Origin of the sequence: Methylosinus sp. (assembly GCF_036560965.1) — a bacterium.
Classification (GTDB): domain Bacteria; phylum Pseudomonadota; class Alphaproteobacteria; order Rhizobiales; family Beijerinckiaceae; genus Methylosinus.
The window spans coordinates 1-50,289 of the sequence record NZ_DATBQF010000072.1; the positions used below are offsets into that span (position 1 = coordinate 1).

Genomic DNA, 50,289 nt, shown 5'->3' on the forward strand with positions numbered 1-50,289 from the left:
TCGTCGAGCAGCGGTCTCGCCCAAATTCTTTCAGTTCGACCGAGTTTTCTGTGCTCTTGCTCGCGCTCCGAGTGGAACGCGATAGTTCGCTTTTGATGGTGTAGTTGACATTTCCAAACACGGCTCTCTCCGCAGTTCTTGGCGGAGGCTTGTCATTAAATGGAAATATTTATCATATGTAAGTGGGTGTATCTGGGCGAATGCGATCGGCGGCGAGGCGGTCGTGGACGATCGCCGCTATGCTGTCGCGAGTAGCCCATCGAGTCGACCAGAAGCGCCTTCGGGTCGACGAGAAGCTCGTTCACTTGCGGGTGTCGCAGGGACGGCGTCCGCGGACTGGGTTTTGCTTTTATGTGGCGTTTGGACTGGGGGCGCTGCCATGTCGGATCAGAGTTCGCCGACTCCTGAGCGAGGCGGACGGAGGTCGGACTGGCTCGCAGTCACTCGGCCGCTCGAGGTGAGATGGCTGGTCGGCGTAGCGGTGATGGTGCCTGCGCTGCTCGCTGTCGGCGTTTATTGGCTACGCAATTCGCGGTCGTCCACCTATTCGAGGGCGCAGGACTCGATCATCGACGTCCGCCTGCTGTCTCCGCGCGAGCAGCACAACCGCGCGCAGGAGCCGCCGCCGAGGAACGGCCCGGCGTCCGCCATTCTGTCCGAGCGATCTATCGAAATCCCCGTGTCCACTGACGTCGATCCGGACGCTGGGCCGACGCCACGGGAGTGGATCGTCGACGCGCGGGCGGCCGCCGAGGCTCCCGCCGCTTCCCCGACGCGGATACGCGCGTCGGACAATCGAGCCGCGCTCGCCTTCCAAAAGACGCTGCTGACCCATATCGCCCGTTTCCGGCATTATCCGGAAGAGGCTCGGCGGGCGGGATGGCAAGGAACGGTCCAAGTGCTTTTCGCGATGCGGAGAGACGGCGTCGTCACCGACGTCCAAATTCGGACGAGCTCAGGCCAGAGCGCTCTCGACGCGGCAGCCGCCGAAACGATCCGGCGGGCGCAGCCGCTGCCGAGAATCCCGCGCGAGCTGCCCGACCGACTGACAATTCTCGCGCCGATCGCTTTTGATATGCTCTGACACGAAAGCGCGCGCGGGCGCATAACGGACGCTGCGCTCCGGCTTCGTTCAAATCGTGGAGTTGAAGGTCATGCGCGTCGCCTTATCGGCCAATCCGGCTTCTGCGACGAGGCGGGCTGGCGACCCTGGTGGCGGCCGCGTCTTGCGGGCGTCGTTCTCGCCATCGGTTTTCGTAACGGCATGGATCGCGTTTTTTGTCTATGCGGCGTCGGCGCAGGACGACGCCGCGCGGCCGGACCCGCCCCACTTCTACGACATTCCCGCGCAATCGCTCGCAAGCGCGCTGGAGGCCTATGGCCAGGCGGCCGGCGTGCAAGTGCTCTTCGAGAGCCGATCCGCGCTCGGACGCCGGTCTGCGCCGCTGCTCGGCAGCTTCACCGCCGACGCCGCGCTCGAGCGGCTTCTGGCCGGAACCGACGTCAAAGTTCGCTTTGTCGGCCCAAACGCGATCACGCTCGAGTCGCTCGCGTCTCGCTATGATCTGCCGCCTGCCCATCCTCTCGCCTCGGCGGACATGTCCCTCGATCCGCTGCAAGTGCAGGCGTCCCGGGACAGCGACCGCGACCAGGGACTGTTGCGGGATTACAGCAACGCTGTCCGCAGCGACATAGAGAGGGCTCTCCGCCGGAACGCGCGGACGCGCTCGGGGAATTACCGTATCGGCGTCAAGCTCTGGGTCGACGACGCGCGCAGGATCGAGCGCGCCCAATTGTTCCAGTCGACCGGCGACAAAGAGCGTGACGCAGCGGTGAGCGCCTCTCTCCAGGGGCTTCTCATCAGCCGGGATGCGCCGACCCACCTCGAGCTGCCGGTCCGTGTCCTGGTCGTCGTCAAATCGCTCCGATAGACGGGCTGCGCCTCGTAAAGGCCGAGACTATGTCGCCGCGACGGCCGGATGGCGACTACTCGGGGGATGTTCGAAGACGCCTCGAGCGAGGCTGTCATAAATTCGTCGTCCGACGCCATTACTTATTGCACGCTCTCGAATTCTGGAGAGCCGGCGGCGTCGGGGCCCGAGTTCCGTGATTGACACCAATCGTGCGAGTCTTTGCAATCATCTCGTCGAAAGTTACGACGAGCTGCTGAGGCGCCTGACGAGGCGGTTGGGCTCGGCAGACTTCGCATCTGAAGCGCTTCACGAGACATTTTTACGATTGGACCGAGTCGGCGAGGTGGCCTTCGTTCGTAGCCCGAAAGACTATATTTTTCGTACTGCCGTCAATATCGCCAAGGATCACAAGAAGGCCGGACGGAATCGCGTGAGCGCCGCGGCGGTGGATGCGATTCTGGACATTAGCGACGAAGCGCCGGGACCAGCGCAGATCGCCGAAGCGCGCTCGGAGATCGAAGCCTTCACGCGGGCGATGGCCGAGCTTTCGCCGCGGCGCCGCGAAGTGTTGCGGAAAATCGCCGTCGAGGGCCGGACAGCCCAAGAGGTCGCGACGAGCTTGGATGTCACCACTCGGACCGTCGAGGCTGATCTGAGATATGCTTTGACCCATTGCGCGGATCGTCTGAGCCGCAAGCGCGTCCTTCGGCTAGGGGGGCCGCGGCCGAAGTCGTGACGCCGTCGCGCGATTACGACGCGAGCCCGGAGAACGTGACGAGATGCTCCCGAGTCGGACGCGCTTGGTCAGCCGGAATCTCCCCGGCAAACCTCCCTCTTTTTTTCCACAGCGTTTCGGGATAGGCGACCGCCAGTCGTCTGATCTAATGAAGGGTCGGACGCATTCGTGAGCGTCGGCGCGGGCCATCGACGACGTGAGCGGACATTGTCTCGCTCATGGTGCATTTGATCGAGACGACGATCCGACCGGACGGCTCCGCGGTGGGCCGAAAAAAATCGATGCGACAAGATTGCTGCAAACCCATAGAATCGCATAAAGATACGCGATATTCTCGCGTTCGAAGGGGAGAATATTCGCGTGGCCGGCGCCGCCGACGAGCCTCGAACCGTGAATGAGCCGGCCGATACGCCCGAGCCTCGCCCGCTGTTGGACGAAGCCCTCGGCTGGATCGTCCGACTGAAAACCGGTGAACCGACCGCAGCAGACCTCGAAGCGCTGCAGCGCTGGCGCGCGCAGAGCCCTCTTCACGAAGAGGCGTTCCGGGACGCCGCGCGCGTCTGGCGTCTCATCGGCGTAGCCGGCCGGGAGCTCGCCGACGAGACCAGCGAGAAGAACGCCTCCCCGCTGCAAGCAATGCCGCTGCGCTCGGCGATGACGCGCCGCGCGTTTGTCGGAGGCGCCGTCGCCGCCTCCGTCGCCGTCGTCGCGCTCCTTCGCCCGCCGCTCGATCTATGGCCGTCGCTCAAGGAGTTCTCCGCCGACTACCGCACGGGCAAAGGCGAGCGGCGAGTGGTGGCCGTCGCTCCGGAAGTTTCAGTCGAACTGAACACACAGACGAGCATCGCGGTGAAGCCGACGCAGGCTGCGTTGCAGATCGAGCTGATTTCCGGGCAGACAGCCGTCTCCGTCGACCTGCCGCAGACGCGGCCTCTGGTGGTCCTCGCAGCCGGGAGCAAGATCACGGCGAACGAGGCGCGCTTCGACGCGCGCTGCATCGGCGGAATCGTCTCCGTGAGCTGCCTCGAAGGCGCAGTGAGCGTCGAGCAGGACGCATTCGTGCTGCGCATCGGCAAGGACGAGCAGGTGTCGTATGGCGCGGACGGAATCATGCGATCCTCACGCATCGATCCGCGTCGGGTGACTGCTTGGCAAGAGGGACTGCTGATCTTTCACGACGCGCCGCTCGCCGAGGTCGTAGAAGAGGTCAATCGCTACAGGCCGGGCAAGATCATCATCGCCACTACCGATTTGAGCCGGCGCATCGTCGATGGCGTCTTTCGCGTCGATCGGCTCGATGTTCTCGTGGAGCAGGTCAAGCGCCTGTTCGGAGCCCGCGCGATAACGCTGCCGGGCGGCGTCGTCCTGCTCGGCTGACTCAGGCTTTCGTCCCGGCCGCGACCGACCGTCCTCTCCAAGCTCTCACGATCTCGCGAGCATAGGCTCGGCCTTTTTCTCGAATTAAATTTTCGGGTCAGGGCTAACCGAATCGTCTTTGAAACGAGGAGCGCGTTTGTCGTCACTCCGGGCAATGATCGACTGCCCGGAGCGCGCTGCCTGCGTTGATGAGGGGCCGAATGGTTTTGTCGAGGAGTAGGCCGAATGGCCGCGCATGTGCGCGGCTTCGCGCCGATGTCGGACGTGAGTTTGTCGCGTTTCTGGTAATGTGCGGCGGCCTGTCGGCGTCGACTCCCGCGCTGTCTGCTGGCGTGAAGCAGGGCGCTGCGGCCGCGACGACGTCCTCGAAAACGACGGACGCCAAGGCGCCTGCCTCCGCACCCTCGAAGGTCGCACCGGAGAAACCCGCGCCGGCGCCGCGTTTCGACATAGACGATTTCGTCGTCGACGGAGCCGACCGGTTGACGCAGCTCGAAGTCGAGGAGGCGGTCTATCCATTTGTCGGTCCGGGGCGCACCGCCGCCGATGTCGAAAAGGCCCGCGCGGCTCTCGAAAAAATCTATCATGACAAAGGCTTTCAGACGGTCGCAGTATCCATCCCGCAACAGAACGCGCAGGGCGGCGTCGTCGTTCTCAAGGTCGCGGAGCTGAAGATCGGCCGCTTGCGGGTGAAGAATGCGCGTTTCTTCGACGTCGACAAGATCAAAGCCAAAGCGCCTTCTCTGAAGGAAGGAAGCGTGCCGAACTTCGGCGAGGTGACGAAGGACGTCGTCGCGCTCAACCAATGGCCGGACCGGCGCGTGACGCCCTCGCTGCGCGCCGGCGTCACGCCAGGCACCGTGGACGTCGACCTCGACGTCGAAGACAAATTGCCGCTCCATGCGAATTTGGAGTTCAACAATCGGCGCTCGCCCAACACGACGCCACAGCGCGTCCTCGGCACGGTGCGCTACGACAATCTCTGGCAGCTCGGCCATTCGTTGAGCTTCACCTATCAAGTGGCGCCGCAGAAGCGCTCCGATGCGGAGATTTTCTCGGCCTCCTATTTGGCGCGCGTGCCGGATATCGATTGGCTCGCCGTTCTCGTTTATGGTCTCACGTCGACGAGCGACGTCGCGACCGTCGGCGGCGTGAATGTCGTCGGGCCGGGTCAGACCCTCGGCCTGCGCACTGTGATGTCACTGCCGGCCATCGAGAACTTGTATCATTCACTGTCGGTGGGGCTCGACTACAAGCATTATGGCGAGGTCGTCCGGATCGGAACGGAAACGTCCTCCTCGTCGCCGATCACCTATTATCCTCTGGTCGCGAGCTACAACGCCACCTATCAGACCGAAAATTTCACCACGCAGCTCAATGCGTCGGTCACTCTGAACATGCGCCCGGCAGGCAGCAACGAGACCGAATTCGACAATAAGCGCGCCTACGCGTCGGGAAATTTCACGCATTTCAACCTCGACGTCTCACATCTGCAGGAGCTGCCGGTCGGCTTCCAGGGCTATGGCCGGATCGTCGGCCAGATCGCCGACGGACCATTGGCGTCGAGCGAGCAGATCAGCGTCGGCGGTCTCGATACGGTCCGGGGCTATCTCGAATCCGAGGTTCTCGGCGACACGGGCGCGGCTGGCACAGTCGAGTTGCGTAGCCCGAACGTCGGCGAGATGCTGCAGGATGCAGTCAAGCGAGAGGCCGGCGCGGACAGCCTGCCGGTGAGCTTGTTCAACGATTGGCGCCTGTTCGGCTTCGTCGACAAGGGCGTCGTCGAGGTCATTCATCCGCTCTCCGAGCAGCAGGCGCATTTCAATTTGTGGAGCTACGGCTTCGGGGCGCGCGTCAAGCTGCTCGACCATGTGAGCGGCATGTTCGTCTATTCGATGCCGATGATCAGCCAAACCTATACGCAGGCGAAGGAGTCGCGCCTGAACTTCCGTGTCTGGGGTGAATTCTGATGACGACGATGACGTTCGACATGCGCTTTCGATTCGAGGCGGCCGACCGCCAGTTCGCGCTCGTGCTGGCGCGCAGCCGCTTCCGCGTCGCCACGATGCTCTTCTGCGTCGCAGCGATAATGACATTATGGTCGTCGTCCGCTTCGGCCTGGTGGAATGACGAATGGCAGCTTCGCAAAAAGATCACCATCGACGTCAGCGCCTCCGGAGCCAATATCACGGATCCGATCGGCGCGACGCCGGTGCTGGTAAGGCTGCACATGGGCAATTTCCGCTTTTCCGCCGCCAAAGAGGATGGCAGCGATCTGCGTTTCGTCGCCGGCGACGACAAGACGCCCCTCAAGCATCACATCGAGAAGTTCGACGCGCTTCTCGGCGAGGCGCTGATATGGGTCGGCGCGCCGAATGTGCAGTCGGGCGCCAAGACCGATATCTGGCTGTACTATGGCGATAAGAAAGCCGTCTCGACCAGCGATCCGAAGGGAACTTATGATCCGGACGCCTTGCTCGTCTATCATTTCGCGGAGCGCGGAACGCCGGCGCTGGACTCGTCGGTCTGGAGCAATAATGCGGCGAGCGTCGGTCAGTCGGCCGACGGCGCGATCATCGGCGGCGGGTTGCGGCTCGACGGCCGCGCGCCTCTGACGCTTCCCGCGTCCCCGCCATTGGCTCTTGCCGCTGGCGGCGCCTTCACCTTTTCGGCGTGGATCAAACCGGCTGCGCTCGCTTCCGATGCGACGCTCTACAGCCGCCGCGACGGAGCCGACGCATTGACGATCGGCCTCGACAATGGCGCGCCCTATGTCGAAGTGACGAACGCGGGCGCCGCCAAGCGCAGCGCCGCCGGCGCCCCGATCGCCGTGAACGCATGGCGGCATCTCGCAATCGTCGCGGACGCGGGGAAGATCGCGCTCTATGTCGACGGACGCCCCTATGGGACGCTCGACGCGAGCCTTCCCGCGCTCCGCACCGTCGCTTTGATCGGCGGCGAAGCCGACGCAGCGCTGGCCGCGACTGCGCCGGGCTTTGTCGGCGACATCGACGAATTGCAGCTCGCCAAGAGCGCGCGTCCCGCGGGGTTCATCAAATTCGCTGCAGTCGGGCAGGGGCCGGATCCATCCAAGCTCATTTCTTTCAGTGTGGACGAGGAAACCGCGAGCTGGCTGTCCGGCTATATGGTGGTGATCCTGAAATCGGTGACGCTCGACGGTTGGATCGTCATCGGCATTTTGATGATAATGGCCGCGATCAGCTGGCTCGTCATGATCGACCGCGCGACATATTTGAACCGGCAAGCGAGAGCCAATACGCAATTCATGAAGAGCTTTCGTGAGATCGCAACAGATCTGACCGCGCTCGATCACAGAGACGATGAGGATGTGGCGACGTTCGGGGGCCGCATCAGCATGACCGTCGCGGAGTCGATGCGGGCCTCCTCGCTCTATCGAGTCTATCACATCGGCGCCTCGGAAATCCGTCATCGTTTCGTGGCTTCCGGCGTGCGGAGGGGAGCGCTCTCCGGTCCATCGATTGCGGCGATCCGCGCGGCGCTCGACAGCGGGGTCGTCAAGGAGACGCAGCAGCTCAATCGGTTGATGGTGGTGCTGACGATCGCGATCTCGGGCGGGCCGTTCCTCGGGCTGCTCGGCACGGTGGTCGGCGTCATGATCACCTTCGCGGCGATCGCGGCGAGCGGCGACGTGAATGTCAATGCGATCGCCCCGGGAATCGCCGCGGCGCTGGTGGCGACCGTCGCCGGCCTCGGCGTCGCCATTCCCGCGCTGTTCGGCTACAATTATCTCATCTCCCGCATCAAGGACCTGACCAGCGACCTTCACGTCTTCGTCGACGAATTCGTGACGCGCATGGCCGAATCTTATTCCGACGATCGCCTCGAGACGATCGAGCGGCGGATCGCGGGGGAGTGAGGCAATGAAAATCCAAGACGACACGAAGCCCTATGACGACATCAACATCACGCCGATGCTCGATCTCGCCTATGTGCTGCTGGTGATCTTCATCATCATGACGACGGCGACGGTGCAAGGCCAGAAGGTCAATCTGCCGAAAGCCTCCGCCGCGCCGAGCCTCGCCACCCAGACGACGAAGGCGATCACCATCGCCAATGACGGCAAGATTTTTCTCGACACGATTCCGGTCACGCTGCCCGAACTGGAGCAACGGCTTATCCAGCAGAAGGCGCTCACGCCGGAATTTCCGATCGTGCTGCGCGGCGACGCGCAGGCCCAATATCAGAGCGTGATGGATATCCTCGATCTCTTGTCGCGCATCGGGCTGACGCAGGTGGGACTCGCCACCAAGCCGTTGGTCCGGTGAGCGATGACGCGGGAAAATCGGAGTAGGCGTCATGAAGTCGTCGATCAGACCGAAAAATCGCCGGCCCGAGCGTGGAGATTCCGACGCGCGCCGTTTCATTGCGGCGGCCGCAAAAGACTGGATCAGGCGCTATCGAACAGGCGTCGTCTTCGGCGGAGCGACTTTTTCGATCGTCATCGTCATCATCATGGCCCTGTCGGGCCATGATGATCTCCCGCCGCCACGCCAGGTTCGCGAGCTGTCGATCGTCAATATTGTTTCCCCGCCGCCGCCGCCTCCACCGCCGCCCGAGCAGAAGATGATCGAGCAGACGAAGATCGATCAGCCGGAGTTCCAGGAGCCGAAGCCGCTCGACGAGCCCCAGAAGGCGCCGAAGCAGGATGCGAAGAACAACGAGCCGCCGGGGCCGCTCTCGCTCGACGCCAAGGGGCAAGGACCCGGCGATCTTTTCAATCTCGGCGGCAAGCCAGGTGGAAATCCCTATGGCGGCGCTGGCGGCGGAAGCGGATGGGGCTGGTATGCGTCGATGGTGCAATCGCAGCTTCGTTCGGCTCTCGAGGCGCACAAGCGGACGCGTAGGGCGACGATGCGCGGCAATATACGCTTGTGGGCGGATCAGTCGGGTCGCGTGGTCAGAGTGCAGCTCAGCGGAACGACTGGCGATGCAGAGCTCGACGCGGTTCTTCGCAACGAGGTGTTCGGCAATCTCACGCTACGTGAGCCGCCGCCCAAAGGCATGCCGATGCCGATGATTATCCGGATCACCGAACAGCGTCCGAGCTGATCGAATTTCGTAATTCAAGCCATGCGTATGGGCTGAAGAGTGCTGGGGAGTTTCATGTTCAAGAGAAAGTCGGGAGCGCGTCGGCGTTCATTGGTCCTCGTCGCGTCTCTTTGCGCCTGCGCCGGCGCAGGGCCGGTTGTGGCGCAGGATGCGGCGGACGAGGGACCGGCGGCGGAAGCGAAGCGACCGAGAGTGTCGCGCGCAAAGCCGACGTCGCCCAATGCGACGATCAATCTGGTCAATCTTCTCGTCAAGCAGGGGGTGCTGTCGGAGGACCAGGCGAAAGCGCTCGTCGAGCAAGCAGCCAATGAGGCCTATGTGCAGCGTCAGGCGGCGAAGGATGCGACGGCGAAAGCGGGCGACGCAGCCAAAGTCGCGACGGCCGCCGCCGCGGCGGCCTCGCCGCCGGGCGTCAAGCATGTGACCTATGTCCCGGAAGTGGTGAAGCGGCAATTGCGCGATGACATCAAGAAGGAGGTCATGGCGACGGCCGAGCGGGAGAATTGGGCGTCGCCCGGCAAATATCCCGAATGGGCGTCACGCATCCGCTTTTATGGCGATATGCGCATGCGCTATCGCGGAATCTACTATCCCAGCGGAAACGACCAGTATGACGCCGTCAATTTCAACGCGATCAACACCGGATCGCCATATGACGTGAGCAAAACCAATCCCTATTATTATCCAACCTATGACGTCACGCAGAACCGCGATCAGTTCCGCTTCCGTGGTCGTCTCGGAATGCTCGCCGATCTCCACGATGGCTTTTCGGCCGGATTGCGCTTTGCGGGAGGCGAGAACAACTCGCCGGTGTCGCAGAACCAGACCTTCGGCGCCAACGGCGGCAACTTTTCGAACTATTCCTTATGGATCGATCGCGCCTTTTTCAAATATCAACCGATCGACGGAGTTACTCTCTCGGCAGGTCGAACGGATAATCCAATCTGGTCGCCGACAGATCTCGTCTGGTACCGAGACATCGGATTTGACGGCTTCTCGGCGCAGGGCCGATATGAGATCGTCCCGGGCATCACTTCTTTCGTCTCCGGCGGAGCCTTTCCGGTTTTCAACACGGATCTGAACGCGGGAATCAATCTGCCGTCTTATGGCGGCGGCCCTCCGACCAAGCTGCCGAGCCATGATAAATGGCTCTTCGCCGGGCAAATCGGCGCCGCCGTCAAACTCGACGACGATTACGCATTCAAGGTCGCGGCTTCTTATTATGACTTCAGCAAAGTGCAGGGAGAATCGTCGAGCCCTTGCCGCGTCTATAGCGCATCGGACGGGTGCGACACGGATCTGACCCGGCCGTCGTTCGCGCAACGGGGCAACACTTATACACCGCTGCGGTCGATCATCAGCGACACTTCGAACAGCGGCGGGACGACCAATCAGTATCAATATTTCGGGCTCGCGCAGCAGTTTCGGCCATTCGTCGCGGCCGGTGAAATCGATTTCGGCCATTTCGATCCGATTCATGTCGTTCTGGATGGCGAGTATCTAGTGAACACGGCGTTCGACGGAAAGACCAGGCCCGATCTTCTCGCCAACAATCTTGTCGGGGCGTTCGAGATGAGCCCTGGCGCCTGGTTTCCAGGCTATTACGTCGGCGGGAAATACGGCTATCTCGCGAGCGTCACAGTCGGACATAAGGAGATCCGTCGTATCTGGGATTGGAATGTTTTCGCCGGCTACAAATATCTGGGGTCGGATGCGATGGTCGACGCGTTCGTCGACGCGGATTTCGGACTCGGCGGCACAAATCTCAAAGGCTATTTCGTCGGCGGCAATCTGGGCGTCGGCGAGAATGTTTGGCTGTCGCTGCGCTGGATGAGCGCCAACAACATTTCAGGCGTTCCTTACGCCGTCGACGTTCTGCATGTCGATCTCAACGGGAAGTTCTGATCATGCGTGCTCGAACATTTTGTCTCGCCATCGCGCTCGCCGCCTCATCGACTCTGACAGGCGCGCGCGCCGACTCGGACGCCGACCGCCTGCGCGAGGCCCTACGCGGCGCGATCACGCAGCAGCGCGTGCTCGAGGACCAGCGCGCAGCGCTGCAGGCGAAGCTCACGGAGGCTGAGAGCGAGCGCGCGGGGCTGAAGGAGCAGATCGGGGTCGCCAAGGCGGAAGTGAAGCAGATCGCGAAACAGCATCGCGACGCCGTGGAGGAGTTCAATCGACGGCTCGCCGAGCGGGATGAGACATTTGAGAAGTGGAAGGCTGCCTATGAGGAGGCGGCCAATGTGGCGCGCGCCAAGGACGCGGAGCGCGCCAAATTCGAGGCGCAAGGCGTCGCTTACAAGGCGAGTGTCAAGAGCTGCGTCGCTAAGAACGCGGAACTCGTGAAGCTCGGGCGCGAATTGCTGGAGCGCTATCAGGCGGCGAATTTCGTCGATCTCACCGTGGTGAGCGAGCCGCTCACCGGCGTGCGTCGCGTCGAAATTCAAAATCTCCTGCAGGACTACAACGACAAGATCCTCGATCACAAGGTGAAGCAATGAGCAATGTGTCGATCCGAACTGCGATCCTCCACCGCGCAGCGTGCGCTTTCACATTCGGAGCGGCGATCGGCCTATCGATGGACGCTCTGGCGGAAACGCCCCCGAGCGGCGTGTCGGCGCCCAGCGTCAGAGCAGCGCCCAGCGTCAGATCGGCGCCGCAGGCTCAAGCGAGCAAACCGAAAGCGTCTTTCGACAGTGCGAGCCCGAGCGGCAAGGCGTCCACGGACGTGGTCGCGCATGTCGGCGACACTGACGTTACGGCGACCCAATTGCGCGCTTATGTCGCCGCGCTCGGAGCACGCGAGCAGGCGGCGATCGCCAAGGAGCCTGCGTTGCTCAATCAGGCGGTGCGTCTCTTGCTCAACGAGCGCGTCGTGCTGCAGGAGGCGATCGCCAAGCAATGGGATCAGCAGCCGCATGTCGCGGCGCAGCTCGAGCAATTGCGCGAGCGCGCCATTGTGGAGCTGTTTCTGCAATCCGTTTCGGCGCCGCCCGCGAATTTTCCGAGCCAGGACGAGATGCAAAAGGCCTATGACGCCAATCGCAGCGCCTTCGTCGTTCCACGCCAGTTTCAGCTCGGCCATATTTTCGTCGCGGCGCCCAAGGACGCCGACCGCGCGACCGAGGACAAGGCGAAGAAGGCGCTCGAAGACACCGAGCGCAAGCTGAAAGTGGGAGGCGTCGATTTTATGGCGGTCGCGCGCGCCGGGAACGACGCCAACGACGGGGGCGAGCTCGGCTGGGTGGCGGAAGGCCAGATTCGACCCGAGATCCGCGCGCGCGTCATGGGTCTCGGGAAGGGCGCGGTCTCGGAGGCGATCCGGCTCGACGACGGCTGGCACATCGTCAAGCTGATCGACACGAAGGCGTCGTACACGCGATCGCTCACCGAGGCGCGCGAGCAGCTCGCGCAGCAGATGCGCACCGAGCGAGCGAACGCGCTACGCCGCGCCTATGTCGCCGAGCTGCTGAAGAAGCATCCGGCAGTCGTCAATGAAATCGCGCTTTCGAATCTGCTCGACAGCGTCCGAAAATAGTTCCACGCGTGAAAGGTCGTTCATGTCCGAAAGCCTCGTCACATCATTGACGCTCGACGACTTGCGAGATCTCCTCCAGCAGGTCGGCTACCGCGTCGAGACGGCGACCGATCCGGTCGTCAATGTCGTCTATCTTCGTTCGGCGACGAGCGGTCTCTCCTTCGACATACGTCCGGGCAATCGCTCGGCCGGCGACGAAAGTGGCCGTTTCGCCGATATGGCGTTCATATCCATACTCCAAGTGAATGGCGAGCTGCCGCAAGACCTGGTCAATGGCTGGAATATCGCGCGGCGCTTTTCGCGGCTCCAGCTCAGCGGGCCGTTTCTCGCGCTCTGCATGGATGTTTCCGTCGTCGGCGGCGTGACGCGAAGCCATTTGCGGGCGCAGATCGAAATCTGGGATCGGCTGGCGCAGGAGCTTATCGTCTATTTGCGTGAGGGATTGCGCAGACCGCAAACGAATGGTGTCGAGAGCGACGGTGCGAGTTCGGCCCGGCCCGATCCCGCGACTTGGCCCGGCGCACCCGCTTCACATTGACAATTCTCGCAAAACATCGGCATCGACATGACATCTCGCGCTTTCGCTCCCAAATCCCGCGGCTCGCGCCGCGGCGCCGCCGCAGCTCGCCGAGATTCGGCAGCGTCGTCAATCCGGATCAAGGGGTCGACGGGCCCGCTCTCCCGCTGCGTCCTATTGTCGGGAGTGAGCGCGATCACTTTGTCGCTGATCGTCCTGCACGGGGTCGACGGTGCGGCGGCGCGACCGCTCGGCCGCGCCTCGGGGGTGACGGCGGCGCCGAGTGTCGCGATCGACGCCGCGACGAGCGAGGCGCAGCAGGCGGCGACGATCGCCAAGCAGAGCCAGGGCACGCTGCAGCGCGCGACGCAGGCGATCCAGGCCATGCAAGCCGCTCAGGCGGCGGCGCGCGCAGCGGCGGCCGGCGCGACGAGCTCCAGCATAGCGAACGGGCTCAGCGTCGGCGGAAACGGCACGCTGCCGGGCCTCGTCGTCGATCCGCGCGTCGGCTCCACTTCCGGTCTCTGGATCAACGCCGATCTCCCGACGCAGTCGGCCAGTGACGGCAAGACCACCGTCACCATCAAGCAAAACGCTGCGCAAGCAGTGATGACGTGGCTCTATTACAATGTGTCGCCCAATACGACGGTCGTCTACGATCAGCAGGGCAATACGAGCTGGGTCGCACTGAACCGCATCGACGCGACCGGAACGCCCAGCCAGATCCTCGGCCAGATCAAGGCCGACGGAACAGTGCTCATCATCAATCCGAATGGCGTCATCTTCGGCGCCGGCGCGCAGATCAACGTCCATTCGCTCATCGCCTCCTCGCTCGACATCGACGGAACGACGTCGTCGAGCGTCTTCAACGGGACGGCGGCCTATAACAAGATGTCGCTTCATGTCGACGGACTGGGCGATGTCAACGCCTATGCGCCGCCGAACGAGGTCGCGGCCAACACGAACTTCGTCGGCAGCGACGCGGGGCAGGGGCTTTTCCCGATCGCGACGGCGCTCGGGACGACGATCGGCAATTCGACGCGCTTCAGCATGGGCACGATCGCCGGTCAGACCGTCGGCGCGGTCACAGTCGAAAAGGGCGCGTCGATCGAGACTTCGGTCAATTCGACGGGCGACGGCGGCTATGTCGCGCTGCTCGGGCCGAATGTGACGAATTCCGGCTCCATCACGACGAAGAACGGCCAGATCATCCTCGCCGCTGAGGGCTCGGCGCTGCTCAGCGAGCCGCAGTCGACGGCGACGGGCGTGCATACGGCTATTGTCGTCGATCAGGACTTTTTCGGGGGCACAAATCCGACGAACAGCACCTTCACCGTGTCCTACCAGGGCGTGGCGAAGAATGACGGTCTGCTGATGGCGCCGAGCGGCGCCGTGTCGATCAACGGCGGCACGATCGACCAGCTCGGCGTGCTGGAGGCGACGACGAGCGTGACGCGCCCAGGCTCGATCACGCTCTATGCAACGGACGATATCGCCTTCGGGCCGGACAGCGTCACCGCTATTCTGCCCGACGAGGAGAGTGGTACGGTGCCGACGGGCACGGCGACGTCGGATTACTTCACGAGCAGCCTGCAGCCGCAGATTTCGGTCACCGCCCTCGGTGGTGGCGTCGACTTTCAATCCGGCTCGCTGCTGCGGGCGCCGAGCGCATCGGTGAACATGACTGCGCCCGAGGTGCTGCTCCAGAACGGCGCGACAATCGACGTCTCGGGTCTCGCCGATGTGCAGGTTCCGATCTCCAATTTCCTCGTGACCTTCGTCGTCACGCCCAATGAGATCGCCGACTCGCCACTCGCCGCCGCGCTCGTCGGCAAGACGGTGACGATCGACACGCGGGTCGGCTCGCCGATCGTCGACGCCTCCGGCTACGCCAAGCTCATTCCCAAGTCGATCGACGAGATTTTGACGGTCGGCGGCTCGGTCAATGTCTCGGGGACGAATTTCATCCAACAGCCCGGCTCGATCGTCGATCTTTCTGGCGGCTATGTGACCTATACCGGCTCGGCGGTGAGCACGACGCGCCTCGTCGGCGCGGATGGGCGCTTCTACGACATCGGCAGCGCCGATCCGACGATCCGCTATGTGGGCGTCGCGGCGGGGAGTGGCTTCACGGTCGATCACACGCGCTGGGGCGTGACCGAGACCTATGTCAATCCGCTGCTGAGCAAGTCGTATTACGAGCCGAGCTACATCGCCGGCGCCAGCGCCGGCTCTCTGTCGATCGCGGCGGCGCCGATTCTCGATGGGACGATTCTCGGCGAGACCGTGACCGGGCTGCGCCAGCGCGCCAATGCGCAGGGCGGCGGAACCGCAGTGCAGACATCGCTCGCGCAATTGCCGGCCGGCGCGTCACTGACGATCACCTCGTCCACTGCCTTCGTGTCGAGCTATCTGCTCGAATCGAGCGCGGACGCCGGCGATGATCCTTATGGCCTCTCGACATACAGCTACGGAACGAATTGGCGCACGCCCTCGACCTTGCCCATTCTGACGGATCGACTGTCCGAGACCGGTTTCGCCTCGATCACGATCCAAGGCTCCGGCACCAGTCAGCAGACAGTGAACATGGCCACGGGCGCCGTTCTGAAGGTTGCCTCGGGCGGCTCGGTCACCTTGACGAATGTCGAGACCATCGACGGCTCGATCATCGCGCCCGCCGGCAAGATCACGCTCTCCGGCCATATCTACAATAGCGACGTGACTCCCACTTCGATTCCCGCCGATCTGGTGATCGGATCGAACGCGCTTCTCGACGTCCACGGGCTGTGGATCAACGACTCGGGGGCCGTCGGCAATCAGTTGCAAGGTTCCGCCTTCATCGACGGGGGCTCGATCAGCATCACCACTTTGGCCGCAACCTATCACCGAGGGCGGGCCGACACCGACAATGTCGACGCGACGCAGAGCATCATTCTGTCGCCGGGCAGCATCATCGATGTTTCGAGTGGCGGCTATGTCGGCTCCAACGGCAAATTGAAGCTCGGCTCCGATGGTCTGCCGGTCGGCAAGGGCGGAAGCCTCTCGCTGGTCACTTATTCGGGCGGATTCGGCGGGCTCAACAGTGACTATCAACCCTACTACGAGCAACCGACCAACGGCAATCAGCCCAATACGGCGACAGTGGTTCTCGGCGGGACGATCTATTCCAACGGCTTCGACACGGGCGGAACCTTGACCCTCACGGCGCCGACGATCACCATCGACGGGCAGGCGAGCGCGATCACATCCTATACGTCCGGCACGCGATCCGGCGAGATCGTCCTGCCGGCGAGCTTCTTCACCGACAATGGATTTTCCAACTATTCGCTGATCAGCGTCTATGGCAGCTCGACGGTGACCGCCGGCACGACCGTGCTCTTGCGGCAGGCGAATTATCTCGGGGCGAACGACGCGCTCTTATCGCTGCCGACAGGCGCGGTGCTGCGCGACGTCGCGACGGTCGGACTCGCGCCCGACGGATTGCGCAATCCCGTGAGCTTCGCGCTGCAGGAATATGGCTATATCTACGGCGGGACGGGACCGAGCACAACAGCGGGAACGCTGCTCGACGCCGGGGCCAGAATCATCGCGGAAGCGAATGCGACGCGGCAGGCGACGGTGACGCTGGCGGCCGCCGGCCCGGTCACCGTGCTCGGCGAGATCATCGCGCCCGGCGGCGACATCGTCCTGGCCAATACAGGCGTCTCGAACGGTTCGACCGGGCCGACACAGACGGTGGCGCCGATGCAGCTCACCATCGGCGTCGACGCCGTGCTGGACGTGAGTGGTGTGTTCATTGCCGATCCGACCGTGACCGCCTATCGTACAGGCAGCGCGCTCGACGCCGGAACGATCACGCTGTTCGGCGATTCGGTCACTGCGCAGACGGGCTCGCGCTTCCTTCTCGACGGGACGTCGGCGGAGGTCGAGGTTCCCTCCGGCGCGGGACTGTTCGGGCCGCGCTTCGCGACGCAGAAGATATGGAGCGACGGCGGGGTCCTGCAGATCGGCGCGTCCTCTCTCTATTTCGCCGGCTCTGTCAGCGCGCATGGCGGCGCGGAATTGGCGAACGGCGGCCTGTTCCGCATCGGAATACCGGCGGCGAGCGCGCCGAGCCTTCTCTCCAGCCGCGTGACCACCGGCTATGTGGGGCTTCCCGGCACGATAGTCGTCGAGCAGGCGGGCGTCATCGGCGCCGCCTTGGCGTCGCACACGACCTTGCAGGGCAATGCCTTCATCGGCGTCGACACGCTGAACAATAGCGGCTTCGACTCGATCGAGCTGAACGCCGCGACCACGGTCGCCTTCGTCGGATCGCAGTCGATTCAGATGCGCGGATCGCTCATCCTCGGCGGCGACCTCACATTGCTGCCGGCGAGTGGCGGCGATCCATTGACCTATAGCGCCTCCTCGATCGGCCACACGACTGTGGATTTGAGCGCTGGCTATGTGTGGCTCGGTCAGATCACAACAGGAGCTACCCTGCCTGCCGCGACAGCGAGCGATGGATCGATAAATATTTCGGCGCAATGGATCGACATCGGCAATCCGGGCTACGGCAGTCCCGACCCCGGCCGCGGCGCGACCGTCAATTTCCGTAATGTCGGCTCCGTCACTCTCGACAGCGCCGACGCGATCCGGCTGATGGGGTTCAACTATGGGTCGACGGGCAATAGTTTCGTCGGCTCGCTCAGCGTTGCAGGCGATCTGACGCTGAAAGCGGCGGAAATCTATCCGACCAGCGGAACGAGCTTCACGCTGAAGGCGACCGGCACGATCGACATTGAGCAGAATGGCGTCGCCAGCGCGCCGCTGTCGGCCGGCGGGACGATCATCGTCGACGCGGCGAATATCGTGCAAAACGGCACGCTCTGGGCGCCCTTTGGGCAAATTGTGCTCGGCAATACGACGACGACGCAGAGTGTCACGCTCGGCGCCGGCAGTCTCACCTCCGTCTCGGGAGCTGGCTCGCTCATTCCGTATGGCTACACTGTCGACGGCGAGGTTTGGTACGTCGGACAAACGACCACGAGCACAAGCGGGACCACCATTATTTATAACGGCTCCAGCCTCACCGCGAGCCCGACCAAGGCGATCACCCTCAATGGCGCCAATGTCGTCACATCGGACGGGGCAAAGCTCGATCTTTCGGGCGGCGGCGATTTCTACGCCAGCGAATTCGTCGCCGGCACGGGCGGCAGCCGCAATGTGCTCGCCGGCTCCACCGTCTACGCCCTCGTTCCGAGCTCCTCGGCCAAGGTCGCCGCCTATGATCCGACCTTCGCCGCGACGAATTCCGACATCGGTTCCGCCGCCTTCGCCTCCAGCCTGCTGAACGCGCCCGCCGGAACGGCGATCTATATCGCCGGCGGCAATGGGATAGCGGCGGGCTATTACACGCTGATGCCCGGCATGTATGCGACCTTGCCCGGCGCCTATCGCGTCACCGTCGCTTCCTCCTCGGTGAAGAGCGCCGCGACGCAGAGCTACGCGTCCATGGACGGCTCGCTCTATGTGACCGGCAATTTCGCCAATGTCATCACCGGGACGCGCTCGTCGCAGACCGTGCTGTTCCAATTGCAGTCGCAAGCGACCTGGTCGCAATATTCGCAGATCGACATCACCTCCGGCACGAGCTTCATCCGCAATCTCGCGCTGACCGCCGGGACGGCCATACCCGCTCTGCCGGTCGACGGCGGCTCCCTGATCTTCGCTGCCCGCAATTCCTTGTCCATCGATCCCGGCAGCACCTTCGGCTTCGCGGCGGGCGTGAGCTCGCTCGCGCCGGATATCGCCGGCGTCGGCGGCCAATTGGCGATCAGCGCCGACAAGGTGCTCGTGCTCGCCTCGGACAAGACGGCGCCGACGGGAACCTCCGGCTATCTCGTGCTCAACGCCGATCAGCTCGACACTGTCGGCGCGACCACTCTGCTGATCGGCGGCTCGTCGACCGTCGATTCATCGGGCAATCTGGTCGTGACGGGCGTTGCGACAGATGTCGAGATCGCCACCGACGCCGCTCATCCGCTGAGCGCGCCGCAGCTTCTCGTCGTCACCAAGGCGGGCGGCGGCGGCATTCTCATCGATGACGGCAGCGCCATTGCCGCGGTGGGAACCGTGCCGAGCGGCGCGGACCGCGCGATTGTCGTCGGCGTCGATCCGATCGCGCAGATCAATAGCAGCGGTGTCGTCACCGGCTACACGGCCGGCGTGAGTGGGGAAGGCTCGCTGCTGCGCGTCTCGACCGGCCAGATGGTCACGGTGACGCGCAATTATCTGCCGGGCCTCTACACGGGGTCCGGGCCGACGCCGACGCCCGCCGCCAAGTCTGGCAGCCTGGTCATCGGCGCAAATGTGCGCATCGACGGCGCCGCCGCGCTCACCCTGGATTCGAGCGGCGTCAATCGCGTCGGCGCCAGCGCCACGCTGATCGCCAAAGCCTTCGACCTTTCCGCCAAGGCGATCGATTTCGGCGCTGACAGCAGCTCCGCCGGCCTCGCGCTGACCGATGCGATCCTCGCCAATTTCATCGGCGCGGATTCCGTGCGCCTGCGCAGCGCCTCGGCGTTTAATTTCCACGATGTCGGCGGGCTCGAAATCGGGGACGCCGCGCAACCGATCGGCCAGCTGATCTTCGACGGCGGCGGCTTCTACAGCGCGGGCGGCGAGACGAGCGTCTACGCCACCAATATCACGCTGACGAACACGCAGAGCGCCTCGACGACGGCCAATGGCCTCGCGGGAAGCGGCGGCCAGCTGACATTCGTCGCGAGCAAGACGATCACGCAGAGCGCCGGGACGATGACGGCGAACGGCTTCGGGACGATCACGCTGCAGGCGGGCGAGGCGATCCGCTTCGTCGGGACGGGTTCGCTGACGGCGAGCAATGGCGCGGGCGCCGCCGGCGTCGTCCTCTCTTCGCCAAATGTCATCGCGGCCACCGGCGCCGCGCAGGCGCTGACGACGAGCGGCGCTCTGACCATTCTCTCGACGGGCGCGGCGGCGGCCGTCGATGTGACGGAGATCGGCGGCAGCCTGTCGCTGACCGCCGCGAGCATCGTCGATTCCGGCACGATCACCGCGCAGGCGGGAACCTTGTCGCTGACCGCGACCAATGGCGATGTGACACTCGACGGCGGCGCCGTGGTGAACGCGGCCGGCACGCGCATCGTGCTCGGCGCCAGCACGGAATATTCGCCCGGCGGCGTGGTGAAGCTCGTCTCGCAGACGGGCGACGTGACGATCGCGAGCGGCGCGAAGGTGGACGTCTCGGCTGCCAAAAATCCCGACGGATCTTCGGGCAACGGCTATGCGGGCGGAATTTATGTCACGACCGCCAATGATGGGACGACGACGCTTCAGGGAACGCTCGACGGCTCGGCGGCCTATAAGGACGCGGGCGGAGCTTTCGTGCTCAGCACCGGGACCATCGTCGGCGATCTTCCGTGGGGCGGCTTCACCAGCCGCTTCGCTGCGGCGATCTATCAGCCGGGCGACATCGTCGTGCCGACAGGCGTGACGCTGAGCTCGACCGAGGTGCTGCTCGTCGCCAATCAGGGCAGCGTCATCGTCAATGGGACGATCGACGCCAGCGGGCCGACCGGCGGCAGCATCGCGCTCTATGGCGCCGGAACGACGACGCTGGCCGCGACCGATCCTGGCGCTACGGGCGTCATCATTCGCTCCACCGCCAAGCTCGACGCCCACTATGTCGCGGCGGAAAAGGACGATCCGGGCTACGCAAACGGCGAGAGCGCGCAGAGCCAGCGCGGCGGCACGATCACCCTCGGCACGACGGGCGCCACGAATGGAACGCTGAATGCGACCTATGGCTACGAGAATGTGACGGGCTCGGGCGCCGTCAAGGTGGAGAGCGGCGCGATTTTCGACGTGAGCGGCGGTCCGGGTGGGGACGGCATCGACAATACCGGCGGCGTCGTCGTCGTGCGCGCGCCGATCCTGACGAACAACAATGTCAATGTCAGTTTCAAGGGCACTGTCGTCACCAATGCGGACTCCAGCGGGAACGCCAGTGGCCAGGGCGTCGTCCTCGACGCTTTCGCAGTGTGGAGCACGACCGATTCCTGCACGCTCATTTCGGGAGGCTGCGGCTCGATCACGACCGTCGCGCAATATAATGCGCTGACGGCGGCGCAAAAGGCGCAGATGCAGCAGCATTTCGACGGGATCATCGACCCGGCGGGCTTCTTCAGCGGAGTGGGCGCGCAGATCATCTCGGCGACATCCGGCCTCTATCCGACTTCGACCTATGCGGCGCCCGCCAGCGGAGCCTATCTGCCGCATGTCGGCTTCTATCAGAACAATCTGCTCAATTTCGTCGAGAATCCGTTCAGCGGCAATGCGGCGGCGGTGGCGGCCGATTTTGCGGAAGCCAAATTGCAGGTCGGCGACAGACCGGCGACGGCCTTGCCCTCGACCTCCCTGCATCTGCGGCCGGAGGTCGATCTCGTCAATCCGTCCAGCAGCATCAATGGCGGCAATGTGAACGTCGCCTCCAATTGGAACCTCGGCGCCGGCGTCTACAATACGGCGACGGGCGCCTTCTCGCTCTATTACCGGACGACCAATGGCGGCGAGCCGGGCGTGCTGATGTTGCGGGCCGCGAATAATATCCAGCTGAACGCTACGATCAGCGACGGATTCTATGAGACCAGCGACCCGTTCTTCGTCGCCGCGGTGGCGAGCAGTCTGGCCCTCAACAATCCTTCTCTCGCCCAGGCAACGAGTCTGTATTTGTCGAGGAACACGAAGGGGACGGCCGCCTATATGCCGGGGATGACATCCATCTATGCGCCCCCCACTGTCTTTCCGTCTTCCTATGGCGCCGTCGCGCAAAACACCTGGTATGCATTGTATTACTATTATTATTCAAATACTTTGATTGGCTATGTCAATAATGTCGGCGGAGCCGCGAGCGCGCGCTATATTACGACCAACGCCTCGGGTTCCGGCACATTCGACAATGATCCCACCCATTATTCGTCTTATGCCGCTTATGTGGCCGCCTATAACGCCAATTATGTGGGCTCGCGCTATGTCACGGGCGTCGCAGGCGTCGCGAACGAAGCGGCCCAAACCTTCACGACCCCGACGAGCTCGGTGAATGGCGCCACGCAAAATCTGACCAATTTCGACAATAATCCAACCCATTATACGAGCTACGCCAATTATGCCAGCGCCTATCAGTTATACGAAGCCAAAATGGCGGCATATATCAAGAGTTATTACGCCGTTTACAACCAAAAGCCGGCCAACAGCAGCGTCGATCCGAGGACCTATCCTTCGACTATTCTCGCGCCCATACCGCCGGTCTATGGCAGCGTCTATGCTAGCGGCGCGACCGAGACCGCGGCGCAATTCAACAGCGACTATTCCACTTACTACACTGGCACCGGAACAACCGCCGTCTACCGCAATTGGATCGCTTATTATGCAACCGCTACTAACTTGGTCGAGCCGGGCAATGTGAACGGCATCGGCGCGAGCACGACCGGCATGGCTCTGTGGCTCGGCGTCATGCCCTATCTTCCCGCCATCTCCGAAACGCCGCCGATCGTCATTGCCCAGAGCGCCCAGCCGGGCCCCGCCAACGCCATCGCCAATAATCCCGCCAGCAATGTCACGACGGATAGTTTGGGCAATGCGGTGACGATCAAGGATTACAATACGACTTCGGCGGCGAGCCTGATGCCGGCGAGCTTCGGGGCCAGCTCGTCCTATGATTTCGTCGCGGGCGCCTATTTCGGTGTGGGCGGCGCCTCTTCCGTCGATCCCAACGCAGTCGTCGCGCTGAGCGGCGCGATCGACCCCAAGGCGCCGACCGCCAGCATCGTCATCAATGGCCACACATCCTATACGGACCCGCTCGACACGACGAAGACGATCTCCATACCGACGATCGTGCGGACCGGCACGGGATCGATCACGCTGACGGCGGCCGGCAATGTCGAGTTCACCGATCCGATCGTTCAAGGCGCCGTCTATACGGCCGGCGCCGCGACGACGACGCCCGCCGACTATAAAGCGCCGACCCTGGCGAGCGCCTATAACGCCAATCCCAACGGGCTGGTCTCGACGCCGGCCTGGGGGACAGGCGGTGGATCGATCGTCGTCAATGCCGGAGGCTCCATCATCGGCGTCGCCGCGGCGACGGAGAGCGAGACTTGGGCCGACTGGCTCATTCATTACGGCTCGTCGGACGGCGACAGCACGCCCTTCTCCGGCTGCGCGGCGACCGGCGCCACTGCCTGCCAGACGGCGGCCTGGGTCAATTATGCGACCTTCTTCCAGAATTTCGGCGCGCTCGGCGGCGGCGACATCACGCTGCGGGCCGGACGTGACATCACCGATATTTCCGCCTCTCTGCCGGAGACGATGGTCGTCGCCGGCGGCTTCACCGCCGCCGATCCGGCTCACGCCATTTATTACGGCGGCGGCAATCTGCTCGTGCAGGCGGGCGGGAATCTCAATTCCAGCGCCTTTCTGGTCGGGAGCGGCGCGGGCCTCATCGAGGTCGGCGGCAATGTGCAGCAGACCGCCGACAATCCGATCACCAGCGCGAAGGACGCGGCGCCCTATCCGCTTCTGCTCGCCGCGCAGGACGGCTATATTTCCGTCATCGCCAAGGGCGATCTAACGCTCGGCACGCTGCTCGATCCGACGACGACTTTAGAAAATGGCAATAATGACTATGTGCAGAGCCTGACTCCCACCGTCGGCTACGCCAACTATCGGCCTGGCTCCGGCGCAGCGAACGTCTTCAACAGCTATGGCGCGCAGGCGGGTCTCTCACTCACCAGCATTACGGGCGATGTGAAGGCGATGACGGCGGCGGCCGGCGGGGTCTTCCCGTCCTCCCTGTTGCCGCCGCGCCTCGAGATCGCGGCGTTGCAGGGCGATATCACTGGCCGCAGAGGGACGATCCTAGCCTATCCCACCGACAGCCTGGGACATAACACAGCGAGCTTGACGCTCGCGGCGGCGGGCTCGATCAATATCGATCTTACCGTGGGCACTCCGACGCCGAGGGCGATCAACAGCAGCGTCGGCGGATACGTCAATCCGCTCGGCGTCTCCTTCTACACGCTCGCTTCGACGGAGCTGACGAACAGCGCGCCGATCCTCGTCAGCGCAGGCATGAATCTCGACGGGTCCCTCATCGTCGAGCGGCCGGCGCAGATTCTCGCGGGCCGCGACATAGGCGACACGCAGTTCATATTCACCGGCCTCAATTTCGACGCCTCGGATGTGACCACAGTCGTCGCCGGCCGCGACCTTTCCGGAAATTACTACCTCTACGGTCCGGGTGCGCTCCTCATCGAGGCCGGCCGGAATATTCGCAAGCCGCTTGGCAGTCCGGGCAGCGCCTCCTTCAGCGTCGCTACCGGTGGCAATGGCTCGGGGGGCGGCGCGGACGCCAACGGCCAACTCGTGACATTGCACAACTATCTGCCGGCCGAAGGCGCGGACATCTCTCTGCTCTATGGAATCGCCAAGGGCGTCGATTACGCCTCGGCGATCTCGGCCTATGTCGACCCCGCCTCGGCCGGGACGAATGGAATCGATTTCCTCTCCTTCATCGCCGGTAGCCTCGGCCAGTCGCGCGATCATGCTTGGGCGAGTTTCCAGAGCCTCGACGAGACGCATCAGCATCTCCTCGTCGACAAGGCTTTCCTGCAATTCCTCACGCAGGTGGTGACGGATTATCGCAATTCCTCGAGCGCCTATTATCAGAAATACGGCCGCGCCTATGAGGCGATCGGCACGCTCTTTCCGAACGGCCTCGGCTATGCCAATGACGGCAGCGGCGGCTCCGATCTTTCAGCGATCGGCAGGCTCGTCATGCCCTATTCGCTGGTCGAGACGCAGGCGAGCGGCGACATCGATATCATCGGACCCAATGGCGGCATTCGCGTCGGCTCGGCCGGCCGCGATACGCTGAAGCCCAATCAGGAAGGCATATTGACTTTGCGCGGCGGCTCGATCCGCATCTACACGGATCAGACCGTGCTCTTGAACCAGAGCCGCATCATGACGCAGCAGGGCGGCAATGTGGAGATATTCAGTGGGAATGGCGACATAAGCGCGGGCTCCGGGCCGAAGACCTATGTCGCCAATCCGGTGCTGAGCAAAGTGTGCAACTACATCACCGGCTATTGCTCGGTCAATCCGCAGGGCCTCGTGACCGGCGCGGGCATCGGCGCGGTCGTCACTCTGCCGACGCAGGACCCGAGCCTTTCCAACGCTTTCCTCTCCGCGCCGAAAGGCACTGTGGATCTGGGCGCGGCGGGCGTGCGGGCCGCCGGCAATCTCACCATTGTCGCGCAACATGTCGCCAACGCCTACAACGCGCAGGTCGGCGGAAGCGTCTCGGGCCTGACGACGGCGACGACGGGGCCGAATGTCGGCGCGCTGACCTCGGCCTCCAACACAGCGGGTGCGGCGGCCAAGGCGGTGGGGACGCCGCAGGCCGGGGCCGGAGGCTCCGATACGCCCTCGATCATCACCGTCGAGGTGCTGGGCTATGGCGGCTCCGATCGCGGAGACACTCCGGCGGGCGGCGGCGCCATCGTGACGCCGACGAGCGCCGGCTCGGGTTCGCCCGAGACGCCGCCGCCGGCCAATGGCGCCGGCTCGCAGAGCGACAGGGCGCGGCGCTCGAGGTGAGCCGCGCGGCGTCGATCCAAACCCGGATCGACCCGCCAACGCGCAAGCCGCCCAGAGCGAGCGTGAAAGCTCGCTTGTCGAAGCATGAGAATGCAGGGCATGAGAAGAGGCGAGAAGCCGTTCGCCTGATCGGGAGCAGGCCGGCGCGATCGACCGGATCTCTCTAAAGCGTTCCTTTTGGGTTTTGCTAATCGAAAAACATGCTGCCGGCGCCGTCTCGTCTAACAGGCAAGGGCCGGCTCGCCGCGGCGAAAGCGGAGACGGTCGAAAACGCGATCGCCGGAAAGCATCCCGTCGCAAAAAAAACCGGGCGCGCCTTTCGGCGCGCCCGGCGGTTCGATCGAGATCGATAGTTTTTATTGCGCGCCGGTTCCGCTCACGCTCGCGCAACCGTCGACCGCGGCGGCAAACGGATCATAGGCGGTGATCGTCGCCGAGCTGGCCGCCGTTCCGAGATAAGTGTCGCCGATTTTCTGGGCCCAGCTGCCGGCCCCAGTCGACAGAGCCTTGAAGCCGTTGTTGGCGGTGATCGTCGCGGCGTTGCCCGCCGTCAGACCATAGTGCCACTTCAGATAGCCCAGAAGATCGGAAACGCGGGTCGCGGCGGGAGTGGAATCCCGGCCGACGCCGTAGCAGCTATAGACATAGAGATAGGCCGTGCCGACCAGCGAATAAGCACCCGTCGCAGGCGCCAGCGGGAGCTTCGAGCGACCGGTGATGTCGACCGACACGCCGGTGCCCGGCAGATAGGTGGTCGCCGGGAAGGTCTGAGCATAGACGTTCCAGTCGGCGAAGTTCGCGCTGGCCGGCAGCGAGAGAACTCCCCAAGCCGCGTCGGCGCTCGTCGGCGTCGCCGCGATGAAGTTGGTCGACGACACGCCGGGGTGGGTGACACCGGCAGAACGCTGATAATCGTTCTGCAGGCTAGCGGCGTGCGGGATCGTCGTCGCGGTGGACGGATTAAAGGGCGCGACGAAGTCGTTGCTCAGATAGCCGATATAGCCGTAGTTCGCCGAGGTGTTGCCGATCGCCGCCGCGACCGCATCGCTGCCGTCGGCGCCGGTCGTGTTGAGGCTGCGGCCATAGGCCGTCACCTTGTTGATGAGCTGCGTGAAGTTGTTGTTCGGCAGGGCGCTCGTCGAGAAGATCGACACATAGCCGTAAGTGTTGCTCGGGTCGAGCAGCGGGCAGACCGTCTTCAGATAGTTGGTGAAGATGAAGCTGGTGCCGCTGCCGTCCGAACGATAGACGATTTTGATCTGCGTGCTGGCGCTGGCGTAGGCCGTGCCGCCGCCCGTGCCCGGCGTGCCGGCCGTGCTGGCGGCGTGCCAGGTGTTGGCGTCGGCGAAGCCTTCCGTGCCCGCCACACCGGTGCTGGAGAGCGTCGGGATGGTGGCGGTGGAGTTCCAATCGGTCACGAGGCCCGAGAAGATCGCGCAGACCTGCGCGGTCGAGAGCTGGATGCGTCCGCCCGCGGCCGTGGTGGAGAACTGCGACTTGATGGTCCAGGTCGTGCCGCCGGCGACGGTCGTGCCCGTGGACTGATCGACCGCCGGCAGATTGACGGCGACGGCGACCGGCGCCTCGAACAGCGGCAGCTGGATCGGATCACCGACGTCGGCCGTGGGGAAGCTCGTCGAGCCATTGGCCGCCGTCGTGTGGTTGATCTGGTCCCAGAGATAGACGGTGGTGGTGTAGCCGCTCACGAAATTCGAGGGGAGCGGAGAATCGCTCGCGCCGAAGTCGATGCGCGGATAGGGGTAGGAGGTGAAGCCGAGGGTATAGTCGGGGTTGGCGGCCGGATCCAGGCCGGCGCCGCGGAAGCCCTGCGACGGGTCGTTGGAGATATAGACACGCTGGCCCGAGCCGCTGCCGATGCCGGCGTAGAGGAGGAGGATGCTCGAGCTAGAAGCGGTGTAGTAATCGGCGCTGAGCTGGCGCTCCGCGAGCGAAGCGAGCGTGCTGCCGCCGCCGAAGATGCCGTCGGTGGCGAAGGCCGGCTGGGCGCCGATCAACGCGAGGGTCGAAAGCGCGAGAGCCGAGCTTCCGTTACGCAGAGCTTTGCTGAAAGAAAGAGCAGACATGTGCTTCTCCTAATGGATCATCGCGTAGGGCTGCGCGAAAGGGCCGGCCCCCACAGAGGGGGGCCGCCCGACCCCGTTCAAAATGACGTTCTTGTTACAGTTGTCCGACAAAGTGATGAATAGAGGATCAGTAGCTACTTAGTACTCCTGACCTCTCTCCTGCAATTTGTCGCTATCCCGCCGCCTTACACCCTATAGACAGTGAAATCCCATTGATCGCGAAGAAAATAATTTGCATATCTTCTATCAGAAAGGAGTCGCAGTAAGCGCAGTTCCTCTTTATATTTCGTCGATCATACGTTTGATTGACACATCGGGAGATTTGCGAAATGGCCGAAACTCCAGGCTTTTTCCAGCCGCCGGCGCGCGCGAGCGCGCAGCTCGCGGCCTTCCGTCCCATCCCGCCCGCCGCCCGCAAGGTCGTCACGCCGACGCCGCCTGCCCAGCTCGCGCGCGCGCGCAAGCAATATGCGCGCGGCGTCGAGCATGCGCGCGCCGATCGATGGCGTGACGCCCTGCGCTTTTTCGAGGAGGCTGCGCGCTGCGCGCCCGATCAACCGAACTATCATTATGTGCATGGCGTCGCTTTGTGCCGTCACGATCGTTTCGACGAGGCGATCGGCGCCTTTGCGCTCGAATTGGAGGTGACGCCGGAACATCCGCCCTCCTTGACCGAGATCGGTGTCTGCCTCGCGCGGACCGGGCGCACCAGGCAAGGCGTTCCCTTTCTGCAGAGGGGCCTCGCCCGCATGCCGAATCTGCCGCTCGCGCAATTCAGCCTCGGCCTAGCGCTGTTGACGGAGCGTCGCGCGAAGGATGCGATCGGCGCATTTGATACCGCGCTGACGCTCGACGGCGCCTATGCGGACGCTTATCGCATGCGCGGCCTGGCGCTCACGATAGAGGGGGAGCATGACAGGGCCGTCGACGATCTGCAGGCCGCCGCCGCGCTGGACAGCAAGAATCATCGCGCGCTTCTCGATCTCGGCTTGAGCCTCGGCGCTAATGCGCGCGAGCAGCAGGCGGCGCGCCTCTTCGAGATGGCGGCGAGAGTAGCGCCGGATATCGCGCTGCCGCAGTATGTCTATGGCAATTTCCTCATCAATCACCGTCTCTTCGAAGCCGGTCTCCGATATGTCGATCGCGCCATAGAGCTCGATCCTCTGCAAGCCGAGCCCTATGTCGGCCGCGGCTTCGGCCTGCTCGGACAGGGGCGCATCGACGAGGCGGTCGCCGCCTATCGGCGGGCCGGCGAGCTCAAGCCGGAGAGCGCTCCCGTCGCCGGCACGCTGCTGTTCGCCCTGCAGCATTATCCGGGCGTCACCAAGCAGGAATTGCTCGACGCGCATAGGAGATGGGCGGCGCTCTATCGTCCGGCGGCGCCGCGCGACAAGCGCGCCTTTTCCAATGATCCCGATCCGAGGCGCAAGCCGCGGATCGGCCTCGTCTCCGCCGACATGCACCGGCATGCGGCGGCCTTTCTCACGCTGCGCGCCTTCGAGCAGCTCGCGGCCTTTGGATATGAGATCTACTGCTACAAGACCGACCGGAAGCGCGAGGACGATGATTTCAGCGAGCGCTTCAAGGCCGCGGGAAAATTCTGGCGTGATGTGTCCGATCTCGACGATGCGGCTTTCGCCGAGCTGATCGAGGAGCACAAAATCGACATTCTATTCGATCTCGCCGGGCATACCGCCGGCAATCGCCTCTCCGTCTTCGCCCAACGCGCGGCGCCGATCCAATTGAGCTGGGCAGGCTATGTCGGCACCATCGGCCTCGACACCTATGACGGCGTCGTCGCCGACCCGGTCGAGATTCCGCCGCAGGACGACGAATTCTACGCGGAGCCGGTCATCCGTTTGCCCGACTGCTACGTCTGCTATCATCCGCCGACCGATGCGCCGGATGTGGCGCCGCTCCCGGCGCTCGAAAAAGGCGCGATCACCTTCGGCTGCTTCAATCGTCCGGCCAAGATCAATTCGGAGGTCGGGCGCGCCTGGGCGCGTATCGTCGAGCAGCTTCCCGGCTCGCGCATTCTGATGGTCTATGGCGGTCTGAACGAGAGCGCCACGCAGATGGCGCTCTACGACGTCCTCGAGAAGGGCGGCCTGTCGCGTGAGCATGTCGAGCTCGTCGGCGGCGCGGAGCAGCCCGTGCTGCTGGACGCCTATGCGACGAGGGTTGATCTGGCGCTCGATCCCTTTCCGTATTCCGGCGGCGTCACGACGCTCGAAGCCCTGTGGATGGGCGTGCCGACGGTCACTTTCGTCGGCGACACTTTTGCCGGACGCCATTCGGCGACGCATCTCACCGCTGCGGGCCTCGCGGATTTCTGTACGCATTCGATCGACGATTATGTGGCGCTCGCCGTCGATTGGGCGAAGCGTCCGCAGGATCTCGCGGCGCTGCGCGCCAGCCTGCGCGAGAAGATCGCGGCCTCGCCGCTGAATGATCAGCTCCGTTTCGGACAGAATCTCTCGAACGAATTGGTGCGCCTCTGGACGCAATGGTGCGACCTGCGCCGCGCCGGCGAAGCGACCGGAGCGGGAGCGGCCGCTTGAGCGCGGACGCGGCGAATGTCGTTTTTCAGTGCAATCGAATCGCATTCGGGTGAGTGATATGACGCAGCAGCACATTCCGGGAGCGCGGCATCCGGACTATATCCGCGCCATTTTCGACCGCGCCGTAAAAATGATCGGGGAGGGCCGGTTGGACAGCGCCGAGGTGCTTCTCGCGACATTGAGCGAAGAGCCGAGCGCCCGCGAGGTGACGGCGCATCTGCGCGGCGTGATCGCGGCCAGGCTCATGGAGAAGTCAGCGGCGCAGCTCTTCTTCAAAGCGGCGCTCGAGGCCAATCCGCGCAATGCGGAGGCCCATGCGCAGCTCGGCGTGCTGCTGCTCGACGAGCGGCCGGTGGCGGCGGCGGCGGCCTTCGCAGCGGCGCTCGCGCTCGATGCGCGCAATCCCGATTGGCATGTCGCGCTCGCCGCCGCCTTTCATCGTTTGGGCTTCGTCGATCGCGAGAAAGACAATATCGCTGATGCGTTGGCGCTCTCGCCCGGCCATGCGGAGGCTTCGACGCGCGCCGCGGCTCTCGAGGTGGAGCTGGAAGAGACGCGCGAGATCGACGATCTGTCGCCCGAGGACGAGGCGATCCTCTGCGACGCGCTCTTCGCAGAGGGAACGCGGCGCCAGCGCGACGGCGACCTGGCCCGCGCCGCCGCCATTTTCGAGTGCGTCCTGAAGCGCGCGCCGACGCACGCCTTCACGCTTTGCAATCTCGGCGCGCTTCGCCGCGTCGCGGGCGATCTGCGCCGATCCGAGGAGCTGCTGGAGCAGGCGATCGCCGCCGATCCGAAGCTCGCGTCGGCGCGCCTGGCGCTCGCCGAGACTCATATGGCCGCGAGCCGTGAGCAGGACGCGCGCGCGCAATTCGAGGCGGCGATCGAGCTGGAGCCGCAGAACGCCGCCCCGCGCGCCGCCTATGCGATGGCCCTGCAAAGAACGGGCGCGCCGAAAGAATCGATCCCGCACTTTCATCACGCCATTCTCCTCGATCAGAATCAGCCGGCCGCGTTTTATGCGGCGCTCGGCGCGGCGCTCGAAGCGATCGGAATGCGTGATCGTGCGGAGATTGCGCTCCGGCATGCCGCGGCCCTGGCGCAGGCGTCATAGCGAGGCGCTCGGCGTCGGCCGAAGCGCCGGAGCCAATGAAGAGCCGTCGAACGACAAGCGCTCATTTGTCTTTGAAGCGAGCGCGCAAGCGCGGATCGTCGTCGCCCTCGAGCCACTCCGCCTCTTCGCCGTTCCCATTCATGTCGCCGGAAAGCTCGGGCGCGACACGGTTTCGTCGCGCCGGCATGCGCATGCCGATGTCGCGATCGAGCTGCTTTGCGCAATGGATCAGCGCCAGCTTCAATTCCGCCTGAATCGTGCGCTTTGTAACCCCGAAGCGCTTTGCGAGCGTCGAGGAAGGGATTTCGTCGATGGAGACCGCCAGCAATATATCGCGTCGCCGCGGCGGCATTTCCATCATGCCGCGCTTCAACACCTCGATCTCGGAACGCGCCTCGACGATACGCTCCGGATCAGGCGCGTCGTCGACGATGTCGAAGGAGAGATCTGTGTCGGACGGGCCGCCGAGCGATTCTGCCCTGCGCCGGTCAGCGGCGAGCCGCGTGGCGATGCGCAGTATGTAAGCTCTCGGACTTTTGATCGGACCGATCTCGACGCTCGAATGCAGCCGCAAGAACGTGTCTTGCAAAGCGTCCGCGGCCAAATCCGTCGAGCCCAGGCGGCGCGACAGACGCCGCTTGAGATCTTCATAACCCGTAAGAAGCAAATTGATCAGAGTCGCGCGGCTGGTTTCGATCGTCATCGAACGCTCCGCCTCCATCGACGCCGGGGAGCCTCGATGTCTCAAATATGCGCCAAGGGGATAGGTCGGGCGAATGACCCGGCAATGACATGCTCGCATCTTGCCGCGGTTTCATGAAATTCCTTCGACAGGATCTGGAAGTGACGCAAATCTTCGCAAAAATCCCATGTCTGCGGGCGATGCGACGGCGGCGGGCGAAGGCGGGGATAGAAGGAGACTACGGCCCGGACGAGCGCGAGCGGCAGGTTCGGCGGCGAGAGCGCTGTTCATTTGCGGATACGACGAGCGGGCGACGGATCGGAGGCCGGCACGACGGCAGCCACGCTGCGCATCGACTCGAGCCGCGAGCGGAATTCTTCCGCGACGCCTTGCGCGTCGAAGCCGTTGCGAATGATCTGAGGTTTGATGAAAACGATGATTTCCTGCCGACTCTTGGATTTGTCGGTATTGCCGAACAGATCGCCGAGATAGGTGATGCGACGTAAAATCGGGAGGCCGTCCAATGTGCTGTTATCCTGCTCGCTGATCATGCCTCCGAGCATCACGGTCTGGCCGCTCGTCACGGAAACGGTCGAGTGCACGCGCCGTTGGGAGATGGTCGGCGTCAGGCTCGTGCTCGTCGCATTGGAAATTTCCTGCTCGACTTCGAGCTGGATTGTCCCATTGCCATGGACATGCGGCCAGACTTTCAAGATCACGCCGGTGTCGCGCATCTGATAGGAATTGACGACGGTGTTGGTGTTCGAGAGAATATTCGCCGAACCGGTCGAGATCGGGATTTCCTGGCCGACCTGGAGAAGCGCGGGTTGATTGTCGGCGACGACGAGCGAGGGCGCCGACAGAACCTTGACGCTGGTGAGCGTCGACAGCGCATTCAAAATGAGGTGAGGTCGAGCCTCCGAACCGAGCACCAGATTGAAGCCGGGAAGGACACGCTGGAGGACGAGGTTCGACACCGCGCTCGCGGTGGAGGAGCTGGAGCTCGTATCGGTCGACGAGCTCGATGTCGAGGTCGACGCGGCGGACGCATTGGCCTGCGACGCATTGGCTCTGGTGGCGTTGCCGAGATAATATTGCACCCCGTATTGCAGCTGGTCGGTCAGCGAGACTTCGGCGACGGTCGCCTCTATGGCCACCTGCAATTGCGGCCTGTCGAGCTCGCGCAGCGAGCGTTCGATGACGTGATAGTCGTCCTGACTGGAGTAGACGATAATCGAATTATTGCTGCCGTCGGCCGTTATCCGCACATTCTGAAAGACGCCGCGGGGCAGGCTCCCGGGCGAGGTGGCGTCGCCTTTGGCTTCCGCGTCGGCGTCCTTCTTCTCGTTGAAATTCTCGAAGGAGGCGGCGATCTGGCCGCCGCCCTGGCCCGAGCCCGCCCCTGCGCCGCCGGCTTGACGCGCATTGGAGCCGTTGGAGTTGTTGCTATTGCCGAAAGCGCTGCCGGAGGACACCGAGTCCAGCTTCGATTGCGCGGCGCTCGCGCCCGGCGCGATCTGGCTCGTCGCGGATTCGCTCGTCGTCGATCCGGCGCCCTTGCCGACGAAAATCTCGTTGAGAATTTTGGCGATTTTGGTCGCGTTGCCATTTTCGAGACGATAGATGCGCACTGTCGTTCCCGTCGTGTCCGAACGATCGAGACGCCGCACCCATAGCGTCACGCGTTCCAGCGTCCGCGGACTTTGCGTCACCGCCATCACGGCGTTCATGCGCGAGATCGGCTGGAACTTCACCGCGCCGGCACCTTGCCCGCCTTCCCCGGTTTCGAAAATTTGCTCGAGCTCACGGGCGAGTGTCGCCGGCGACGTCGATTTCAGCGGATAGACGCCGACGGACTGGTTGCGCATCCACTCGACATCGAAGCCGGCGATCATATTCAGCATCGCGTGTCGTTCGTTCGTCGGGCCCTGCACCAGGACGAAATTGCGCGCCGTGTCCGCGCGGATCATGTTGGGGCGGGCCGCGAAGTTTTCCGCGGCCTTCACCACTGTGGCCGCGGACGTGTAGCGGAGCGGGACGATGGTGACGCCGAAGCCCGGCTGATCGGCGCCGAAATTGATGGGGCCCGTGCCATTGGCCTCGTTGATGGGCACAATTCGGATGACGTCATGGTCGCGCACGAGCGCCGCATTGGACATGCGCAGCGCGCTCTCGAAGGCCGCCAGCACATCCTTGCGTGCGATCGGCGCCGTGGCGATTAGCGTCATCGGCGCCGTGATGCGCGCATCGACGACGAAATTCAGGCCCAGCGCGTCGCCCAGCAAGGCCTTGGCGACGGTCTGGACATCGGCTTGATCGAAATTGATCTCGACGCCATCACCGCGCTCCGCCGCGCCGGAGCTCGGCGGAGCGGCGCCCTGCGTCTCGCCGGTCTTTACCGCTACCGAGCGGCCCGAGCCAGGAAAGAGCATCGCGGGCCTTTGCTTCTCGCCGCGGGCCTGGTCGGCGAGAAGTGGAAAGCGCGCGGTCAGATCGGCGACACGGATGGGGTCGACACTGTCGCCCCGGCCGACGCCGGCCAATTGCTCTGGCGATGAGCAGGATTGCAACAATCCCTGCGACGTCGCGAGCAGCGCCACAAACAGCCAGCGCCCGACGGTGGAAGCGAATGAGCCGGCGCGCCGGCGCGTGGATCGACAAAACACGACAATACTCCAATACGCGATAATTCAACCACGAACAAACATCTGCCTTCGCTGGCGCTCAAGTCGAATCGCATGCTTGTGTGACAGAGAGGCAACGAAACCATGGCCGTGGTCGGGCGTCTGACAGCGCGACCGTCACGACGGCGTCAAAAGCGGCGGCTCTACTGCGGACCGATTGCTCGATGCCATGTGTTACGGCGGCTTTTCATGTCTCAAAGCGCATTTGTCGATCATCTTTCCCGCAAGGGCGTCCTGCGCGAGCCGGAGGCGCTCGAAAGCGCGCGCGGCCGCGACATGGCCGGCGAGATCGATTGGACGAGCCTGACGCGGCTCACGCCTTCCGACTTCGCCGACGAGCTCGCGCAGTTCTATGCCTGCAAGCGCATCAAGCGCGGCGAGCTCGCCGCCGAAGAATTCGCGGGCAAACGTCTCTCGCGTCGCTTCTTGAAGGATGGGCGGCTGTTTCCTTTCGCGCATGACGGCGGCTGTCTGACGCTGGCCGTCGCCGCGCCAGTGGAGGCGGATACGCTGCTCGCCATCGAGATCGCGCTGGAGCGCAAGGCGGAAATCGCCGTGGCGACCGCCGACGAGATCGACGCCGCTCTCGCGGCGGCGCAAGGCCGGGAGCAAACGGCTCCCGCGACGGAGATCGCCGAGGGCGCCGCCGGCTCCGACGATCTCGACGATTTGCGCGATCTGGCGCGCGGCGCGCCGGTGGTGCGCGCGCTCGACGATCTTTTGCGCCTCGCCGTGGAGCAGCGCGCCACCGATCTCCATATAGAGCCGTTCGCGGGAGCCTTGCAGGCGCGGCTGCGCATCGACGGCCTCTTGAAAGCAACGCAGGCTCCGCCGATGACCATGGCCAAGGGGCTGCTTTCCCGCCTCAAAATCATGGCCGGGCTCAACATCACGGAGCGGCGCCTGCCGCAGGACGGTCGCGCGCGCATCGTCGTCGCCGGCGCCGAAATCGATCTGCGCGTCGCGACGATGCCGACCCTTTATGGAGAGGGCGCGGTCATCCGCCTTCTGCGCAAGGGCTCGGGCGTCGTCGCGCTCGATCAGATCGGCCTGACACGGCGCGACAGCGGGATTTTAAGGCACAATCTCCAGGCGCCATTCGGCATGATCATCGTCACCGGGCCGACCGGCTCCGGCAAGACGACGACGCTCGCCGCCTCGCTCGCCGAGATCAACGAGCCGACGCGCAAGATTCTCACGATCGAGGACCCGGTCGAATATCAGATCCCCGGCGTCAATCAGACGCAGATTCATCCCGGCGTCGGGCTCACTTTCGCAATGGCGTTGCGCGCTTTCCTGCGTCAAGATCCAGATGTCATCATGGTCGGCGAGATGCGCGACGCCGAGACGGCGCATATCGGCGTTCATGCCGCGCTCACCGGCCATCTCGTGCTCACCACGCTGCATACGAACACCGCGGCCGGCGCGATCACCCGCCTCATCGACATGGGCATCGAGAGCTTTCTGCTCGCCTCGAGCGTGCGCGCGATCGTCGGCCAGCGCCTCGTGCGCATCCTTTGTCCCGATTGCAAGCAGCCCCATGCGCTCACCGCGAAGGATTTCGTCGACGACGCGCGCTACGCCACGCTCGGCTTCGCGGAAGGCGATATTCTGCATCGTCCCAAGGGCTGCGAATGGTGCAGCTTCACCGGCTTTCGCGGCCGCCGTGGCGTGTTCGAGGTCATGGAGGCTTCGCCCGTGTTGCGCGCCGCGATCGGACCCAAGACGAATGCGACCGAGCTCGAGGCGGTCGCGCGGAACGAAGGCATGACCTCCATGACCGAGGATGGCGTCGCGAAATGCCGCGCCGGACTGACGACGATCGACGAAGTCTTCCGCGTCACCATGAGCGTGTGATCCCATGCCGCAGTTTCGCTATCGCGCAGTGACGTCGACCGGAGAGATGGTCTCGGGCCAAGTCGACGCCCCGACTCGCGAGGAAGTGCTTCGCCGCATCGAATATCTGGGGCATCTTCCCATAGAGGCGGAACTCGTGAGCGCAGGGCGGATCGCCGCTCTTTCGCGGGACGTCCGTCCGCCGGCGCGCGACGTCACCATCTTCCTGCGGCAATTGGCTCTGCTGATCGGCTCCCGCCTGACGCTGGAAGCCGGACTCCAGACGCTCGCGGAAGACGCGAGCAAACCTATGGTCCGCTTCGCCGAGTCGCTTCGCTCGACGATTTCCGCGGGCGACAGTTTCGCCGAGGCGCTCGAACGTCATCCGACCATCATCGAACCGGCCTATGTAGCAATGGTCCGCGCGGGCGAGGCGTCAGGCCGGCTGCAACCGGTTTTGAGCGCGATCGTCGAGGATCGCGCCCGCAACGAGCTTCTCGGCGAGCGGATCAATTCCGCCATTCGCTATCCATTGTTTCTCATCGGCTCCGCTATTCTCATCCTGTTTTTTTTCTTGGTGTATGTCGTGCCGCAATTCGAGCCGGTCTTCAAGGACATCGGTGATCGCCTCAACGGCGGCGCGGCCTTCGTGCTGGCGGCCTCCGCTTGGCTGCACGCCAATCTCTATCCGTTCCTCGCCTGCTGCGTGGCCTTCGTTTTTCTTCTGTGGCTGATCTTCAGCCGCAAAGAGGCGCGCGTCCGGTTGATCGCGATTCTCGCGAAGCTGCCGGGGGTGGCCGGACCGATGCGGGATGGACGCACGACGCGCATCGTCAGCGCTCTCGGTCTTCTCGTCGGGAATGGCGTGTCTCTGCCGACGACATTGAAAATCCTGCGCGACATCGTCGCCGATCCGGAGGCGGTCGCTGCGATCGACAAAGTGCTCGCGCAGGTGCGCAGCGGCCGGCGTTTTGCCGAGGCGCTCGCCGAGACGAACCTCCTGCCTTCGCTCGCCGTCCGAATGTTGCGCGTCGGCGAGGAGACGGGCGATCTCGCCGCGATCGCCGCCCATGCGGCGCAGTTCTACGAGCACAGACTGGACCTCGGTCTCGATCGTCTCATGGGAGCGATCGGGCCGGTCGCGATTATTTTCGTCAGCGTCATCGTCGGCGCGCTGGTCGTCTCGATCATGAGCGCCCTTCTCAGCATTACGGAGCTCGCCCTATGAATAGGAAATGTTCGCCCAAGCGCGCCGAACGCCTGCTGCGCGCCGCGAGTCCCGGCTATACGCTGGTCGAGATGCTCGTCGTGCTGACGATCATCAGCCTCATTCTCGGTCTCGTCGGCCCGCGCGTGCTGAATTATCTCGGGGAATCGCGCGTCAAGACGGCGAAGCTACAGATCGAGAGCTTCGCCTCGGCGCTCGACCTCTTCTACATCGACGCCGGCCGCTATCCCTCCGCTTCCGAAGGGCTCGTCGCTCTCGTCGAGCGTCCGAGCGACGTCGACGTGTGGAGCGGTCCCTATGTGAAGGGCGGCCGCGTTCCCAACGATCCCTGGGGCAAGCCCTACCAATATCGCTTCCCCGTCGACCACTATCCGCCATACGAGATCATGTCCCTAGGCTCGGATGGCCAGGAGGGCGGTGTGGGAACCGCGGCCGATATTTCGAACATCGAACATCCCAATGTCGCCAATGCGGATCATTGAACGACAGGCGGGTTTCACGCTGATCGAAATGATGGCGGTGATGATGATCATCGCCCTGATTTCCGCTCTCGCCGTGACGCTGGCGCCGAGCTCTGGCCGGGCGCGGCTGAAGGCGCTCGCGATCGACGTGGCGGCGCTGCTGCGGCGCGAGCGGCTCGGCGCGATGATGAGCGGCAGGGCCCGGCATGTGGCGCTGGACGGCGAAAAGCGCGCGCTGCGCGGCGAGAGCGGCGGCTCCGTGGCGGTGCCCGCCGATGTCGCGGTGGCGCTGCTCGGCGTCGAAGGCGGCGCGGGCCCGTTGCGGCCGGTCGTCCGCTTCGAGCCGGATGGCGCATCCACCGGAGCGGCGCTCGCCTTCGAGCGGGAAAGCGTCCGCTACGAGGTGCGCATCGACTGGTTCACCGGAGGCGTGTCGATCCATGCGCCGTGACGCGAAGCGCCCGCGCGCGGGCTTCACGCTCATCGAGGCGCTCGTCGCTCTCGCTGTGCTCGTCGCCTTCGCCGGCGCGCTCGGCCCGCATCTTTTTCAAGGGCGTCGCATTCTGGCGAGCGGCAAGGGGCGGGTGAATGCGGCGCTTCTCTTACGCTCGCTCATCGAGGCGCCGTTCGACCGCGAGGGCGGAGCAAAGGCGCGGGACGGGGAGACCGGCGGCTTTCGCTGGCGGATCGCGGCGACGCCTATCTTTCTCGATAAGCCTGTTTTCGACGGCCCCCCTCCCGGCAAGGACGAGGAGGCGAAGGAAAAGGCGGAGGACGAGAAGGACGCGCCGAAATGGGCGGCCTATCGCATCGAGGCGCGCGTCTCCTGGGGCGAGGGGCAGTCGGTCGCAGCGGAGACGATCCGTCTCGCGAAGCAGCAATAGGGGCGCATGATGGCGAGAGGCCGCTTCCTGGGCGAAAAAGAGCGTCGCGCCGGCTTCACCCTGGTGGAGACGCTGGCCGCGCTCGCCGTCGCCGCGGCCATCATCTTTGGAGCGGCGGCGCTCATCCATCATGTCGCGCTCTATTTCGATCGCGGGGCGATCGGCGTGACCGAGGCGGAGCGTTTCGCGCTGGCGTTGGATCGTCTGTCGCGCGATTTTGGCGCGGCGCGCTTTGTCGTTGGGGCCGCGGAAAGGGACGAGCGGCCGTCCGACCGTGGCCCGGCTCCGAAGGACAAGGACAAGAAGGCGCGTCCCGTCGCTTTCTCGGGCGGGCCGGGGCGGATCGTCTTCGTCACCGGGAGCGCTGTCGGCGCCCGCGCTGCGCCGGAGGAGGCGCTGACCCTCGATGTCGAGCCTTTGCGCGACGGCGTGACGCGGCTGGTGCGCCGGCGCTCCGTCTGGCTGGGGCCGCGCGCCGGCCTTCTCGCCGAGGCGGCGGGAGACGCAGTAGTGTTGCTCGAAGGCCGTTACGATATGTCGTTCGACTTCGCGCGCATGGGCGCGCGCGGCGACCTCGTCTGGACCGACAGTTGGACGGGCGAGACCGAATTGCCGCGTGTCGTGCGTCTGCGGCTCGCCGATCCGGTAACCGGCGCAAATCTCGTCGCCGGCGCGGAGTTTATCCTATGGGCCGACGCGCCTGCCGCCTGCTCGCGAGAGACGTCCGATTGCCTGCCCGGCAAGACAGCGGCGCCAAGTGAGAAGAAAGCGCAAGAACCGCCGAGGGAGCCGACATGAGAGTCCGCTCCCGCCTCGATCCGCGACGCGGCGTCGTGCTCGTCGCCGTGCTGTGGACGATCGCGCTGCTTTCGGCGCTCGCCATGGCGGCGGGGGCGGGGTTTCGCGGCTTCGCCGGCGTTCTCGCCGTCAATCGGGATCGCGTGCAGGCGGAGGCGCTGTTCACCGCGGGGATGGAAGCGGGGGCGAACCTTCTCGCGAGCTATCAGGGGCGGCCGTTGACGCCGACCGAGACGCGCATTTCCCTCTCGACCGGCGTCGCGCGCGTGCGGCTCAGCGATGAGCTCGGCAGGATCGACATCAACAGGGCGCCGATGGAGGTTTTCGCTTCGCTGCTCGCCGAGGTCGGCGCGCCCGACGCCGGCGAGGTGGCGCGCGCCATCGTGCTCTGGCGCGACGGCCAGGCGCCGACAGCCGCTCAGCGAGAGGCTGCCGAACCACCGCCGCAGCAGGGCCAGAGCGCCGGCGCGGCGAAGCCGCAGCAGGGCGAGAAGCCGCCGGACAAGCGAGACTTCGAGCAGGTCTTCACCAATGTCGATCAATTGTCCCAGATCCCCGCCGTGACGCCCGACTATGCGCGCCTCGTCGCCCCCTATGTGACCGTGTTCGGCGCGGAGACGGTGAACGCTGCGACGGCGCCGCCGCAGATCCTGCGCGCATTGCCCGAGATGACCGCGGCCAAAGTCGAGCAGATTCTCGAAGCGCGAAGCGTTTCGCCGAGCGAGCCGGCGCGGGTCGAGCGGATTCTCGGACCGACCGCCCGCTATGCGAAGCTCGCGACCCGTTCGGTCGCGCGGCTGCGGATGACGGTCGCCCTCACGGACGGCTATGCGGCGGCGGCGGAAGCCGTCATCGTCATATTGCCGAAGGATAGACAGCCTTATCGTGTTCTCTCCTTCGAGCAGCAGCGGACGCCGATCGACGTCGGCGAACGCCGATTTTTCGAGTGAAATTCATGTTCGTCGCCGATTTCCTCATTCATTGGATCGACGTGCTGGCGCAATTCGCGGAACGTCTGCGTGAGATTTGGCGCGGTCGCGGCGCCCTCTACATTGCCCGTGAGACAGACGGCTTTCGCATTCGCTCGGCGGACCCGGGCGCGCCGGTTCTCGTCGCCGCGGAGGCGAGCGCCTTTCCCGAGGACATCCGACGCCGCGCGCGCCGAGAAAGCGTCGTGCTCGAATGGCCGAAGGAGCGTATCGTGACGCGCCGCATCGCGCTGCCGGAAAAAGCGCGGGAGTTCATGCGCGGCGTGGTCGACAATCGGCTCGAACGTCTGTCGCCCTGGCCGGTCGCGCAGATCGTCTACGGGCTGGCCGCCGCGCCCGGCGAGCAGCCGGGCAGCCTCGACGTGCGCGTGTCGATCGTCTCGCGCAGCGAGGTCGATGCGGCCTGCGCGGAACTCGCCGCTCGCGGCCTCACGGTCGACCGGGTCGTCACGGGGCAGGGCGGCGAGGCTCCGGTGGTCCTGTGGTCGCGCGACATGCGGCAGGCGGCGGAAGGCCGGGGCCGCCTGCGCCTCGCCATCGGCGGCGGCGTCGCGGGCTTTGTGGCGGTCTGCGCCGTCGCCGGCCTCTGGGCCACGATCGCGACGACCACGTTTCGAGACGAGAACGAAACGCTGACGGCGCGCGCCCGTACGATGCAGAAGCAGGCGCGCGCTGGCGCGGACCCGCGGACCATCGCGGCGCTCCCCCCGCAGGAGCGCGCCTGGGTGCGCAAGGAAACATCCATTTCCGCCCTTCATCTCCTCGAATCCCTGTCGCGCAGCCTGCCGGACGGCGCTTATCTGACCGAGCTCCGGTTCGAAGCCGATAAGCTTCGGATCGTCGGCCTCGCCGAGGACGCGCCGGCGTTGATCGCCGCGTTCGAAGCCTCCGGGCCATTGTCGCAGGTGCGCTTCTATGCGCCGACCACGCGCGGCCCGGACGGCAGGCTCTTCACTTTCAGCATAGAGGCGCATGTCGCGGCGCGCCTCGCGCTCACGGGAGGATGAGGCGATGCGGCTCGATCTTCGGCTCGATCGTGAAGAGGGCGCCGCCCTCGGCGCGCTGGCGGCGCTCGTCATCGTCTGCGGGGCGGGGGCGCTGTTCGCGCTCGGCGTGCGGAGCGGCGCCGCCGAGGAGAACGCCCAGCATCGCGAGACGCTGACGCGGCTCGAGGCGGCGCAAAAGCGCGCCGGGGGAACGGGCGGCCGAGCCGTCGCGCCCGAGGCGGCCTTTCTCGCGGCGCCGACGGCGGCGCTGGCCAGCGCGCAATTGCAGACCTATGTCACGCGCCTCGTCGCGGCCCAGCACGCCGCTCTGGCCTCGTCCAACGCGCCGCCGACGACGAGCAAGGAGGCAGCCGACGCCGTCCGATTACAGGCGACCTTCGACATGGAGCTCTCGGCGCTTCAGGCGCTCATCTATGATCTGGAGGCGGGGACGCCCTATGTTTTCGTCGAGGCGCTCTCCCTCCAGCCGCTCGACGGGGCGCGACGCGGCGGCTCGCAGCCGTTTTTGCGCGTCACCTTGAACCTTCGCGCCCATTGGCGCCGGACGGCGTCATGAGACGCTCGCTGCTCGTCGCTCTCACCCTTCTCGCCGCCTCGCATGTCCCCGCGCAGGAGACGCCGGCCCGCGTCGACGCCAATCCGCTGGCGCGCCAGCCGCTCGAGCGTTTTGCCGCGACGCGCGACCGCCCATTGTTCACACCGAGCCGCCGGCCGCCGCCGACCCCGACGGCGCATCGTGAGGCCGAGCCGCCGCCGCCCCCGCCCGAGCCGCCGGCCGTCGTGCTGCTCGGCGTGCTGACCGATGCGCGAGGAACGCGCGCTTTCATCCGGCCCAATCCGATGGACAAGGTTCGCTCCGCTCGTGTCGGTGACGATATAAATGGTTGGAAAATAACACGGATAGAGCCGACGCGGATCATTTTTGGGCAGGATGAGCGCAGCAAGACATTCGCCATGTTCGAAACGAGGCGCGTCACGACGAAGACCGCGCGCACGAATGCGCAGCGCTAAACTTTCGAAAGAATTTTTATGGTGACGCTTCGGGTTTGGCTCTCGCGCATCGTCTCGTGAATAGATCGCGCCCGCATGCGGGCATATTCACGAGACGACGAGAGTCGCAATGTCGCAACACATACGAGCGCCGCTCTATAGATTGACGGAAGCTCTCGCGAGACGGCTCGGACTCGGAATCCTCGCTACGAGCGCTTTGCTCCACGGAGCCACGCCGGCGCAGGCCGCCGCCTACCACTCGGCGGACGGCGCTCCCGCCGCATGGCGGGATTACGCATTGCTCGTCGGGCGTCGGGTTCAGGACTGGCTCGGCCAGGACAGCGAGCAGACCCGCCGGCTGCGAATGTCCCTGGAAGCGCGCTCGCAGCAGAACGCCTCGCCGTCGACCATCGTGGCGCGTGTCTGGATTTTGGCGAACGGGACGGTCGAGCGCGTCGATTTGGAGGGATTCGATCCGGCGGATGCGGAGGCGTTACGCGCGCTTTTGACGCGACAGGAGGTGGGCGCGCCGCCGCCGGCCGACATGTCGCAGCCGCTGCATTTGAAACTATCGCTGCAGGCGAAGAATTGAGCGGCGGGAGGCATCGTCGGAGCGTGGCCGAGGCGCGCGCCGCTCGCCTGCTCGCTGCGGCGACGCTCGGCGCGCTCTCGGTCGCCTCGCCTCTCGCGGCCGAAGAGACGAGCAATCGAAGCTCGGCGAAGGCGCCGGAAGCGGCGGCGGCGCGGCCAGGCTCGCCCGCCGTCTATCGCGCGCTGGCCGAAAGCGAAGCGCGCCGCGCCGGAATGCCGGGCGAGATCGCCGACGCCGTCATGGCCGTCGAGAGCGGCTATGATTCCAACGCCCTAGGCTCGGTCGGCGAGATCGGGCTCATGCAAGTGCTGCCGTCGACGGCGCGAGCGCTGGGATTCGAAGGTCGGATGGAGGGGCTCGCCGTTCCCGAGACCAATATTCGCTATGGCGTGAAATATCTAGCGGGCGCCTGGCGGCTCGCTGGCGGCGATCTCTGCACGGCGGTCATGAAATATCGCGCAGGCCATGGAGAGACGCGCTTTTCGCATCGCTCCGTCGATTATTGCCTCGCCGTGCGCGCCAAGCTGATGGCGCGTGGCTATCGCGTCGCCGGAATCGTTCCGATCGCCACCTTCGGCGACGCGGCGCCGTCTCGCCTCGGCTCGGCGCTCGGCGCCGGATGTCGTCGAAACTGTCTCGCGGCGTCTAGCCACGCCGAGCCCGATTTCGACGCGATCAACACGCGCCTCGATCATATCGTCATACAAGCGAACGCAAACGCTGTGCGGTTGCGGTGAGGCCTCGATCATTTCAATCGTTCGAAGGGACGAAACATGAGATATCTCGGTATCGCTATACTGATGATGCCGTTCGTCGCGCCGTGTCATGCGAACGACCTCACGACGCCGAACGGAGAAATCATTATCGGCGGCGGAGCGTCGCCGACGACTGTGGATGGAACCTGCGTCGACGTTCAAATCGGCGGCGATCTGGCTTTCGGTTGCCTCAATCGACGGCTGAGGCGCGACGTCGAGCGCATCCGCCCGATCATCGAGGCTCCTCCCGTAGACGCTCGATCGTCCGACCTGAAGACCGGCGTCGTCAACCTGCCGGCCATACGCCAGCAGTATGGACGGAACTTCGGAATTTCGGCCGTCCCTTATCGCGAGCCGACGGTCAACGCCGGATCGCCGATGTTGCGACGTTGAAGTCGCCGCTCTCGCATGGACGCCGGACGCGATCCGGGCGCGGGCAATCTGAAGGGTAGAGTTGGTCATGTTGGAAAATTTTGCGCAATTTCAGAAGATAGAAGATGGCGACAACAAAATGCGCCATCTTTCGAACCCGCGTGCGTCCGGCCACGATCTCGCAGGCCTCTTGCCGTTAGTCAGCATAATCATCACCAATTACAATTATGGGCGATTCCTGCGCGAAGCATTGGATTCGGTCTTCGCTCAGACTTATCCGCACATCGAATGCATCATCGTCGACGACGCCTCGACCGACGATAGCGATATCGTCCTGGAGAGCATTCGTCGCCACGAACCGCATGTTCGCATTATTTGCCACAGGGAAAATTTGGGGCAGACAACCGCGTTCAGAACGGGCCTCGCGGCCAGCTTTGGCGAATATGTCGTATTTTTGGACGCCGACGATATGTTCCTTCCAGCCTTCGTCGAGACGCATCTCTACGTTCATCTCTCGCTACGGATCGCGGTTGGCTTCACCTCGTCGGATATGTTCCAAGCGATCAATGGTCGCATCGTCAGATCGTCCTGGACCACCATCAGCGATTACGTCGCGTCAGGGCGCGGATTGCGCAAAGAGCGCCTGCGTCGCATCGATGCCGTCGCGTGCGACTTTTGGCCATTCGAGCGCGCGCCGCTCGACGATGTCGAATCTCGCGTCCACTTCGTGGACCCGCTCGGTTCGGAGGACTGGGTCTATGCGCCGACGTCGGGGAATTGTTTCAGACGAGACGCCCTGACATTGCTTCTCGGCGATGGCCCTCTCATGGATCTTCGATTCCACGGAGATACTTATCTGAACAAAGGCGTGCGGCTGCTGAACGGCGCCGCGCTCATCGATGCGCCCCTCACCATTTACCGAATCCACGGCGGAAACGGATTCGCGAGCCACGCGGAACTCTGCGGAGTCCATAGCGCGGCGCCTTTCAAGGCTTTCAGGGCCGAGTATTTCGCCTGGCGCGCGGTCGTGGATCGTCTGATCGACCATGTTGACGAACTCGCGGAGCGCGTCGGCGCGGACCGCTATGTCAGCGCGCTCGTTTGCCTACAAAAATCCTATGTGGACCATCCGGATTTTCAGCAGTTCGAGAGCCTCGTGCGATATATCGAAACGCGACTAGAGACGCGGGCGGATTCAATTCGCGCCTGCCTCGGCATGGACTGGTTCGAACACTTATCGACGAGCGTGAAGCGCAGCAGCAAGCGGCGAGTCCAGGTGAAAAGACGGGCGCCGCGACCCTGGATACGACCTTTCGCCGAATTTTTCCTGACGGCGGGCCGCTCGATGAGCCTTACGGCGATGACGAAGATCGGCGATCGGCTCTGGCATTTCTGATATCCGATCCGCATTGTCGGCTGCTTTCGTCGATATCCGGTAAATTTCTGTCGGTCAGTCAGTGGTCGCGATGAAGAGCCGGTGTCCGCCTATCGAAAGGGATTTCGCGGGCTTGCGACGAAAGCTGCGCGAAATCGAGCGAAGCGGCGAACGAGGTCGATGCGCAGGCTCGTGACCCGGTGTCGTTCGTCGAACGACACCGTGCGCGAAGCGCCAAGTTCAATCATCATACACGGCGGAAAAGGAAACACGCCGCATTCCGGCGGGCGTCGGGTCGCCGCTATGCGCGACGCGGCCGGATGCGCGGTCGCCAGATTGTCCCAGTCGTAATCGTAGATTTCGGCGAGATATTGCGCGATTTCCTCATCGTCGAAGACGAGACTCGCATCGCGATTCGTCTTTACCCCCTCGTTGGACCAATTATGGCTGCCGAACATGACGCGCTTGCCGTCGACGATGATCGTCTTGTTGTGGCAGGCGGGCTGAAAGCGGAACACCTCTTTGGGAAAGCCGAGCGCGATGAGAATATCGAGGTTCTCCTGCTTCATGAGATCGCGGCAGATGATCCGCACGTCGACGCCCGCGTCGATCTTGCTCTTCAACGCCCCGACCAGCAGCTTGAACTCGGCGAAATCCTCGTTCGTTCCGCGAAAATTGATATATTGATTTTGGAATCTGACGCTCTCGCGCGCCGAGCGGATCAGTTTGAGCGTATGTTCGGCGTAATTGTCGGGCGTCAGCAGCGGCTGCACCGAGACTTCGCGATCGAGGCGCAAAGGCTCGAAATAGCGCGGCGGCCGCGCGAAGGCGGGCGGCGCTTCGGGCTCTTCGGGAACGAAGAGATCGGGTTCGGGGCCTGGCTGCGGCGCCGCCGCCTGCGCCGCGGCGAGATCGTGATCGCGCGCGATATAGCCCTCGAAGATCGACGCGATCTTCGGATCGACGATGATCGCGTGATAGTCGCGGTTGTATTTGCGCTGGAAGCCGACGGGCGGCCGATCGCGTCGCGGGCCGAAGAGGTGGATGTTCGGCTGGTTCGACGATTGCCAATTTCCGCTCGAGCACCACACGGCCCCGCCGTCGCGCACCGCGACCTTGATGTGATAGGCGGAGGCCCATTACGTCCGGATGCGCGCGCGAATGCAGCGTCGCCCAGGCGAGCTCGAAGCGCGACTTCAGCGTCTCCGAAAGAGGGTCGACGACGCCGGCGACTTCCTCGAGATCATCGGCCTTGACTCCGGAGGACGGCGGCTTCTCGGGCACAGGATGGAGCACGAGCTCGAAGTCGCGCCCCGCTGGCGCGACAGCGGCTTTCACGGCGTCGAAAATATGCGGCGCGGTGAATTGATACATGGCGACGGTGAGACGCTTGCCGGTCTCGCCGAGAAAGCTCTCCAGCTCGCTCCAGCCGGCCTCCGGACTGACGCAGACGGTGAGCTGCATGCGTTCTTTCACGAGCGGCAGATTCGGCGGCTCCGGCGGCGTGTAGGAGCCGGTCTTCGGCGGAGCGAAGACGAGCGCCTCGTCGCCGACGATGAGACGCTCGAAAGCGGAAGTCGGCGCCCCGGGCGCGCCGAATGACGGCGCAGGGGCCTCCTCCTTCGCGAGCTGTTCTTCGACCGTCGCATCCGCGATCACGACCGGAACGCCGAGCTCCGTGGCGAGCGCGGAGGCGTGCTGCGTCGCCGTCCCAGGCTGGACGGCGACGACGACGGCGGGAATTGGCGCGCCCGTCGCCGGATAGGCGTAGCCGGGGCGCACAGTGATCACCGTCGCATCGGCCGAGAGCTTCGCTCGCGCGGCGGCGACCGCCGGCAGGACAGGCGCGAAGGCGTTGCGGACGGCGTCGGAAATTTTCGCGAGAACAGTTTCGGTCATGACGATCGGCTCCAATCGGTGGTCAAGTCAAATCGGCGACCCGCAGCCGCGCCGCGGGATCGCCCAATGTCACGTAATTCTGCGCATCGTTGCGTTGCAGCCAATAGGCGACGAGATCCTTGTCGCTCATGCGCGACGACGCCGCGGCGCTGGGCGACACCGCGCTGAGCAGCGTCGTCGACAGCGACGCGAAATGGCCGCCGAACTGGTCCTTCACCGCATGTCCCACCGGCTCGCCGCGCATCACATAATGGAGACTTTCGCGGAATGGGCCGATCTGCGCGGCCGTGGATTTGGGCGGCCGGATCGAATAGCCCCAGGCGCGATCGATATGGGCGACGACCGCCAATGCGCCGCCTTCGGGATGCGCCAGCAGCCTTTGCGGCAGCGCGGCGACGAAGGGCTGCGGCGCCAGCGGCCGCAGCCGGCCGGCCTGTTCCGGGTCGAGCAGAAATTGGTCCAGGTCCGGCGTGCCGCCGCCGAAACAGGCGAAGAAAAAGGCGATCAGGCCATGAACCTTGGCGTTGTCCGGCACATCGGCGGCGGCCAGATAGGCGTCGGGGCCGATGCGGCCGAAGCCTTGCCAATCCTGGCACAAGAGCGCTCCCTGGATTTCGTGCTGGCGCGGCTGGCCGCTGCCCACCTCCATCCCATGCGAGGCGGTGAACAAGACAGCCGGCGGCTTGGGGCCGCGCAGCGTCGCGATGAGGGCCGCTTTGGTTGCGTCGTCACCGGCAGAAGGCGCTCCACGAAGGCGCATTCTTCATTCACTGGCTTTGCGAGGCGCGGCGTCGCGCCAGCGACGCCGCGGGCGAGCGGCGTCACCAACTCGGTCGCGCTGAGCTCCGTCGCCTCGTCGCCCGGATGGCGCGTGCCCCAATAGACGACTTCCTTGCCATTGATCGGAGCGGAGCCCGGCTCCTCATAGGCGACGATCGAGGCCGCATAGCGTTCGTAGTCGGCGATCTGGTCGAAGGTGAGCCGTCCGACCGCGAAGTCGACGCCGAGGAGATATTGGAACTCGAAGGGAATCTGGTCGGGTGGCCCGACGATGAGCAGATAATAGGGAACCGCCTGGGGGTCGAGCGAGCCGGGGGTGACATTGTAGCGGCGACGCCAGTCTCGTGTCTCCTCTCCGCGCCTGTAGGACAAAGTCTTGAACAGCGCGCCCGCTTGCGCCTTGCGGCGATCTAGCAAGGGCTTCAGCGCGTCCACCACTTCTCGGGGAGCCTCCTCGAAGAAGATGACGCCCCAGCCCGCCTCCTCGATTTTCCCATAATCGACGCCGGGCGGCAGGCCGAAGCTGCGCGCCTGCTCGCCGCGCGTCGCGGCGAAGGCCCCGACATTGGGACGCGCGCGCGCGATCTTGCCGAGCGCGGCGACAGTCATCGGCGCGACGGCGTAGCGTCCGGTTTCGGCGTCGACGCCATTGAAATAGACCAGCTCGGCGCCTTTGTCGCCCTCTTGCCGACCCTCGTCGGCGGGGGCCCCGCAGCGGCGGCCGCGACGCTTTCCTCCGGCGGCGACGCCTGTCGATCGGAGTTCGGATGCGGCGCGCCGGCGCTCGCGAGAAGCCGGTCCTGCGCGCGTCCGTAATGCTGATAGGCGGCCCAGGTCGCGCAAGCGTCGCCGCTCATCTGAAAGGTCGTTCTGCGAGCGCCGAGCAGAGCTTTGCCGATCGTGTCCGGCTCGCGCGCGGCGGCGCCGGCCTTCGTCGACAGGCCGAGCGCGCGCGAGTAGAATTGCTCGGCGAAAACACGCCCCCAATAATCGTCGACTGGCCAGCCGGCGCCGATATAGTTCGGAATCCCGCGAGCAAAGAACGCCTGCGCCGCGCCGACGAGGCGGCTTCGCTGGCCCGCGCCGTCCGACGGCTCGACGGCGTTCTCGGAGATCGCGTCATGTTCCTTCAGAACGAGCGCGATTGAGCCAATTGCTGCGGCGTTGTGACCCCGCGATCGGAGCCATTTAAGTGAGAGCCGGCCTCGCAAATTCGGACATTAGCGTGAGTGGATTTTCTGCCTGACAGCGGCGAGGATTCTCGCTGCGAATCAGGAGCATTCGATGACGAAGAAGAGCCGCCGGACACATTCTCCGGCGTTTAAAGCGAAGGTGG

The 50,289-nt window shown here is 64.4% G+C and carries 37 protein-coding genes; 30 read left to right on the forward strand and 7 right to left on the reverse strand.

Features of this window, described 5'->3' with window-relative positions:
- Nucleotides 1–457: 457 nt before the first annotated feature.
- The 13 genes from VIF40_RS18975 to VIF40_RS19035 all read left to right on the forward strand — a co-directional run bounded on the left by VIF40_RS18975 (nt 458) and on the right by VIF40_RS19035 (nt 25,862).
- Nucleotides 458–1,084: an energy transducer TonB gene (locus VIF40_RS18975; RefSeq protein WP_331939081.1), complete on the forward strand. Its 627-nt coding sequence runs from the start codon at nt 458–460 to the stop codon at nt 1,082–1,084.
- Nucleotides 1,085–1,154: 70 nt separating this feature from the next.
- A complete protein-coding gene (locus tag VIF40_RS18980; protein ID WP_331939082.1) occupies nt 1,155–1,931 on the forward strand; it encodes an STN domain-containing protein in 777 nt (258 codons plus the stop codon).
- Nucleotides 1,932–2,106: 175 nt separating this feature from the next.
- The gene (locus VIF40_RS18985) at nt 2,107–2,649 is read left to right on the forward strand and encodes an RNA polymerase sigma factor (RefSeq protein WP_331939083.1); all 543 of its coding nucleotides are present in this window, start codon (nt 2,107–2,109) and stop codon (nt 2,647–2,649) included.
- Nucleotides 2,650–3,039: 390 nt separating this feature from the next.
- On the forward strand, nt 3,040–4,026 hold the full coding sequence (locus tag VIF40_RS18990) for a FecR family protein (RefSeq protein WP_331939084.1): 987 nt from the start codon (nt 3,040–3,042) through the stop codon (nt 4,024–4,026).
- Nucleotides 4,027–4,313: 287 nt separating this feature from the next.
- Entirely contained in the window at nt 4,314–5,996 is a 1,683-nt protein-coding gene (locus VIF40_RS18995; RefSeq protein ID WP_331939085.1) for a ShlB/FhaC/HecB family hemolysin secretion/activation protein, read from the forward strand.
- Between the two features lie 95 nt (nt 5,997–6,091).
- Complete coding sequence (locus VIF40_RS19000; RefSeq protein ID WP_331939116.1) at nt 6,092–7,924, forward strand: DUF2341 domain-containing protein; 1,833 nt, start codon at nt 6,092–6,094, stop codon at nt 7,922–7,924.
- A 4-nt stretch (nt 7,925–7,928) separates the two neighbouring features.
- Nucleotides 7,929–8,333, forward strand: coding sequence for a biopolymer transporter ExbD (locus VIF40_RS19005; protein ID WP_331939086.1), 405 nt, complete (start codon nt 7,929–7,931; stop codon nt 8,331–8,333).
- 31 nt (nt 8,334–8,364) lie between these two features.
- Complete coding sequence (locus VIF40_RS19010; RefSeq protein WP_331939087.1) at nt 8,365–9,117, forward strand: energy transducer TonB; 753 nt, start codon at nt 8,365–8,367, stop codon at nt 9,115–9,117.
- Nucleotides 9,118–9,171: 54 nt separating this feature from the next.
- Complete coding sequence (locus VIF40_RS19015) at nt 9,172–11,022, forward strand: putative porin (RefSeq protein ID WP_331939088.1); 1,851 nt, start codon at nt 9,172–9,174, stop codon at nt 11,020–11,022.
- A 2-nt stretch (nt 11,023–11,024) separates the two neighbouring features.
- Nucleotides 11,025–11,621: a hypothetical protein gene (locus tag VIF40_RS19020; RefSeq protein WP_331939089.1), complete on the forward strand. Its 597-nt coding sequence runs from the start codon at nt 11,025–11,027 to the stop codon at nt 11,619–11,621.
- A gap of 227 nt (nt 11,622–11,848) precedes the next feature.
- Entirely contained in the window at nt 11,849–12,658 is an 810-nt protein-coding gene (locus VIF40_RS19025; RefSeq protein ID WP_331939090.1) for a peptidylprolyl isomerase, read from the forward strand.
- Between the two features lie 22 nt (nt 12,659–12,680).
- The gene (locus VIF40_RS19030; protein ID WP_331939091.1) at nt 12,681–13,196 is read left to right on the forward strand and encodes a YbjN domain-containing protein; all 516 of its coding nucleotides are present in this window, start codon (nt 12,681–12,683) and stop codon (nt 13,194–13,196) included.
- Between the two features lie 180 nt (nt 13,197–13,376).
- Nucleotides 13,377–25,862, forward strand: a complete 12,486-nt coding sequence (locus VIF40_RS19035) for a filamentous haemagglutinin family protein (protein WP_331939092.1) — start codon at nt 13,377–13,379, stop codon at nt 25,860–25,862.
- A gap of 356 nt (nt 25,863–26,218) precedes the next feature.
- Here VIF40_RS19035 and VIF40_RS19040 read toward each other — a convergent pair whose 3' ends face one another.
- Complete coding sequence (locus VIF40_RS19040) at nt 26,219–27,946, reverse strand: substrate-binding domain-containing protein (protein WP_331939093.1); 1,728 nt, start codon at nt 27,944–27,946, stop codon at nt 26,219–26,221.
- A gap of 329 nt (nt 27,947–28,275) precedes the next feature.
- Here VIF40_RS19040 and VIF40_RS19045 point away from each other — a divergent pair, with 329 nt between their 5' ends.
- Both VIF40_RS19045 and VIF40_RS19050 read left to right on the forward strand, forming a co-directional pair.
- Complete coding sequence (locus tag VIF40_RS19045) at nt 28,276–30,507, forward strand: tetratricopeptide repeat protein (protein WP_331939094.1); 2,232 nt, start codon at nt 28,276–28,278, stop codon at nt 30,505–30,507.
- Between the two features lie 58 nt (nt 30,508–30,565).
- Entirely contained in the window at nt 30,566–31,621 is a 1,056-nt protein-coding gene (locus tag VIF40_RS19050) for a tetratricopeptide repeat protein (protein WP_331939095.1), read from the forward strand.
- 61 nt (nt 31,622–31,682) lie between these two features.
- On the opposite strand, the gene VIF40_RS19055 is transcribed toward VIF40_RS19050, so the two are convergent.
- Both VIF40_RS19055 and gspD read right to left on the reverse strand, forming a co-directional pair.
- A complete protein-coding gene (locus VIF40_RS19055; RefSeq protein ID WP_331939096.1) occupies nt 31,683–32,324 on the reverse strand; it encodes an RNA polymerase sigma factor in 642 nt (213 codons plus the stop codon).
- 266 nt (nt 32,325–32,590) lie between these two features.
- Nucleotides 32,591–34,969 carry a type II secretion system secretin GspD gene (gspD, locus tag VIF40_RS19060; protein ID WP_331939097.1) on the reverse strand — a complete coding sequence of 793 codons (2,379 nt, stop codon included), beginning with the start codon at nt 34,967–34,969 and terminating at the stop codon, nt 32,591–32,593.
- 207 nt (nt 34,970–35,176) lie between these two features.
- Between gspD and VIF40_RS19065 the strand changes: the two genes are divergently transcribed.
- From VIF40_RS19065 to VIF40_RS19130, 14 genes are all read left to right on the forward strand, one after another.
- Nucleotides 35,177–36,844 (forward strand): GspE/PulE family protein, encoded by a 1,668-nt coding sequence (locus tag VIF40_RS19065; protein WP_331939098.1) that lies wholly within the window; start codon nt 35,177–35,179, stop codon nt 36,842–36,844.
- 4 nt (nt 36,845–36,848) lie between these two features.
- Entirely contained in the window at nt 36,849–38,051 is a 1,203-nt protein-coding gene (locus tag VIF40_RS19070) for a type II secretion system F family protein (RefSeq protein ID WP_331939099.1), read from the forward strand.
- Entirely contained in the window at nt 38,048–38,533 is a 486-nt protein-coding gene (gspG, locus tag VIF40_RS19075; RefSeq protein ID WP_331939100.1) for a type II secretion system major pseudopilin GspG, read from the forward strand. Before VIF40_RS19070 ends, gspG begins: the two co-directional genes overlap by 4 nt.
- Nucleotides 38,511–38,963 carry a prepilin-type N-terminal cleavage/methylation domain-containing protein gene (locus VIF40_RS19080; RefSeq protein WP_331939101.1) on the forward strand — a complete coding sequence of 151 codons (453 nt, stop codon included), beginning with the start codon at nt 38,511–38,513 and terminating at the stop codon, nt 38,961–38,963. The genes gspG and VIF40_RS19080 overlap by 23 nt, the downstream gene beginning before the upstream one ends.
- Nucleotides 38,953–39,396, forward strand: coding sequence for a prepilin-type N-terminal cleavage/methylation domain-containing protein (locus VIF40_RS19085; RefSeq protein ID WP_331939102.1), 444 nt, complete (start codon nt 38,953–38,955; stop codon nt 39,394–39,396). The genes VIF40_RS19080 and VIF40_RS19085 overlap by 11 nt, the downstream gene beginning before the upstream one ends.
- 6 nt (nt 39,397–39,402) lie before the next feature.
- Nucleotides 39,403–40,194 (forward strand): prepilin-type N-terminal cleavage/methylation domain-containing protein, encoded by a 792-nt coding sequence (locus VIF40_RS19090; RefSeq protein ID WP_331939103.1) that lies wholly within the window; start codon nt 39,403–39,405, stop codon nt 40,192–40,194.
- Complete coding sequence (locus VIF40_RS19095) at nt 40,191–41,144, forward strand: hypothetical protein (RefSeq protein WP_331939104.1); 954 nt, start codon at nt 40,191–40,193, stop codon at nt 41,142–41,144. The genes VIF40_RS19090 and VIF40_RS19095 overlap by 4 nt, the downstream gene beginning before the upstream one ends.
- 5 nt (nt 41,145–41,149) lie before the next feature.
- Nucleotides 41,150–42,190 carry a PilN domain-containing protein gene (locus VIF40_RS19100; protein WP_331939105.1) on the forward strand — a complete coding sequence of 347 codons (1,041 nt, stop codon included), beginning with the start codon at nt 41,150–41,152 and terminating at the stop codon, nt 42,188–42,190.
- Between the two features lie 4 nt (nt 42,191–42,194).
- Nucleotides 42,195–42,746, forward strand: coding sequence for a type II secretion system protein GspM (gene gspM / locus VIF40_RS19105; protein ID WP_331939106.1), 552 nt, complete (start codon nt 42,195–42,197; stop codon nt 42,744–42,746).
- On the forward strand, nt 42,743–43,201 hold the full coding sequence (locus tag VIF40_RS19110; protein WP_331939107.1) for a hypothetical protein: 459 nt from the start codon (nt 42,743–42,745) through the stop codon (nt 43,199–43,201). The genes gspM and VIF40_RS19110 overlap by 4 nt, the downstream gene beginning before the upstream one ends.
- Before the next feature lie 196 nt (nt 43,202–43,397).
- Entirely contained in the window at nt 43,398–43,772 is a 375-nt protein-coding gene (locus VIF40_RS19115) for a hypothetical protein (RefSeq protein ID WP_331939108.1), read from the forward strand.
- 23 nt (nt 43,773–43,795) lie between these two features.
- Complete coding sequence (locus VIF40_RS19120) at nt 43,796–44,509, forward strand: lytic transglycosylase domain-containing protein (RefSeq protein ID WP_331939109.1); 714 nt, start codon at nt 43,796–43,798, stop codon at nt 44,507–44,509.
- A gap of 36 nt (nt 44,510–44,545) precedes the next feature.
- Nucleotides 44,546–44,920: a hypothetical protein gene (locus VIF40_RS19125; RefSeq protein ID WP_331939110.1), complete on the forward strand. Its 375-nt coding sequence runs from the start codon at nt 44,546–44,548 to the stop codon at nt 44,918–44,920.
- Between the two features lie 67 nt (nt 44,921–44,987).
- Nucleotides 44,988–46,295 (forward strand): glycosyltransferase family A protein, encoded by a 1,308-nt coding sequence (locus VIF40_RS19130; RefSeq protein WP_331939117.1) that lies wholly within the window; start codon nt 44,988–44,990, stop codon nt 46,293–46,295.
- 89 nt (nt 46,296–46,384) lie between these two features.
- Here VIF40_RS19130 and VIF40_RS19135 read toward each other — a convergent pair whose 3' ends face one another.
- Nucleotides 46,385–47,383, reverse strand: coding sequence for a phospholipase D-like domain-containing protein (locus VIF40_RS19135; protein ID WP_331939111.1), 999 nt, complete (start codon nt 47,381–47,383; stop codon nt 46,385–46,387).
- Between the two features lie 178 nt (nt 47,384–47,561).
- Between VIF40_RS19135 and VIF40_RS19140 the strand changes: the two genes are divergently transcribed.
- Nucleotides 47,562–47,876 carry a hypothetical protein gene (locus VIF40_RS19140; protein ID WP_331939112.1) on the forward strand — a complete coding sequence of 105 codons (315 nt, stop codon included), beginning with the start codon at nt 47,562–47,564 and terminating at the stop codon, nt 47,874–47,876.
- Between the two features lie 319 nt (nt 47,877–48,195).
- On the opposite strand, the gene VIF40_RS19145 is transcribed toward VIF40_RS19140, so the two are convergent.
- The 3 genes from VIF40_RS19145 to VIF40_RS21565 are packed head-to-tail and all read right to left on the reverse strand — an operon-like array spanning nt 48,196 to nt 50,164.
- A complete protein-coding gene (locus VIF40_RS19145) occupies nt 48,196–48,771 on the reverse strand; it encodes a hypothetical protein (protein WP_331939113.1) in 576 nt (191 codons plus the stop codon).
- On the reverse strand, nt 48,678–49,562 hold the full coding sequence (locus tag VIF40_RS19150) for a hypothetical protein (protein ID WP_331939114.1): 885 nt from the start codon (nt 49,560–49,562) through the stop codon (nt 48,678–48,680). The genes VIF40_RS19145 and VIF40_RS19150 overlap by 94 nt, the downstream gene beginning before the upstream one ends.
- Nucleotides 49,559–50,164 (reverse strand): CHAT domain-containing protein, encoded by a 606-nt coding sequence (locus tag VIF40_RS21565; protein ID WP_414684833.1) that lies wholly within the window; start codon nt 50,162–50,164, stop codon nt 49,559–49,561. The genes VIF40_RS19150 and VIF40_RS21565 overlap by 4 nt, the downstream gene beginning before the upstream one ends.
- Nucleotides 50,165–50,289: the final 125 nt, after the last annotated feature.

Bases quoted from the DNA above. Each gene is read 5' to 3' on its own strand.
- VIF40_RS18980 (WP_331939082.1), top strand. From the start codon at position 1,155: ATGCGCGTCGCCTTATCGGCCAATCCGGCTTCTGCGACGAGGCGGGCT.
- VIF40_RS19150 (WP_331939114.1), bottom strand. From the start codon at position 49,562: ATGACTGTCGCCGCGCTCGGCAAGATCGCGCGCGCGCGTCCCAATGTC.
- VIF40_RS19020 (WP_331939089.1), top strand. From the start codon at position 11,025: ATGCGTGCTCGAACATTTTGTCTCGCCATCGCGCTCGCCGCCTCATCG.
- VIF40_RS19140 (WP_331939112.1), top strand. From the start codon at position 47,562: ATGGAGCACGAGCTCGAAGTCGCGCCCCGCTGGCGCGACAGCGGCTTT.
- VIF40_RS19085 (WP_331939102.1), top strand. From the start codon at position 38,953: ATGCGCCGTGACGCGAAGCGCCCGCGCGCGGGCTTCACGCTCATCGAG.
- VIF40_RS19090 (WP_331939103.1), top strand. From the start codon at position 39,403: ATGATGGCGAGAGGCCGCTTCCTGGGCGAAAAAGAGCGTCGCGCCGGC.
- VIF40_RS19130 (WP_331939117.1), top strand. From the start codon at position 44,988: ATGTTGGAAAATTTTGCGCAATTTCAGAAGATAGAAGATGGCGACAAC.
- VIF40_RS19055 (WP_331939096.1), bottom strand. From the start codon at position 32,324: ATGACGATCGAAACCAGCCGCGCGACTCTGATCAATTTGCTTCTTACG.
- VIF40_RS19030 (WP_331939091.1), top strand. From the start codon at position 12,681: ATGTCCGAAAGCCTCGTCACATCATTGACGCTCGACGACTTGCGAGAT.
- VIF40_RS19070 (WP_331939099.1), top strand. From the start codon at position 36,849: ATGCCGCAGTTTCGCTATCGCGCAGTGACGTCGACCGGAGAGATGGTC.
- VIF40_RS19015 (WP_331939088.1), top strand. From the start codon at position 9,172: ATGTTCAAGAGAAAGTCGGGAGCGCGTCGGCGTTCATTGGTCCTCGTC.
- VIF40_RS19095 (WP_331939104.1), top strand. From the start codon at position 40,191: ATGAGAGTCCGCTCCCGCCTCGATCCGCGACGCGGCGTCGTGCTCGTC.
- gspM (WP_331939106.1), top strand. From the start codon at position 42,195: ATGCGGCTCGATCTTCGGCTCGATCGTGAAGAGGGCGCCGCCCTCGGC.
- VIF40_RS19045 (WP_331939094.1), top strand. From the start codon at position 28,276: ATGGCCGAAACTCCAGGCTTTTTCCAGCCGCCGGCGCGCGCGAGCGCG.
- VIF40_RS19065 (WP_331939098.1), top strand. From the start codon at position 35,177: ATGTCTCAAAGCGCATTTGTCGATCATCTTTCCCGCAAGGGCGTCCTG.
- VIF40_RS19125 (WP_331939110.1), top strand. From the start codon at position 44,546: ATGAGATATCTCGGTATCGCTATACTGATGATGCCGTTCGTCGCGCCG.
- VIF40_RS19110 (WP_331939107.1), top strand. From the start codon at position 42,743: ATGAGACGCTCGCTGCTCGTCGCTCTCACCCTTCTCGCCGCCTCGCAT.
- VIF40_RS19080 (WP_331939101.1), top strand. From the start codon at position 38,511: ATGTCGCCAATGCGGATCATTGAACGACAGGCGGGTTTCACGCTGATC.
- VIF40_RS19040 (WP_331939093.1), bottom strand. From the start codon at position 27,946: ATGTCTGCTCTTTCTTTCAGCAAAGCTCTGCGTAACGGAAGCTCGGCT.
- VIF40_RS19100 (WP_331939105.1), top strand. From the start codon at position 41,150: ATGTTCGTCGCCGATTTCCTCATTCATTGGATCGACGTGCTGGCGCAA.
- VIF40_RS19050 (WP_331939095.1), top strand. From the start codon at position 30,566: ATGACGCAGCAGCACATTCCGGGAGCGCGGCATCCGGACTATATCCGC.
- VIF40_RS19010 (WP_331939087.1), top strand. From the start codon at position 8,365: ATGAAGTCGTCGATCAGACCGAAAAATCGCCGGCCCGAGCGTGGAGAT.
- gspG (WP_331939100.1), top strand. From the start codon at position 38,048: ATGAATAGGAAATGTTCGCCCAAGCGCGCCGAACGCCTGCTGCGCGCC.
- VIF40_RS19000 (WP_331939116.1), top strand. From the start codon at position 6,092: ATGCTCTTCTGCGTCGCAGCGATAATGACATTATGGTCGTCGTCCGCT.
- VIF40_RS18995 (WP_331939085.1), top strand. From the start codon at position 4,314: ATGTGCGGCGGCCTGTCGGCGTCGACTCCCGCGCTGTCTGCTGGCGTG.
- VIF40_RS19005 (WP_331939086.1), top strand. From the start codon at position 7,929: ATGAAAATCCAAGACGACACGAAGCCCTATGACGACATCAACATCACG.